Genomic DNA, 54,641 nt, shown 5'->3' with positions numbered 1-54,641 from the left:
CAGACCCTCGGCATGGGGCTTGGATTCCATGAACTTGGCGATCTGGTTGGCCATGTAGATCAGCTTGGTGTGCGCATCATGCGACATGGGAGTCTCCTGGCGAGCGGGCGCCGATGAGGCGGCTGGGATGGGTGAACACTTCGAAACGGTCGGGTCGCGCAAGGGCGATCAGGGTGATGCCTGCGGCCTCGGCCATCGCGACGGCATGGGCGGTGGGGGCCGAGACGGCGATCAGCACCGGGGCACCGATCGCCGCGACCTTCTGCACCATGTCGATGGAGACGCGGGAGGTCAGGACGATGGCCCCGGTCGGGCGCGTGTTGGCCCGCAGCATCGCGCCCGCCAGTTTATCCAGTGCGTTGTGGCGGCCAACATCCTCGCGCGCCAGCAGAAGCGTGCCGCTCCAGAAGCCTGCGGCATGGACGGCGCGGGTCGCGTCGTGCAGCGGCTGCGCTTCGGGGAGGGCGGCGATGGCGGCGCGGACTTGGGCTTGGGTGATGGTGAAGCTGGCGGAAACGGGGGGAAGGTCGCGCACCGCCTCTTCCAGCGAGTCGATGCCGCAGAGCCCGCAGCCGACCGGCCCCGCCATGGTGCGGCGGCGCTTGGCAAGGCGGGCTTCGGCTTCCGCCGTCACCCAGATTTGCACGTCGATGCCCTTGGGGGTTTCAACGACCGCGACCTCGGCAATCTCATCCGGGCGGGCCAGACCTTCGGTGAGGGCAAAGCCATAGGCAAAATCCGTGAGGTCGGCAGGGGTCGCCATCATCACGGCCTGTGTCGTGCCGTTGAAGGACAGCGCCACCGCCACCTCTTCGGGCAGCATGCGGCTGCCCGTTGCCGCCAGCGCGCCGGGCCCGAAGGCCAGACGCGGCAGGGGGCGATGGGTTTGCATCACTTGGCCGCCGTCGCGATGCGGCGCGAGAGGGTGGCTTGCGCCTTGTAATCCTCTTGCCACTCGGTCGGGCCGTTCGAGGATCCGACCTGCACCGCGGTCACCTTGTATTCCGGGCAGTTGGTCGCCCAGTCAGAATAGTCGGTGGTGATGACGTTGGCTTGGGTGTCGGGGTGGTGGAAGGTGGTATAAACCACCCCCGGCAGCACGCGGTCGGTGATCTGGGCGTGCAGCGTGGTTTCGCCCGAGCGGGAGGCCAGCTTGACCCAGTCGCCATCCTTGATGCCGCGGACTTCGGCGTCAGAGGGGTGGATTTCCAGAACATCCTCGGCATGCCAGACGACGTTATGGGTGCGGCGGGTTTGTGCGCCGACGTTGTACTGCGACAGGATGCGCCCGGTGGTCAGCAGCAAGGGGAAGCGCGGGCCGGTGCGTTCGTCGGTGGCGATATACTCGGTGTTGATGAACTTGCCCTTGCCGCGGACGAAGCCGTCAACGTGCATCAGGGGCGTGCCTTCCGGCGCCTTTTCGTTGCAGGGCCATTGAACAGAGCCCATGGTTTCCAGCTTTTCGTAGGACACGCCCGCGAAAGACGGGGTGGTCAGCGCGATTTCGTCCATGATCTGGCTGGGATGGGTGTAGGTCCAGTCGGCCCCCATCGCGTTGGCGAACATCATGGTGACTTCCCAGTCAGCATAGCCCTGACGCGGGGCCATCACCTTGCGGACGCGGTTGATGCGGCGTTCGGCGTTGGTGAAGGTGCCGTCCTTTTCAAGGAAGGTCGAGCCGGGCAGGAAGACATGGGCATAGTTCGCGGTTTCATTCAGGAACAGGTCGTGGACGATCACGCAATCCATCGCAGCAAGCCCAGCGGCGACGTGCTTGGTGTCGGGGTCGGATTGCAGGATGTCTTCGCCTTGGCAGTACAGGCCCTTGAAGGTGCCTTCGACGGCGGCGTCGAGCATGTTGGGGATGCGCAGGCCCGGTTCGTCGTCGATCTTGACGCCCCAGATCTTCTCAAAGATGTCGCGCACCGCCTCGCCCTTCACATGGCGATAGCCCGGCAGTTCGTGCGGGAAGGACCCCATGTCGCAGGAGCCTTGCACGTTGTTCTGCCCCCGCAGCGGGTTCACGCCCACGCCCGGACGGCCGATATTGCCGGTCATCATGGCCAGGTTGGCGATGCCGATCACGGTGGTGGAGCCTTGGGAGTGTTCGGTGACACCCAGCCCGTAGTAGATCGATCCGTTGCCGCCGCGGGCGAAGAGGCGCGCTGCAGCGCGGACTTCCTCGGCCTTCACACCGGTCAGAAGCTGCACGGATTCCGGCGAGTTCTTCGGCTGGCTGACGAATTCGGCATAGTCCTGGAATTCATCCCAATCGCAGCGGTTGCGGATGAAGTCTTCGTCGAACAGGCCCTCGGTCACGATCACATGCGCCAGTGCCGTGACGATGGCGACGTTGGTGCCGGGGGTCAGGGCAAGGTGATGGGCGGCCTTGATATGGGCGCTTTCCACCATCTCGGTCCGACGCGGGTCGATGACGATCAGCTTGGCGCCCTGACGGATGCGCTTTTTCAGACGCGAGGCGAAGACCGGGTGGCCCGAGGCGGGGTTGGCACCGATGACGATGACGACGTCGGTCTGTTCCACCGAGTCAAAGTCTTGCGTGCCGGCCGAGGTGCCCAAGGTCTGGCCCAAGCCGTAGCCGGTGGGCGAGTGGCAAACCCGCGCGCAGGTGTCGGTGTTGTTGTTCTGGAAGACGGCGCGGGTCAGCTTTTGCACCAGATAGGCTTCCTCGTTGGTGCAACGGGAGGAGGTGATGACGCCGACCGAATGACGGCCATGCTCGGCGATGATGCCCTTCATCCGGTTGGAAGCAAACTCCATCGCCTCGGCCCAGGACACTTCCTGCCACGGGTCGTTGATGTTGTCGCGGATCATCGGCGACAGGATGCGGTCCTTGTGGGAGGCGTAGCCATAGGCGAAGCGGCCCTTCACGCAGCTATGGCCCCGATTGGCCTTGCCGTGCTTGTAGGGGGTCATGCGGACGAGTTCGTCGCCGCGCAGTTCGGCCTTGAACTGGCAGCCGACACCGCAATAGGCGCAGGTCGTGATAACCTCGCGCTGCGGGGTGCCAAGCTCGATGACCGACTTTTCCTGCAGGGTCGCGGTCGGGCAAGCCGCCACGCAGGCGCCGCACGACACGCAGTCCGAGGTCAGGAAGGTGTCGGACTTCAGGCCCGCCGAAACCCGGCTGTCAAAGCCACGGCCCGAGATGGTCAGCGCGAAAGTGCCTTGCACCTCTTCGCAAGCCCGCACGCAGCGGCTGCAGACGATGCACTTGGCCGGGTCATAGGTGAAATAGGGGTTGGAATCGTCCTTGGGGTTCCATTGCGGATTGGCCTTGCCGGAATTGTCCTTGGCCTTGAAGTGGGTGTCGATCGCTTCATAGCGCACATCGCGCAGGCCGACGGCCCCGGCCATGTCCTGCAATTCGCAATCGCCATTGGCCGAGCAGGTCAGGCAGTCCAGCGGGTGGTCCGAGATGTAAAGCTCCATCACCCCTTTGCGCAGCTTTTCCAGCTTGGCGTTCTGGGTCTGAACCTTGATGCCAGCGGCCACGGGCGTGGTGCAGGAGGCCGGGGTGCCATTGCGGCCCTCAATCTCGACCAGACACAGGCGGCAGGAGCCGAAGGCATCCACCGAGTCCGTCGCGCAAAGCTTGGGCACCGCGATGCCGATTTCCGCCGCAGCCCGCATGATCGAGGTGCCTTCCGGCACCGTCACGTCAAAGCCGTCGATGGTCAGCGTGACCATGGTCTTGGATTTCGCAGCAGGCGTGCCGAAATCCATGTCGGGAATGATGAAGTCTTTCATTCGGCGGCTTCCTTCATGCGGTTGAAGTCGTCAGGGAAATGGCTGAGGGCCGAGAGCACCGGGTAAGGCGTGAAGCCCCCAAGGGCACAAAGCGACCCGGCTTTCATGGTGGCGCAGAGGTCGGTGAGCAGCGGGATGGCGGAGGCATCGCCCTTGGCGATCCGGTCCACGGTTTCAACGCCGCGCACGGCACCGATGCGGCAGGGCGTGCACTTGCCGCAGGATTCGATGGCGCAGAACTCCATCGCAAAGCGGGCCTGCTTGAGCATGTCGGCAGAGTCGTCGAAGACGGTCAGGCCGGCATGGCCGATCAGGCCGTCTTTGCCGGCGAATTCCTCGTAGCCGAAGGGCGTGTTGAACAGCGCGCGCGGGAAGTAGGCGCCCAAAGGCCCGCCCACCTGCACCGCCTTGACCGGACGACCCGAGGCGGTGCCGCCTGCGATGCCGTCCACGATCTCGCCCAGCGTCAGGCCGAAGGCAATCTCATACAGCCCGCCGTGCTTGACGTTGCCTGCGATCTGCAGCGGGATCGTGCCGCGCGAACGGCCAAGGCCGAAGCCCTTGTAGAACTCTGCCCCCTTCTCGAAGATCACCGGGATCGAGGCGAGGGAGATGACGTTGTTCACCACCGTCGGCTTGCCCATGAAGCCCTGAAGCGCGGGCAGCGGCGGCTTGGCGCGGACGACGCCGCGCTTACCTTCAAGGCTGTTCAGCAGGCTGGTCTCTTCACCGCAGACATAAGCGCCCGCGCCGACACGCACTTCCATGTCGAAGATCTGGCCGGAGCCGAGGACATTGCCCAGCACGCCTTCCGCCCGCGCAATCTCTACCGCCTGTTGCATGACCCGGATGGCCACAGGGTATTCGGAACGGATGTAGACAAAGCCCTTGGTCGCCCCGCAGGCGAGGCCCGCAATCACCATGCCCTCGATCAGCGTGAAGGGGTCACCCTCCATCAGCATCCGGTCGGCAAAGGTGGCGCTGTCGCCTTCATCGGCATTGCAGACGATGTACTTGCGGTCGGCCTTGGCCTCGGACACCGTCTTCCACTTGATGCCTGTGGGGAAGCCTGCGCCGCCACGGCCACGCAGACCCGAGGCGGTGACTTCCGCCACGATCGCCGCCTTGTCCAGGGTCAGGGCCTTGGACAGGCCCGACAACCCGCCCTGCGCCCGGTACTCGGGCAGGCTCAGAGGGTCGATCACGCCCACCCGCGCAAAGGTCAGCCGCGTCTGCGCCTTCAGCCACGGCAAATCCTCGGTCAGCCCCAGGGCCTTGGGATGCGCGGCCAGATCGCCGAACAGCGCCGGCACATCGGCAAGCGTCATCGGCCCGAAAGCGAAACGGCCCGCGTCGGTGACCACCTCCGCCAAAGGCTCCAGCCAGACCATCCCGCGCGAGCCATTGCGCACAAGATCGATGGCAACGCCCTTGGCCTGGGCCTGCGCCAGGATTGCCTCGGCAATCTCATCGGCGCCCAGCGCCACGGCAGCGGAATCGAGCGGCAGGTAGATCTTCATTTCAGCGCCCCCACCATGGCGTCAATCTTCGCTTCATCGACCCGGCCCACCAGCTTGCCATCCACCAAAGCCGCAGGTCCGCAGGCGCACAGGCCCAGACAGAAGATCGGCTCCAGCGTCACCGAACCGTCCTTGGACGTTTCGTGCCAATCCAGCCCCAGCACCCGCTTGGCATGATCGGCGACATGGTCCGCCCCCACGGCCTGACAGGCCTCGGCCCGGCAGAGTTTCAGCACATGCCGGCCGGCGGGCGCCTCGCGGAAATCGTGATAGAAGCTCATCACCCCACGGGCTTCGGCCCCCGAGATGTTCAGCGCCTTGGCCACCACCGGCAAAGCCACCTGCGGCACATGGCCGAAATCGGCCTGAATGGCATGAAGGATCGGCAGCAAGGCCCCCTCCATCCCCTGATGGCGGGCGAGGATGTCCTCCACCCGTGCAATCGTGCTGTCGGAATCAAGCATGTGGCGGCCCTTGGATAGCTTTGACGCTGGTGTACCCGGGTTGATATGAAAATCAATATCGCAGTATCGTCATTCGATAGGAAATTCCTATCGAACTCCTTCATCCAGGACCAAATATCCGCGGGAGGGTCTGGGAGGGCGGCAGCCCTCCCAGCCGGGGCCGCCGCGCGCCTACCGGGCCCGGGTGCCGAACCGCGCCGCCTCGTCGATCAGCGCGGACAGAACCGGGGTCTGCGGATCACGCCGGGGCATGATCAGGCCGACGACATGTTCGGCTTCGGGTTGCACGATCGGGATCGACTGCAAGGAGCCATCCTCGAACATCTGCGCCAGTCGCATCGGCACGACGCTGGCCCATTTTCCGGTGCGGACATGGGCGATCAGGGCGATGGTGGAATTGCTTTCCACCGTGGGCTGCACCCGCACCCCGGCCTCGGCCAGCAACTGGTTGACGATCCGGCGGTTCTGCATGTCCGAGGTCAGCAGGCACAGGGGTTCGGCTGCCACCTCGGCCCAGCTGACCTTGTCGCGCTGCGCCAGCGGGGAGTCCTTGCGGCACAGGAACCGGTAATATTCGATATAGAGCGGCACCTGCGACACGCGGCCCAGCGGTTCATTGTCGAGATAGGTGATCCCCGCATCCAGTTCGAGGCTTTCGATCCCCGCCAGTATTTCTGCCGAGGTGCGCGACAGCACCGTGACCCGCAGGTTGGGATGGTGGGTGGTGAAGGGGGCGGTCAGGTCGGCCACCATCGGCAAGGCCGTGGGAATGACGCCCAGACGCAGCATTCCCGACAGGCCGGCGTGGACCGACCGCATCTCGTCCCGCATCGCGCGCACGTCGCCGACAATCCGCCGGGCCCAGTCAAGGACGCTTTGGCCTTCGGGTGTCAGGCCTTGAAACCGGCTGCCCCGGTAGACGAGTTGCACGCCCAACTGGTCCTCCAATTGGCGGATGGCCGAGGAGAGTGAGGGCTGTGTGACGCCACAGACATCTGCCGCCCGGCCAAAGTGGCGTTCGGCGGCCAGGGCGATGAACATTTCCAGCTTGTCGATCATCCAGCACCCTCACCGGAAACCGCCCTTGCCCGCAAGGCCCAAGCGCCCTACCTGTTACAGAATGCGCATCCAGATCCCATTTCTGCCCAAACCTGCCCACGTTCCGGTGATCCGGCTGCAGGGAACCATATCATCCTCCTCGCGGGGGCTGAACGATGCCGCGATGGCGCCGCTGATCGAAAAGGCCTTTCGCAGCAAACCCGCCGCCGTGGCCTTGGTGATCAACTCGCCCGGGGGCTCACCCGTGCAATCGAGCCTGATTGCCGCCCGCATCCGGCGGCTTTCGGCGGAAAAGAACGTGCCGGTGCATGCCTTTGTCGAGGATATGGCCGCTTCGGGCGGATATTGGCTGGCCTGTGCCGGCGATCAGATCTGGGTTGACGAAAGCTCAATCGTCGGGTCGATCGGGGTGATCTTCTCGTCCTTCGGGTTTCAGGATCTGATGGCGCGGCAAGGGGTGGAGCGGCGCGTGGTGACCTCTGGCACCTCCAAAAGTCTGGCGGACCCCTTCCTGCCGCAGAAAACCGGCGATGTGGACCGCCTGCTGGCGATACAATCCCCGATTCACCGGGCCTTCATCGCCCATGTCAAAGCCCGCCGCGGAACACGGCTGGCGGATCAGGACCTGTTCAACGCCGACATCTGGGTCGGACAGAAATCCGTTGACCTGGGCCTGGCCGACGGCATCGCCCATCTGGTGCCCAAGATGAAAGAGCTTTATGGCGACAAAGTCCGCCTGCAGCCCATGGGTCCCAAGCGCGGTCTTTTGAGCCGTTTTGGCCTGTCTTTGGCCGAAGATGTGCTACTGACGGTGGAAGATCGCCTGATGCGGTCGCATTTCGGGATGTAAGATGCTCAAGGTTGTCGTCGTATTCCTGATCCTGATGCTGATCCTGTCGATGATCGGAAATCTGGTCACCAAGTTCATGGGACCAAAGCCGCCGCTGGCGCCCAAGGGCCAGACACGGGCGAAATGTGCCCATTGCGGCCGGGTTGTGATGGGCACCGCCCCTTGCGTGTGTGGAAAAGGCTGATGCGGGCCTTGGTGACAGGCGGGGCCAAGCGGATTGGCCGGGCGATGGCGCTGTATCTGGCGCAGCGCGGGGCCGATGTGGCCGTGCACTACTCCAGTTCTGCCGAGGAGGCCGAGGACACCGCCGCCGCCATCCGCGCCCTTGGCCGCAAGGCCGTGCTGCTGAAGGCCGACCTGCTGGATGAAGACGCCGTGACCCGGCTGGTGCCCGAAGCCGCAGCGGGCTTGGGCGGGCCGCTGACGGTACTGGTCAACAACGCCTCGATCTTCGAATATGACACGATCCAATCCGCCACCCGCAAAAGCTGGGACCGCGCCATCGGGTCCAACCTGCGGGCCCCCTTCCTGCTGACGCAGGCCTTTGCGGCCCAAGCGCCACAGGCCGGGATCGACGCCAATGGCGAGCCTTTGGCACAAGCCATGATCCTCAACATGATCGACCAGCGCGTCTGGAAGCCGACGCCGGAGTTCATGTCCTACACGCTTGCCAAGATGGGGCTTTGGGCGTTGACCCAGACCACGGCGCAGGGTTTGGCCCCGCATATCCGCGTCAATGCGATTGGCCCCGGCCCGACCGTTCAGGGTGCCCGGCAAAGCGAGAGCCACTTCGCCCGGCAGCGCGCGGCCACCATTCTGCAGCGCGGTGCCGGTCCGGCCGATGTCACGGCGGCGCTTGGATTTTTCCTCGACTCACCCGCCGTCACCGGCCAGATGATCGCGGTGGACGGCGGTCAGCACCTGGCCTGGGCGACCCCGGATGTCCTCGGAGTTGAGTAGGCTTGGCGCCTTGGTGCGACAACTTGTGCACTTTCGGATTGGCCGTCACATATCGTTCACGAATTCTTTAGGTTTATCAGGGATTTGCCCTGTGCCTAAAAAAATACGCAACGATTTCAATGACTTAAAGTTTCGCCTGTTTTTTAGGCAACCTCACGAAAGGGGCTATTTTCAAGGAGAAATCGACGCTCCCGAAAAGTTCTCCATAAAGTTATCCACAGAAACCGTGGACACCTTTTTCCTTGCCCTAGGGGCGATATCATTGCAGCCAAGATCAGAATCGAACCGGAAAGCGCGACCGTGACCGAAGACGTCCCAACAGGCCAAGAGGTCATCCAAGCCTACCTGAAAACCCTCGACGGTTCGCCGGGGGTGTACCGGATGCTGAACCCCAAGGGTGAGGTTCTGTATGTCGGCAAGGCGCGCAACCTGAAGGCGCGGGTGTCGAATTATGCGCGGGGCAACGGCCATTCGGCGCGGATCGCGCGGATGATCTTCGAGACTGCCTCGATGATGTTCCTGACGACGCGGACGGAAACCGAAGCGCTGCTGCTGGAACAGAACCTGATCAAGCAGCTGAAGCCGCGCTACAACGTGCTGTTGCGCGACGACAAGTCTTTCCCCAACATCCTGATCGCCAAGGACCACCCCTTCCCGCAGATCAAGAAACACCGTGGCAAGAAAACCGAGAAGGGCAGCTATTTCGGCCCCTTCGCCAGTGCGGGCGCGGTGACGCGGACGCTGAACCAGTTGCAGAAGGTCTTCCTGCTGCGCAACTGCACGGACAGCATGTTCGAAGGTCGCACCCGGCCCTGCCTGCAATATCAGATCAAGCGCTGTGCCGCGCCCTGCGTCGGCAAGGTGGACGAGGCGGCTTATGGCGCGCTGGTCAAGGATGCCGAACTGTTCCTGCAGGGCAAGACGACCACGGTGCAGTCCGACCTTGCCGCGCAGATGAATGCCGCCAGCGAAGCGATGGAGTTTGAACGCGCCGCCGCCTTGCGCGACCGCATCAAGGCGCTGACCCAGATCCAGTCGTCGCAAGGGATCAACCCGCGCGGGGTGGCGGAGGCCGATGTCATCGCCCTGCACCTGGAACACGGGCAGGCCTGTGTGCAGGTCTTCTTCATCCGCGCCCATCAAAGCTGGGGCAACCGGGATTTCTATCCCAAGACCGGCGCCGGGGCGGAAGAGCCGGAAATCATGGAAGCCTTCCTGGCCCAGTTCTACGATGACAAGGAGCCGCCGCCGCTGGTTCTGCTGTCACATCCGGTGGAAAACCCCGATCTGGTCGGCCAGCTTTTGTCAGACCGCGCTGGTCGCAAGGTCGAGGTGGCGGTGCCCCTGCGCGGCGAGAAGGCCGAGCTGATGGAGAACGCGGCCCGCAACGCCCGCGAAAGCCTGGCACGGCGCATGTCGGAAAGTTCGACCCAGAACAAGCTGCTGCTGGGTCTGGCCGACGCCTTTGATCTGGACGGCCCGCCCGCGCGGATCGAGGTTTATGACAACGCCCATATTCAGGGCTCTGACGCCGTGGGCGGCATGATCGTGGCGGGGGCGGAGGGGTTCCTGAAATCGCAGTATCGCAAGTTCAACATCAAATCCGCGGCCGGGGCCAATTCCGACGACTTCGGCATGATGCGCGAGGTGATGACCCGCCGGTTTGAACGCCTGCTGAAGGAAGACCCCGATCGCAAGTCCGACGCCTGGCCCGACCTTCTGCTGATTGACGGTGGCGCCGGGCAGGTGTCAGCCGTGGCGGGGATCTTGTCCGAACTGGGGGTGGATGACATCGCCATGGTGGGGGTGGCCAAAGGCATCGACCGCGACGCGGGCAAGGAGGAATTCTACCGCGCGGGCCAACCCGTCATGGCCTTGCCCCGCAACGATCCGGTCCTGTACTTCATCCAGCGTCTGCGCGACGAGGCGCACCGCTGGGCCAACGGCGCGCACCGGGCCAAGCGGGCCAAGGCGATCTCGATCACACCGCTGGATGACATTCCCGGCGTGGGCTCCACCCGCAAGCGCGCCTTGCTGGCGCATTTCGGCTCGGCCAAGGCGGTCAGTCGGGCCGGGGTGTCGGACCTGATGGCGGTGGGCGGCATCTCGCAATCCATGGCAGAGACGATCAACAACTTCTTCAATCCCTGACCCCTGTCGGCCAGATCGGTTGCGCTTGTCGCCAGTCAAAAGTGCTGAAACGGCAAGGGGGTTTGGGCCATCCGTTGCTGTCTTCTGTGCTGGACGATGGCTTCGCCCCGGTCACCGGACGAACTGTCGGAGCCAGCGCAGACGGGCGCCGATTGGCAAGGGTTGCAGACATCGCTTCGCCATGGCTGTGCTTTCGGCGGATGATCGGGCCCGAAGGGCCAGTGCGGGGGCATAGATCAGGCGCACTTTGGGTCATGCGTGCGACACGTGTTGAGCAATCGAGCCAATCCCTTGACCTTTTCCTCACTTTCCGCTGGCAACCGTCTTCAGATGCGCCTCCCCCTTTCCCGTTCTTTCCCCTTCGGTTAGGTAAGGGTCATGAAGTGGACGATCCCGAACACCCTGACGACCCTGCGCCTGCTCGCCGCCCCCGGCGTTCCGGTGATGTTCTTGTATTTTCACCGCCCGATCGCGGATTGGTTCGCGCTGACCCTGTTCGTGTCCGCCGCCATCACCGACTATTTCGATGGCTACCTGGCGCGGTTGTGGAAGCAGGAAAGCAAGTTCGGCACCATGCTGGACCCGATCGCAGACAAGGCCATGGTGGTGATCGCCCTTTTGATCCTGACCGGCTATTCCGGGATGAACCCGTGGCTGATCCTGCCCGCCACCGTGATCCTGTTCCGCGAGGTGTTTGTCGGGGGCCTGCGCGAATACCTTGGGGCCAAGGCGGGCTTGCTGAAGGTCACCAAGCTGGCAAAATGGAAAACCTCGGCCCAGATGCTCGCCATCGCGGTGCTGTTCCTTGGCACCGGGCTTGAGCATCTGGAAGGCATCGCCCGTCAGGGCAAGACGGTCGAGGAATATGCCACCCTTGTGGCCCAAGGCCTTGCCGATCCGATCCGGTCTTGCGGGATGCGCGGCTGTTCATCCTATGCCACCTGGGCGGGGCTGACGTTGATCTGGATCGCCGCCGCGCTGACCGCCGTGACAGGTTGGGATTACTTCGTGAAATCCTTGCCGCAGTTGAAGGATTGATCATGGTCGAGGTTTTGTATTTCGCTTGGGTCCGTGAACGCATCGGCCTGCCGCGGGAAACGCTGCAGACTGCCGCCGCCACCGTGTCTGATCTGATCGCTGAACTTTCCGCCCGGGAAGAGCGGTATGCCCTTGCCTTTTCCGACCTGAAAAGCCTGCGGGTGGCGCTGGATCAGACTCTGTCCTCCTTCGATGCGTCCTTGGCGGGCGTGCGCGAAGTGGCGTTCTTCCCCCCGATGACCGGGGGCTGACATGCGGCTTTCGGTTCAGCAAGAAAGCTTCGACGCCGGCGCAGAGTTGAACGCATTCACGGCTGGCGTCAGCGGCACCGGGGCCGTGGTGTCCTTCACCGGCATCGTGCGCGACCTGTCGGGCACGCTGAAGGCGATGGAGATCGAGCATTACCCCGGCATGACTCAATCCGCGATTTCCGCCATCATGGATGAGGCAGTGCAGCGCTGGTCCCTGTCAGATGCGCTGGTGATCCACCGCCATGGCGTGCTGGAACCGGGCGCCCAGATCATGATGGTCGCCACCGCCTCGGCCCACCGGGTTGCGGCGTTCGAGGCGGCAGAGTTCCTGATGGACTACCTCAAATCCCGCGCGCCGTTCTGGAAGAAAGAGATCGGTCTGGACGGCGCCGCATGGGTGGCCGCGAAGGACGAGGACGAACAGGCGCTTACCCGCTGGTAACCCGCCCGGCATCCCAGCGGCTGGCCCATGTTGGCTGCAGATCGCCGGGCAGCGCCTGCGCCAGATAAACCGCCCGCGCAATCGCCCGCGACAGGCAACAGGCCGCCGCATGGCCCAACTGGAACTGATCGCGCACCGGGTCGGCCAAAGGCTTGGCGCCCGTTGCCGCGGCAAAGACCAGATCGCCGTCCAGCAGGGTATGCGAGGGCACGATGGCCCGCGCCATGCCATCATGGGCTGCGACGGCCATCCGGTGCGCCTCGGCCTTGGTCAGGCGGGCATCGGTGGCGACAATGGCGATGGTGGTGGCCTCTCCCATCCGCTTGCGGGGTTCCGGGTCCGTGGCGGGGGCCGCATGAGGGGCAAGGCCAAGGCCGCCAAACTCTGCCCCCATCTCGAACGGAGCGGCCCAGAACTGCGGCCCCTGCCCCACCGTGACCGTGCCCAGGGCGTTCACCGCCACCAGCGCGGCCACGGTCAGCCCGGTGTCCAGCACAACCGAAGCCGAGCCGAGGCCGCCCTTCCAAAGCCCCGTCATGGCGCCAAACCCGGCCCCCGCCGTCCCCAGCGCCACCTCGGTCGAGGCTGCCTCCAACGCAATGCGGCCCAGATCGGAGTAGGGATTGCGCGCCCAAGTCTTGTCGCCGCCGTTCAGCAGGTCGAACAGAATGGCACCGGGCACGATCGGCACCCGTTGATCGCCCACGGCAAAACCCCGCCCCATCGCCCGCAAGCCATCCGCCACACCGCTGCAGGCATCCAGTCCAAAGGCCGAACCGCCTGACAGCACCAGCGCATCCACCTCTTGCACCAGACGGTCTGGCGCGAGCAGATCGGTCTCGCGCGTTCCGGGGGCGCCCCCCATCACGCAAACCGCCGCCGTGAAGGGGCGGTCCCCGACCAGAACCGTCACCCCAGAGCGCAGGCGCGCATCCACCGCTTGCCCAACCCGCAAGCCCATCACATCGGTGATCAGATTATGTGCACCCGGCCGCATGACGGCACCCCCAAGGACCTTACCACCCCTGCATGGGGACTTGGCTTACCGTAGCAAAATCGGGGTCGGCTGTCGAACCGGGCGGCGGTCCTGCGATGAAAGGAGGGGATGCGCGCTTGGCCCGGCTTTCGAACGGCAGCGGTATTCGATCGACCACAGGCTGGGGGACCGAAGGCTGGGCAGGATCGCCCGGTCACTGGCGGCACGGCGCGGAGCAGAAGCCCGGCGCCACCGCCGACCGGGGCCAGGTAAATCGCCCTGATCTTTTCGCAGGCAGCCGGCAGGTTATCCAAGGTCTTTGGCGGCTCTTGCGGATCGTGCCCGGCTTTTTCGAAGACGTCCTTGTTGTCATACCAGACCATCGGGATCGGATGCCAACCCACCCGGCAGATGTTCTTTTCAAAGCCGCTCAACAGCGTCGGGTTGGACTGGGCAATCACCGTGTCGCTGACCAGCCCGTTTACCGGAGCGTCATAGCCCAGCCAGACGCTGTCCATCACATAGATGCCATTCCAGAACTACTGCATGTCCGGCGCGGCCTTGGCCACCGCAGCCGTCTGGAACTGCGAGATGACGACGGCGGTATCTTCCAGCGTCGTGGTGATCTTCGCTGCATCGAAACGGGCCACCGCCTGATCCACAAAGGCCTTCAGGCCAGACAGTTCCTGCTCGCCCCACCCCTATAATTTCAGATCCGGCGTGTCGACAAACGCCCGGAGCGGCACACCCATGGCAAAGATCATCTCGGCGGCACCCGCCGCGACAGAGGTGCTCAGTACGGATCGCCGCGTCAGACCAGCGGTCGACGTGATAAGATTGGGCATGGCAGTCTTACTCCCCTCTCCACTGCGCCGCCGTATTCCGCGATAATACGTTAAAAGTATCTCTTCTTAGCCGACCGCGCTTTCGACCCGTCAACAGAGATTGATCCGGCCCGTCCGGCAACGGGCTCGCCCGGGTCGCATTGCCCGCCTTGGTCGTTCGCGTCCTGGCCTGCGGCTTTGCAGACTGGGGCGAATGCGCGGCTTCGCCGCTGGTTTCGATCGCGGCCTGGGTCACACCGATGTCACATTCCGCCTGCAAACCGGTGAAGGATTGGGTCCTTGGGCAAGAGCTGAACGAGGTTTCCGACAGTGCGCGGCTTGCCCATCTGGTTGCCCGCAACAGACTGGACCTGCTGCAGGCGCAACACACAGGGTCGGGGGTAGAGATCGCCCTTTGGGATCTGCTGGGCCGCACGCGGGAGGTTCCGGTTTGGCACCTGCCGGGCCATGACCGCGCCTTTGCCAAGACGCCCTATGCCTTGGTCCTGTTCGGCGACACACCTCAGGAAACCCTGACACGGCCCAAGGGCGTCCGCGCCTGCGGCTTTGTTGCGGCCAAGTTCGGCTGGGGGTCGTTCGGTGCGCTAACCTTGGCAGATGACCTTGACCAGTTGCACGCCGCCCGCGAGGGCCCTGGCCCGGATGGCCAGCTGCTGGTCGATGCCGGGCAGCTCTGGGGCGATGACCTTGACGCCGCCTTGCGCGGGCAAGCCGGACGCGTCGGAATCGCTGCCGGTGAGGCGGCGCATTCCGAACACATGGCCCGCCACAAGATCGACGATGGCCATGTGCAGTTCATCCAGATCGATTGCGGCCGCATTGGCGGTATCGGCCCGGCCAAGGCGATTGCCGAGCATGCAGCGCGCAGTGGCGTGACTTATGTCAACCACACCTTCACCTTGCATCTGGCGCTCAACACTTCGTTGCAGCCCTATGCCGGACACGCGGCACACCACATCTGCGAATTTCCCGCCATGCCCAAGCCGCTTGCGCTGGACATCACCACCCGTCACTTCGCCCTGAACGCCAATGGCCAGATCACCCTGCCAGACGCCCCCGGCCTTGGCATGACCGGCAATCCGCAGGCGCTGAGGGACTATCACGTGCCCGTCGAAATCCTTGTCCGGGGCAAGCGGCTATATTGGGGGCAGGCGTTCATGACGAAAGAAGGGCAACCCATGGCCAAAATGCCTGCACCCCAAACCGCCAAGCGCGCCACCTCGGGCGACCACCTGCGCGGCCTGCCGGGTGAGGTGATCAACCGGCAGGGCCAGCGCATCGTCGCCGGCCCCTCTGAAAGCGACGCTGTTCTGCCGGGTGACGCGGCGCTGATGCCGGAATTTGCCGTTTCGCGCACCTCGCTTCGCGAGGCGATCACGTTCCTGTCGGCCAAGGGTCTGGTGGAAAGCCGTCAGCGCGTCGGCACCGTGGTGCGGCCCCGGAGGCTGTGGAACGTGTTTGACAGCCTCCGGGGCCGCACCATCTGGAGGGTAAAGGTGACAAGATCTTCAAGGACCTTGTCGAACTGCGCCAGCTGATCGAACTCGGCGCCGCACGCGCTTGCGGACCTGGAGCGGATCGCGCGGGCTGCAAAGGCCATGGTCGCCGCCTTAGGCGATCCGGCCCGGTATTGCGAGGCGGATGTCGAGTTTCACTTTGCCGTCGCCGCCGCCTCGGACAATGTTGTTCACCGGTTTTGCAAATCTGGTCAGTGACTTCCGCGCCTCAGCTTCGAATTGCAGCAAAACGCCCTGAACGTTTCCGATAACCGGATCGAGGACGATGCGGCCCATCACATGTGGGTCTATCAGGCGATCTGCGACGGGGAGGCGGCCCATGAGGCCATGCTGCGTGTCGTGATGGACGGAAAACGCGCGATGGGGCGGGCGATGGCGGCGTCGCGGTAAGGCGGGCGCTGGACGTCTGGAGGCACGATGGCCTGTGCCTGCGCATCCTGGCCGATCGGAGGTTTGACATCGCCCATGCAACATGGCGCGGCAGGGTGTCGAACTGGATCAGCGCGGGCGGAGAGGGTTCTGCGGGCCACAATGCACGACGCCAGTTGCGACGGCGGTCTTCTGCGGCGGGATCGGGACTATCGGCTGCGCACGCGATCGGGCGTTCTGGATCTGCACGACCATGTCACAAACCAGTCCCAGATCAGCCTGCCGGCCTCGTTTGTGTACCATATGAATCTGGGCTGGCCTGTCGTGCAGGACGGTACCACGGTTTGGGTCGCTGGCAGGCTGTCATAGGTGGCAGCGTTCAGCCTCCCGTCTGACCTGCCTCGCGGCTGGGACAGGCCAGGCCTCGCGCGGGCAGAGGGAAGCGCGTGGCGAAGGCCGGTGATGGCTTTGCAATCAAAGGACTTGAACAAGGCCTGTCCGGGAGCCCGTTCGCCGTAACGCCGGGTTCAAAATATCTTGGCGCGAAGACCGCAGGGGCGGCGACGGCGCCACTTGGAAAGAACCTCAGGCAGCGATGGTGGGTCAACGTGACGGGGGCAGTCTTCAAGGTGCCGCGATCCTTCGTCGGGCCTTGCCAGAACCAACCTGACGCGGGCATCGGGGGCATCGGCGGCCGTGCCACCCCGCCCGTCTTTCAGGCCAGAAAACCGCCACGACTGACGCGCTGCGCCACGCTGACTTCGACCGGAACAACCGACCCGTCGGCCTGCTGCGCCGTCACACTGGCGGCAAGGGGTTGGGTTTCGACGTAGTGCGGCGCTTTTCAGAGGTTGCCATAATCGCGGACCAATGCCGCCATATCGGGATGCGACCCGGCCAGCCCGGTCGCCACGCCGCGACGATCCGGCTCGGCTCGGTTCTGGCTGACCTTCCACTTGCCTTCGATCGCGGTGATGTCGATCTCGATGCCAACGATGGCGCGCATCTGCATCTCGATATAGTCGCGCGGGGCATCGTCCACGGCCCAGGGCTTGGGCATCGCGGCCTCCATCCCGTCGGTCAGGGCGGCAATCTGGGCATCGAGCCAGCCAGGGTCGTTCCGCAACCGCGCAACACCTCGCGCTTGCACCATGGCGTAATTCCAGGTCGGGACGACCTTGCCGTGTTCTTTCTTGGTTTCATAATAGGATGGGGTAACATAGCTGAGCGGGCCTTGAAAAACGATCAGGACCTCTTGCCCTTCAAGGCTTTGCCACTGCGGATTGGCGCGGGCGATATGGGCCTGCAACCGCCCCAGCGGGGCGACCGAGGGCTGCAGCAGAAAAGGCAGGCCATTGGCCAGAAGCCCCTCTGGCCCGGTGGAGATCAGCAGACCGAACGGATGCGCCGCAATCAGCGCATGCTGCACGTCAAGACGGTCTTCGCGGTGAAGGGGGGGCTGGTACATGGCTCAGGCTCCGGCAGGGGGTTCGTGGACGGTCATGGCGAAACGCACGGGGGTCACGCCGAGGCTGGCATAGCTGTGCCTACGGTCAGTCAGGGCTATCGCGCAAGCGCCCTTGGGGATCAGGCTGATCGCGCCTTCCACCTCCAACGCCAGCGTGCCCTCGGTCACGTGCAACAGCTCGCGTGTGCCGCGGCCATGGGCGGCGGCCTCGTACCGCTCGCCGGGCATCAGGCACCAGTGCCAGATTTCCAGCATGTCAGGCCCCGGCGTTCCGGCCAGAAGCAGGGCCTGGCCCCCCTTTGGCCCCGCCCACAATTGCCGCGCCGCAGCCACCACGGTCACCGGTCTTGCGCTGGCCTCCGGTGGGGCGACAAGATCGGCGACCGAGACCTGCAAGGCGGCCGCCAGCCGGCACAGGGTCGAGATCGACGGATTGGCCCGGCTTTGCGTGATCTGCACCAACGTCCCCTTGGCCACACCGGCTTTCCGCGCCAAGGCGTCGAAGCTAAGGCCAAGTGCCTTGCGTAAGGTGCCAATCCGCAGCGCCACGGCGGCGGCGAGGGCGGCCTCTTCGGTTGACAGGTCGGACGGATGGGTGACGTTGGTCATTAAACTAGACTATGAACCGCCGAATCTGTCGTCAATTGCCAACAAGGGTCACTTTGATGGCACAACCGCCGCATTCTGTGCGCGAAGATGAACCCAACCCTCGGGACCGCCCAAGAGGTCTGCCCGCCCTGCCCCCCAATCCGGAGGGAACTGGGCAGCCCCAAAACGCCAAGGCTTGCGCATCTGCGGCATGCAGTTGCATGTTAACCTTGCCCAGCGTCCCAGGAGACAACCGTGACCGTTCATCGATTTTCACCGCAGACCTATTGCAACACGATTGGGCCCCATGCTCCGATCCTGCGGATCGCGGACGGAGACAGCGTTGTGACCGCAACGATCGACGCCCATGGCATCGACGCCGACGAAGCGCAGGCGGCGGGAGAGCCAAACCCGATGACCGGGCCATTCTTCGTCGAAGGGGCGGAGCCCGGCGATCTCTTGGCTGTGACCCTCGACAGCATCGACATGACCCGGCGGCAGGGCTGGACGCGGCAGGGTCTGGCGCGAAATGTGGTCGATCCGGATAAGGTGGCCAGCCTGCCTGTCCGGGAAAAGATCCTTTGGGACATTGACCGGAATGGCCAAAACGTCAGCCTGCGCAACGCGCCGCCGGCGCTGCAAGGCTGGTCGGTGCCGCTGCAACCCATGATCGGATGTCTTGGCGTTGCACCAGACACCGGGCAGTTCATCTCGACTGCGACCTCTGGCCCCTACGGCGGCAACATGGATTATCGTGCGATCCGGGCCGGGGCGACGATCTGCTTTCCCGTCTCGGAACCGGGGGCGCTGTTCTTTCTTGGTGATGTGCATGCCGCGCAGGGCGATGGTGAAATTGCGGGGACCGGCATCGAGACCTCGGCTGAGGTGGGGTTCACCGTGCGGGTCTTGAAGGGCAAGACGGCAGCTTGGCCACGGGGCGAAGATGCGGATTACATCTTCACAATCGGCAATGCGCGGCCGCTGGAACAGGCGTTGCAACATGCCACAACCGAGATGTTGAATTGGCTGCAGCAGGATTTCGGGCTGGATCACATCGCGGCGGGGCATCTGATGGCGATGTTTGTGCGCTATGATGTGGCCAATGTCTTCAATCCAGCCTTTTCCGTGGCCTGCCGCCTGCCAAAACGTGCCTTGCCGGGTGCCGCGCGCCAGACCTAAGGCGTGCGGGCTCTTGAACCCATGGCCTGCCACTGGACGGGAGCGCCGGCACACCGGCAGGCCCGTTTTCCGCTGGCGTGAGGGCAACAATTGACCAAGGCTACGGCAAAACCGACCCGCACCAAGGCATCGCGCTCTCGGGGGCTGTCAGATTTGTCTCCCATGAAGACAGCACCGCCATGGATGAACACAACCAGGGGTGACGAGGCTTCGCCATCGGGCAGGTGAATGTCAAGAATGCTGCGCGCCGAGGTATCGGCGTGACGAATATCGCGGCAACTGCGGCGCAAGAGCAGCTCGTCTATCGGTCCGGCAAGTCTTGGCCGCCGTGATCGCATGAAGACACCATGACGACAGGACCGGCAGGCGGCCCATTTGGACCTTCGGTTTCGGTGACGAGCGGACACGGTTGCACAGGCAGATCAGGACGATGCCCGATCCAGCAGGTTTCGGGGCGGGCCAAAAATTATGCCATGCGCCCGTGGTCTTGATCTGAACCACGCCCAGCGCGCAGCCGAAGAGCCCCTGGCAGCCTCAGGGGCCACAGCCCGTCGGTTTGCGGCGGGGGATTTCGTCTGGGCATTTCCGACCTGCGCCAAGAATGAGCCGACGTCGGCGGTCAAAGGGCGGACCCAGCCTTTGCACGCACAGGTCCACGCCGGTAACAAGTCAACGGCTGCTTCGACCCACCGATGCCTGATGGGGCCTGCAGGTGAGGGTGCCCGCCCTATTCCCGCCATCGCCACGCGGCGGCTTACGCGCAGTTTGACGCCGATCTGAATGGTGCTGATGGCCAAACCTGCAAAACGCCTGGCATGCACCCGGGGGGCAGCGGTCGAGCGTCAGGCTGCGCCGCTACTCCACCCTTGAGGGCATTTAGGCATATCTATTCGCGTTAAAGGGGATATAGATCGCCTTGGATCACGAATCAGTGCGTCCCCGGCAGAACGGAATGTTCTGCAAAAGGAATCTTAAAATGCTCGGTCGACACATCGTTCCCTTGGGAATCGTTGCCCTTTTCGCCTGCCAGACCATCGCGTTCGCAGACACCGCCACCAACACTTTGGCGGTCAATCTGAACGTCGTGCAGACCTGCACTGTCGGCACCGGGACGCTGACGTTTCCGACAGACACCTTTGGAACCTCGATCCAAAGCGGAACCTCCACGATCACGGTGACCTGCAATGCGGGTTCCACTGCGCCGACGATCACAGTGGGTGTCGGCAGCAATGCCCTGGCCGGTGTTGTGCCGCGCCGCATGAAGCTGGCGGGCGGGACCGAATACATCCCCTACACGCTGACCTCTGGCGCCACCGCGATTGTTACGGACACTGGCATGCCCTTGACCGACAATGACGATTCGACCTACTCCGCCCCGATCTTTGCCACTACCACCGTGCCAGAGACGGCCACGATCGGCAGCTATTCGGACTCGGTCGTCATGACCGTGACCTACACCAATTGACCCGGTTGGTCCCCGGCCTTGCCTTGGCTGTCGCGTTGTTTGGCGCAAGCCCGGGGATCGCCGACGAATTCAGCGTCAGCCCGACCAAACTGCGGGTGGCCGCGAATGTGCAGACGGCGACCCTGACCGTCATGTCAGGGGGACCCGGCGCCTCCGATGGCCAGGTGCGGGTGATGCGCTGGTACAATGAGAACGGGCGCAATGACCTTGTCCCGACCCGGGATGTGACCGCAAGTCCGCCCTCCATGCATATGAAGGCCAATCAGGAAATCACCATTCGGCTGGTGCGCAAGTCCAAGGCCGCCGTGCAAGGACAGGAATGCTACCGCGTGCTGATTGACAGGCTGCCAAATCTGGCAGACCGCCGTCAGCAAGTGGCCTTTACCGTGCGCCAATCGGTGCCCTTGTGTTTCGGCACAGCACCCTGAGGTAGATCTCTGTGCTGCGGCACAGTGCAAGCGCCGCAGCCGGAAAAACAGGAAGGATGTGCGAGATCTTGCGCAGCAGACACCGCAGGTGGGGCGCGCTTTGCCTGATTGTCGGTCTTGTTCTGGCCGGTGGCCAGCTGCTTGCCCAAAGCCTTGATGCCACGCCTGACCTTGGTGGCCAGACGGATGGCTCTGAAACGCTGAACCTTCTGGTCATTCTGAACGGGCGGGACACCGGCATCGTGGCGGAGTTTCGTCTGACCTTGGCCACCGGGGCGCTGTCTGCGACCCGCAGCGATCTGTCTGACGCCGGGATCATGCCGCCGGCGGGCATGGGCGGGCTTGTCGATCTGACCCAAATTGCTGGCCTCCAATCGGTTTATGACGAGGCGACTCAGACGGTCAGCCTTTCGGTGCCAGTTGCCATGCTGGTGCCGCGACAGATTTCCGTCCAACCCCAATCGCCGCCTGCGGTGGCGCAGCCCGGCTGGGGTCTGGTCCTGAATTATCAGGCAAGCGCCAATCTGGGGGACGATGTCCAGCGCGATGGCTTTCAGCCGACCTCGCTTTACGCAGGGTTGGATCTGCGGGCTTACACGCCGCTTGGCCTGTTTGAAACCACGGGCGCGGCCAGCACCTCGGACACCAGCAAAGATGCGAGCTGGCGGCGCTATGACACATCCTTCATTCATGTGGCGCAAGATCAGCTGGTGACCCTGACGCTGGGCGATTTCATCTCGACCGGGTCGGACTGGACGCGGCCAGTGCGGATGGGCGGCTTGCAGATCCGCCGGGATTTCTCATTGAACCCGAATTTCGTGACCGATCCTCTGGTCTCCTATTCCGGGGTGGCGGTGCTGCCCTCGGGTGTTGATGTGTTCATCAACAACGTCAGGGCCTGGTCGGGACAGGTCGATGCCGGCCCCTTCACCCTCAACGACGTTCCGATGATCACGGCACAGGGCGAGGCGGTTGTCGTGCTGCGCGATCGCTTGGGGCAGGATCACGTCAGCCGCGTGCCGTTCTTCGCCACGCAGAACCTGCTGCGCAAGGGCGTCCTGGATTTCGCGCTTCAGGCCGGTTACCCGCGCGAGGACTACGGACAGGTCAATTTCGCCTATGGCACGGCCGCCATTGGGTCTGGCAGCCTGCGCTATGGCGTGACGGATGGCCTGACGCTGAACGCGCATGCCGAGGGCACCGCAGGTCTGATCATGATGGGCGGGGGGTTCGACACAACGCTGTTTCATCGGGCCGAGTTCGGCCTCTCCGCCGCGGGCAGTCATACGGGCGAGGGTCAGGGCCAGTTGCTGGACATGCAGTTTCGAACCCGTCTTGCAGGGGTCGACCTGCGGGCCAGCCTGCGCCGCAGCTTTGGCGATTTTCAGGATCTGGCCTCTCGTCTGACGTCGGACCCGCAGGCCTTGCCAGCGGATCGGCCCGGATACGCGCCCGCACAGCGCGAAGAGGCGTTGTCCTTGTCGATCCCGTTGCAATCGGTCAACGGCTTTGCGGGTCTGTCCTACATCCGTTCGGTCCGCGACGGCGCTTCGGCGGCGATCCTGTCTGCCTCTTACGCGCAAACCCTTGGAGAGGGGGCCGCCAGCCTGCGCGTCAATGCCTTCAAGGACATGTCGGCGGCAAATCGCTTCGGACTTTCGATCGGTCTGTCAATTCCCCTTGGCAAGGCCGCAAGCGCCGGCATTCAGCTGACCCGCACGCCAAACGGCTTGCAGACACAAGCCAGCCTGTCGCGACCCGCTGGCCATGCGCCCGGCGACACCGGCTATCGGCTGGCCTTTTATGGGCAAGGCTCGCAACTCAGTCTGGTTCTGGGTCTGACCTATCAGGGCCGCTACAGCCGGTCCGACCTGACGCTGCGCCGGTCAGGAGCCGCGGTTTCGGCCTATGCCACGACAAGCGGATCCGTGGTTCTGACCGATGGTGCCGTGTTCTTGACCAACCGCATCCTTGATGGCTTTGCCGTCGCCGATGTGGGCCTGCCGGGTATCACGATCAGCATGAACAACCGCCCAGCCGCCGTCACAGGGTGGCAGGGCAAGGCCATCGTCACAGACCTGCGCGCTTATCAGGTGAACCGGATCTCGATCGACCCGCTGGAATTGCCGTCCAATGCTTCGGTTGCCGCCACCGCAATCGAGGCCGTACCGGCCCGCGGTTCGGGCGTCACCCTGTCGTTCGGGGGAAGCCGTGACACTTCTGCGCTGGTGGTCATCCGCGATGCAACGGGGGCCTTTCTGCCGCCAGGCACGCCGATCCTGCTAGAGACGGCCGCGACGCCCATTCCCATGGGATATGATGGAGAGGTCTGGCTGGAAGGGTTGCAACCCGCGAACCGCATCACAGCGACCACCACAAGTGGTACCTGCAGCGCATCCTTTGCTTTTGTCGCCGACCCAACCGGGCAAGTCTTGATCGACGGAGTACAGTGCCAATGACCCGTACCTTTGCACGCGCACCTGCCCTTCACGTTCTGCGCTTAGCCATCAGTCTGCTGGGCCTCAGTCCCCTGCCAGCTATGGCCACGCTGATCTGTGCTGCCGAATTGCAACCGCTTGTTCTGGGTCAGGTCTCGGTCCGTGACGGCTTTTCCAGCCCAACCTTTGGCGCGGCTGTGTTGTCGTGTTCAGGTGGGGCTGCGGGTGCGACGGTGCAGATCTGCTTGCGTCTTGGACCGGGCAGCGGCGGGGCCGCCAGTGGCTTTTCGCCCCGCTACCTGCGGGGACTGGACGGGTCCGCCCTCAGCTATCAACTGACCGCTCAGTCATCCTTTTCTGCCGGCGGACATCTGCTGGACCAGTTGGACCTGCCGCTTGTTCTGGACCCGACCGGGGCTGGACAGGTCAGCCCCGCGCTATTTGCCGAGATCACGGCGCTGGGGTCACAGGCCAAGGTGGGCAGCTACAGCTCCTCCTTCGCCGGGGCGGGGGACCTTGGCTTCAGCTATGGTGAGGGCAGCTGCACACAAACCGGCGACATCAACAGCTTCACCGTCAGCGCCACTGTCGCCGCAAGTTGCGCGGTGGACGTAACACCGATGGATTTCGGCACCGTCAACAGCGCCACATCCGGACCTCTGGACAGCACCGCCCGGATTTCCGTGACCTGTACCAATGCCGCGGCCTACACAGTCGGGCTCGATTTCGGCACCCATTCCACCGACACGTCCAAAAGCGGCCGCCAGATGGCCAATGGGCCGAACACGGTGCGCTACGGTCTGTTTCACGATGCGGCGCATTCCCAAGGCTGGGGATTGAGCGCAGATGCCGTCCAAAGCAGCGCAGGGACTGGCAGCAGGCAATCTCTTGATATCCATGGGCGCGTCTTCGCGGGCCAAGCTTTGGTGCGCGGGCTTTATTCCGACATGGTCGTCGTGGTTATCACCTACTGACCGGTTTGGTGTGTGGCGCAGTTCGGGGCCAGGACGCAGGTCATAAGCCAGATGACTCCGCCGTGTGCATGTCACCTGATCCCGCCCCGGCACCCTTAGCCCTTGATCTGCACCAGCACAGGATCGGCCCGGTAGTCCCGCGGGAACAGGGTTTTCAGATGCGCGATCTTCGGCAGGTCGTTGTAGACGATATAGGGGGAGTGCGGGTTCAGGGTCAGGAAGTTCTGGTGGTAAGCCTCGGCCGGATAAAAGCTGGCACCCCGTTCCAGCTTGGTCACGATGGCCGCATCGAACAGACGCGCCTCACCCAATTGCACGATGTAAGCCTTGGCGACCTTGGCCTGATCGTCGCTGATCGGGAACAGGGCAGAGCGGTACTGCGTGCCCTCGTCCGGGCCCTGACGGTTCAGCTGCGTCGGATCATGGGCGACCGAGAAATAGATTTGCAACAGATGGCCATAGCTGACCGTCTTGGGGTCAAAGACCACCTGCACCGTCTCGGCGTGGCCGGTGGAGCCGGTGCTGACCTCGTCATAGCTTGGGTCCGCAACCGCACCACCGGCATAGCCCGAGGTCGCGTTGATCACCCCTTTCACATGCTGGAACACGCCCTGAATGCCCCAAAAGCAGCCTCCGGCGAAAAGGGCGGTTTCCCGAGCGGTGCCGGGCATCTCGTCCACGACGGGGGCCGGAAGGGGGATGCCCTCCTGCGCCTGTCCACGGTTGACCGCGAAGAGGCTGGCACCCAAACCCGCCAGCAGCGGGACAGACAGAAGCAGACGGCGAGAGAGTTGGGGCATGAAACATCCTTTCAGCCAAAGGGGGACGGCACAGAAATCTACGCCGGGGTGCAGGAAACGGATCTCAAAGTTTTGGGAGGCAATCGGCCCGCTTGGGCAGATGACAGGGTGCCGGCGCAGGTCGGCAACGGTGCGCCAAGGCCTGCGGCATGGGTTTCCGTGTCGTGGCAGCCACCCGGGGGCCTTTTCGTCGATCGGGACCGGAAACCGCATGGGCTGACCCGAGGCCCGCGTTTGGTGCGCCTCACATCCCGGCCGATAAGGGTCACGGTCAGGGCCTGCGCGAAGCGGGCGGGCAGGCGGCCAAGGCACCGGGGGCAAGCAAGGTCGCAGGGCTGTAGGACCAAACACGCATGAACACTTCTCCTCGGATGGGACCTGACCAAATGGATTGGCCTTGACGGGGGGAAGTGTCGCCCGGGCCCTCAGGTGATCCATTCGCAACGAAGGTGACGCCTGTTACAGACGTCGCGCTGCCGCTCTGCCCAAGGGGCATTGGCAAGACTGCCGAGTGCATCGCCGTGGAGAGCGGTTGTCGGCAACTGACGGGGGTTGCCCGTGATCCCTACGGCGTCATTTGCCAGCGCGCTGGACAGCCGCAAGACCCGCAGGCGCCGGTGTCAGAGGTGGCACAACACCTGTGCCTTACCAGACCCCATGGCCGTCCTGCCCTTCAACGGTGCAGTGGCGAGTATCTTGAAAACAGGCACCACGGCCCCGGTCGCGGAGCCGTGGACGATGTGTCACAGTTGAAATGCACGCTGTTGGACATCCCGGTCCCGGACGGTCCGCGTTGCCCGCTCACCCGAACGGGTGGCATCGGCGACCTCGGCCCGAAGTCTGGCGCCCAACCGATTGGCCCAAAGCGCTTCGATGCGCTGGGTCCGGGCTTTTTGCAGAAGCGGGACATCCATGGGGGCTTGGCTGTAGTCCATGGGGCTTTCCTTTCGAGAGGGACGTGGGGCCGGGTTCCCGATGGCATTTTGCATCAACGTCACAAGACAACCGGCCGGGCTGTAGCCGGTGATCTAGTCCAACAATGCCCAAGAGTTTTGCGGGCAATTTGCAAATTCGTTGAAAATTATGAAATGTCGGGATCCACGTCGCCCCCGCGCACCGACCAACCCAACCCTGCCCAGCCGCCGCCCTGCTTTTGCCCCCGGCCTTCCCGAGAGAAGAGCGGAGGTGCTGGCATCAACGTTTCTTGTGACAACGGGCGATACTGTCGGATGACGAACGGAATTTGACGATGTAAGATGAAGGCCAGATCCGAGGAATACCCTCAACTCACGGTATGGCTTCAGGGGCGCGATCATGCAAAAATCTGCTGAGCTCCCGAACTTGGTCCTTGCCGCGATTGGCGCAGGCACGTGGGATATGGATATCGCCACCCACATCATCCGGTTCAACACGGTGTTGGCCGACCTGGTCGGGTTTTCGGACGGGATCCTGGAACGTCCCTTAAGTGATTTTCTGCCGCGCATGCATCCCGAAGAGGTGTCTGTTGTGATGCAGAAGCTGAAAGACGCGGCGGAACTGGGCCGCCCCTACACAAGTATTCATCGCGTCTACCGTCCTGATGGCACCTGCATCTGGCTTCACGACCTTGGGCGGGTGATCGAACGCGATGGTGCAGGACACGCGACACGCATGGTCGGGGCCGCGCGCGACATCACGACCGAAGTGAACTTGCGCGACAAGCTGCAGCAGACCGAGTCGTTCTTCGCCGACTTGGTCGAAGGCGTTCCCGGCGCGATCCTGCGGTTTTACCTGCAGGAGGATGGTCGGGTCGTCCTGAGCTATGTCAGTCCGCGCTGCGTCGAGATTTGGGAGGTTTCGGCAGAGCAGGCCATGGCTGACGAAACGCTCTTGGGCAGCATGATGGATCGGGACGATTCCGACAGGATGCGGGCCGCATTCAGCGCGAATGTCGGGCCGGATACCGTCTTGGATATGAAGGGCCAGATCACGACCCCAAGCGGCAAGCGAAAGAGCCTGCACATCTTCGGCAGGCCCTCTTCGCGGGTGGCAGGATCGACGACCTGGACAGTGATTGCGCTGGACATCACCGAAGAGGTCCAGACCCGCCAGAAACTGGATGAAGCCGAAGCCTTCTTCGCCGATCTGGTCGAGGGCATTCCCGGCGCAATCCTGCGCTTTTCAGTTGGGGGCGATGGCACGATCAACCACCAGTACATCAGCCCGCGCTGCCTTGATATCTGGGAGGTTTCGGCCAAAGACCTGATGGCCGACAAGGACCGGATGCGCGCCATGATGGCCCCCGAAGACGCGCTGCGCATGCGCTCTGTCTTTACGGCCAGCCGGGAGGCTGGCACGCTTTTCGATTTGAAGGTCAGGATCACCCCGCCTTCGGGCAAGAAGAAGACGCTGCATCTGTTCGGCACGCCATCGTCGCGGACCGGGGTGCATGTAACCTGGACGGTGCTCGCGCTCGACATCACCGACCAAACCAAGGTCGAGGAAGAACTGCGCATCAGCCGCGAAATCATCCTGCAATCGCAAAAGGTCGAGGCGATCGGCAGCCTGACGGGCGGCATCGCCCACGATTTCAACAACCTGCTGGCCGTCATCCTGGGCAATCTGGAACTTCTGCAAGAAGATCGGAACAGCTTTCATGCCGATGACTATCTGTCCGAAGCCATCACCGCGACCCTGCGCGGCAGCGATTTGACCCGCAGCCTGCTAAGCTTTGCCCGCAAGGCGCCCTTGGTGCCGGTGGTCGTGAACCTCAATGAAGTGCTGCGCGGGCTGGATTCCATGGTGCGCCGGACCCTGCCCGCGAACATCTCGCTGGAAATTGTCACGACGGGCGGGCTTTGGCAGGTGCGGGCCGACCGCAGTTCCACCGAAAGCGCCATTCTGAACCTGATCATCAACGCGCGGGACGCCATGCCGGAAGGTGGCAAGATTACCGTGGAAACCGCCAACATCCGACTAACCGAAGACTATATCGAAGAGCGCGGCGAAACAATCCGGCCCGGCCGCTACGTCATGGTGGCCGTCACCGACACCGGTTCTGGCATCCCGCCCGAAAACCTTGACCGGATCTTTGAACCCTTCTTCACCACCAAGCCGATTGGCAAGGGCACCGGGCTGGGCCTGTCCTCGGTCTTGGGGTTTGCCAAGCAATCGGGGGGTGCCGTCCGGGTCTATAGCGAGGTTGGGTTTGGCACGTCATTCAAGGTCTACTTCCCGACATCGACAGCCGAAGATCTGGTTCAGGATCAGGCGGTCCCGGACGCCAGCCGTCCCGAACTGCATGGCAAGATCCTGCTGGTCGAGGACGATGCCGCGGTCCGCAAGGTGATGAAAAGCCGCCTGCAGGTCGATGGCTATCAGGTCTACGAAGCAGAGAACTCGGAAGCCGCGATACGGGTCTTCGAGGCTGAGGCGCCCTTTGACGTGATCCTGACTGACATCGTCATGCCTGGCACCCTGATGGGCACGGGGTTGGTGAAAGAACTGCGCAAACGCGATCCGTCACTGAAGGCGATTTTCATGTCAGGCTACCCCAACGAAGCCGCCATCCACGGAAACGGCCTGCGGGTCGAGGATATCAAGCTGATGAAACCTGTCAGCCGGCTTGATCTGTCCAAAGCGCTGACCCGAAGCCTAAGCAAAAGTGCTCCGCAGCGTCAATCCCCTTGAGGGGGCATGCAACGGCCCTGTGGCGCCGCACAGCCGGCATCAGGCAGGCTGATGGAAGATTTGTGGCAGATGGCGATCCCGGGACGACTCGAACGCCCAACATCCTGATTAGAAGTCAGGTGCTCTATCCAGTTGAGCTACGGGACCGTGCCTGCACTGATAGCGGTTCGCAAATCCGACCGCAACGGGGCGCGGGGTTGCCGTGCGACACTTCGCCCCCGGCTTTTGCAGACCACCCGAGGGACGGGGCCTTGGGCCGCAAGGGCAATGTCCCTCAGCCAGCGTCCGCCTCAGCCCAACGCGAGGGTCATAAAGACCGACATCGGATCAAGCACATAGCTGCCAAACGGCGGACAAACGCTGAAACCGGCGCGTTCGTAGAGGATACGGGCAGGGCGAAAAAGCTCTTGCGTCCCGGTCTCAAGGCTCAGACGGGTGACGCCCGCAGCTTTCGCCTCATCGATGATGTGCGACAGCATCAGCCTTGACAGGCCCCTGCCCCGGTATTCGATCAGAACATGCATCGACTTGATTTCGGCATGGCCCGGTTCGAACGGTTTGAAGGCGCCCATCGCGATGGGCGCCCCCGCATCCCGCACCACGAAGAACTGCGCGCCCGCCTCGTTCAACTGGCTGGCGTCCATCATGTGGATGCTTTCCGGCGGCGTATCGGCGTGCATGTCCGCCGTGTGACGGGCGAACAGCAGCGCCAGATCCGGACCGACCGGGCTTTCTCTTGTCAGTGTCAGGCTCAATTGCCACCCATCAAAGGCGTGCCATTGACCGAAACCGCGCCCGGCTTGGAGGCGTCAATATCCCAGACCAGCTTGTCGCCGTCTTTCTTCGCCATGCCCTGTGCCATGCCAAAGCCCATCATGGCCTGCGCTTTCATGTCATCGGGCGCAGCATTCAGCGCAGCCTGCAGTTTGTCGGCACCGGTCAGGGTCACCGTGGCCGTACCCGTCGGCACCGGCGCATTCGGACCAGCCACCATGGCCCCCTGGTAGGTCAGTTCATAGCCGTCGCCTGCGAGGCTGCCGGGGTTGAGCGTGATGGTCACGGCCCCTTTGGGCAGGAAAGCCGCCTGCACTTTTTGGGTGAAGCCGCTGGTGTCAGACATGCCGCCAGTCGGCAGGTCCAACCCATCAAGCGAGGCGGTCAGCCCGGCCGCCGCATCAAAATCAGTGACTTGCACGTCAAGAGACAGCTTTTTCGGCAGGACCGGCGCGGCCCAGTCCGGCACCAGACCGGCCGGCAGGGTCAGACCCGAAAGCGAAAACGCCTCGCGAACCTTTCCATCGGCGACAGCGCCATTGGCTTCCACGGTGAAGCCAAGTTCATCAAGGCCGACATTGCCCATCGGGGTTTCAACCGACAGCTTGGTTGCCTTGCCACCGACGTTGAAATTGCCAAAGAACGGCATCGATCCGGTGACCAGCGACTTGAACGTCGCCTCGTCCGCCTTGCGCGAGGCTTGGTCGGGGTGGGCGACGATCCATGCGGCGGTCTTGAACAGGCCGTCGAACATGAAGCCGGTGCCCTTGACGTCCTCGGTCAGCCCGTCGGCCTTGACGGTGACGGGCATGGCGGGCTGGCCCGGACCGGTGCTGACATTCATCGTTTCGGTCAGGCCGGTCCCGGTTACGGTCACGCCAATATCGGCTCCGCCCGCGGCGCCGGCCGCGCCGGTGCCTTCAAACGTCCCACTGGCAAGGCCGATTTCCGCCGTCGTTGGCGCCGCATTCGGCGTTTGCACGGTTTCGCTGACCTTCACATCGGAAAACTCTCCCTTCATCGTGGTGAAGGCGAGGATCTTTTCGTCAAAAGTCCCTTCAAACGTGTCAGAGGAAACCTCTTCTTTCAGATCAAAGGCGTTGGGAAGCGACAGGGCAATCGAAACCGCCTGATTCAGCGAGACGCCCCAAGTGCCATCGCCATTGTCGGTCAATTCGAACTGGAACGGCGTCACGCTGCCGGTCAGGCCGCTGTCCTTGGCCTGCGCGATCAACGGTGCCGCATCCAGCGTCAGGGCATAGGTGTCGCCATTGGCGGCCACCGTGACCAGCCCGGCGGTGGTGCCAAGGTAGGTCTGAAACACCTGCGTCAGATGCGCGGCACCGTCTTCAGTAGCAGGCTGTGCCACCGCAGCGGAGGCCATAAGAAGGGGAACAAGTGCAAGAGCATGTTTTTTCATGACAATCTCCGTTAAATTCAAAGGGCCGCGGAAACCGGGGCCAGAACGTTCAGTGAGTCCAGACACCTTTGCGGTTGGTGGCAAAATTCTCGCCATAGCCGCCGGGGCGGATGTTGGGCCGCCGGGAGTGCGGATCGACGACGTCGAATTCGATGCCCCGTGCCGTGGCATAATCTTCCGCGGCTTCCCGGCTGTCAAAGCGCAGGCGCACCTGAGCTTCCATGTCATCGGAAGAGGTCCATCCCATCAATGGGTCCACTTCACGAGCGGTGGCGGGAGCAAACTCCAGCACCCAGCCTTTGGCTTTGGCGGTGCCGGACTGCATGGCAGTCTTGGCGGGTTGGTAGATGCGCGCGCGCATGAAAAACCTCACGAGATCAGGGCTGCTGCTTTATTCCGAAAATGGGGGCTAAAGGCAAGATGCTGTCGGCTGGCCACTGGGAGTGGGGTGGGGTGTGTGGTGCGACCAGCCGACAGTGTTTGCTGCTTGCCGGGCCAATCTGCCCCGAGGACGACCAATTTTCAACCGAAAGCTGCACCTTTGAACCGCTTTTTCCCTAAAGTTGATCCGCTTTTCTTTACCTTGCCGCAAGAGGCGTTACGCCATCGTTAACCACCCCCTTTAATGGGAACAAAAACGGAATAGATTGACTGCGTATCGCCCCGGAAGGGAATCACCATGCCGCACAACAATTCCAACGCCCTTGCCGCGCGCCCCGAGGTGCTGACCCGCCCCAAGCTGGAGGGTGGGCGGCGCTTTGTCATGCACTCGCCGTTTCAGCCGGCGGGCGACCAACCCACGGCGATTGCTGAACTTTCCAAGGGCGTTCTGGCGGGCGACCATGATCAGGTTCTGCTGGGCGCCACGGGCACAGGCAAGACCTTCACCATGGCCAAGGTGATCGAGGAAACCCAACGCCCGGCCATCATCCTTGCGCCGAACAAGACGCTGGCCGCGCAGCTGTATGCTGAATTCAAAGGGTTTTTCCCCGAGAACGCGGTGGAATATTTCGTCAGCTACTACGACTACTACCAGCCCGAAGCCTATGTCGCCCGCACCGACACCTATATCGAGAAGGAAAGCCAGATCAACGAACAGATCGACCGGATGCGCCATTCGGCCACCCGGGCGCTGCTGGAACGGGACGATGTGATCATCATCGCCTCGGTGTCGTGCATCTATGGCATAGGTTCGGTCGAGACCTATTCGGCGATGACGCAGGACCTGATCGTGGGGCAAAGCTATGACCCGCGCAAAGTGATCGCCGAACTGGTCGCGCAGGCCTATCGGCGCAACGAGATGGCCTTCGCGCGCGGGTCGTTCCGGGTGCGTGGCGACACGATCGAACTGTGGCCGGCGCACTTGGAAGACCGGGCCTGGCGGTTTTCTTTCTTCGGGGAAGAGCTTGAAGCGATTATAGAATTTGACCCGTTGACCGGGGCAAAGACGGATGTCTTCAAGCAAATCCGCATCTATGCCAACTCGCACTACGTGACACCCCGGCCGACGCTGCAACAGGCGGTCAAGGGAATCAAATTCGAACTGCAGCAGACGCTTGACCGCTTTGTGACGGAGGGCAAGCTGCTGGAGGCGCAACGGCTGGAACAGCGCACCAATTTCGACGTCGAGATGATCGAGGCAACGGGGGCCTGCGCCGGGATCGAGAACTATTCCCGCTACCTGACAGGCCGCGCGCCCGGTGAGCCGCCGCCGACGCTGTTCGAGTTCATCCCCGACAATGCCATTGTTTTTGCAGACGAATCCCACGTTTCCGTGCCGCAGATCGGCGGCATGTACAAAGGCGACTTCCGGCGCAAGATGACGCTGGCCGAGCACGGGTTCCGCCTGCCCTCTTGCATGGACAACCGGCCGTTGAAGTTCGAGGAATGGGACGCGATGCGCCCGCAATCGGTGTTTGTGTCCGCAACTCCAGCGGCCTGGGAACTGGAGCAGGCGGGTGGCGTGTTTGTTGAACAGGTGATCCGGCCGACCGGTCTTGTCGATCCGATCGTGGAGATCCGTCCTGTCGAGATGCAGGTGGATGACCTGCTGGACGAGGTGCGCAAGGTGTCTTTGCGCGGCATGCGGACACTGGTGACAACGCTGACCAAGCGGATGGCGGAGGATCTGACCGACTACATGCACGAACAGGGCATCCGCATCCGCTATATGCACTCTGACATCGACACGTTGGAACGCATTGAAATCCTGAGGGATTTGCGGCTGGGGGCGTTCGATGTGCTGGTGGGCATCAACCTGCTGCGCGAGGGGTTGGACATTCCGGAGTGCGGTCTGGTGGCCATTTTGGATGCCGACAAGGAAGGCTTCCTGCGCTCGGAAACCTCATTGATCCAGACGATCGGGCGGGCGGCGCGCAATGAAGAGGGCCGCGTCATCATGTACGCCGACCGCATCACCGGCAGCATGGAACGGGCGATGGGTGAAACCGACCGGCGGCGGGCGAAACAGGTTGCCTATAACCTGGAACACGGCATCACCCCGCAAACCGTCAAGAAAAACGTCGAGGACGTGCTTCACGGCCTGTGGCAAGGTGACACCGATCAGGCGCGCATCACGGCCAAGGTCGAAAAGGCCAACGTCGGTCAGAACCTTGCCGCCCATCTGGAAGGTTTGCGCCTGCAGATGCGCAAAGCGGCCGAGAACTTGGAATTCGAAGAAGCCGCGAGACTGCGCGACGAAGTCAAACGTCTGGAGGCTGTCGAGCTTGCAGTAGCGGATGATCCCCTTGCGCGGCAGAGCGTGATTGAAGAGGCGGTCGAGGAAGCGGTTTCGAAATCCGGACGCTCTACCGCAGGGCGTGCGGGACAGCGGGGCGGCAACAAGCGGCGGCATTAGGGCGGCATTCTTCCGGTCTGTGCCCAACTCTACCCCGAACCGCTTAACGCCCTCTTAATGGCGACCGTGCGATCATCGGCAAAGAGATTGAAAACGGGCCGCTTTGCGGACATTCTGCAAGAAATCAGCGAGGAGACGACGATGCGTGGGATTCTCAACTGGACTTTGTCCCTTGTGATCGGGGTCTCGCTCGTGGCGGGACCGGGCGTGGCGCAGACCTTGAACTGTCAGGCCCCCCGGCTCGAATCAGAGGCGCTGCTGTGTCAGGCCGATGTGATCCGGGCCAGGCGCACGCAAACCGTGGTTGCCGGGGCCCTTGTGGGCGCACTTCTGGGCAATCTTCTGGCCAAGAACACCGGCGCCAGCCGCACGGGGGGCACGGTTGCCGGGGCGATGGCCGGCGGCCTGGCGGGCTATTGGCTGAGCGTGCAGAACGAAATTACCAAGACAAATGCAAGTGATAAGGCCCGCAAGGCCGAGGTTCAGGCCCGCGCTGCGGCCGAGGCGCGGCGGCAGAAGACCAGCGCCTCGCATCTGAATGACGAGTTGCGGGTGGCCTTGCTGCGCTCTCCCTCGGCGGCCGATGACCCCAAGAAACGCGAGGCGCAGCTGGCGCAAATCGCCAAGGCAGCCAATCTGGGCGCCCAACAGGCGCAGGACAGCGGGCAAGGCTACACGCAGGTCGCCCAGCAGATGAACACGCCGGTCGATGCGCGGCCGCTGTTCACCCCCGCGGCCTCCTCGTTCCAGGCGACCAAGGCCAAGGCCTGCTCGCAGATGCAACATCCGGGCAGCTATTGCAGCTGACCCCCAAGGGCTTGTGTGACATTCGGGGTTGAAGTGGCGGGCGGGATCGGGTCTTCCTGCGGCAAACCGGCATGGGGGAACTGGACATGACTGAACGGCATCCGGCTTGGGCGCCACTTTGGACCGGTGGTCTGGCATGACGCCGCGCAAGCCGCTGATTGACCCGGATCATCCGATGTTTTCAAGGACTTGGGTCAGGGTGGCGACAACGGTCCTGCCGCTGGGCTGGGCCTGTATGGAATTCTGGACGGGCAATCCGTTCTGGGGCCTGCTGTTTGGCGCGGCGGGCGTCTATGCCGGCTACAAGTTGTTCATTTACAAGCCGTAAGCGTGCCCCGCATCTCTGCGCTATCCCCTTGATCCACATGGGGTTTGCAGCCCGTCACCCGCTCCACCACCGCGAGCATCGTGGCCTGCACGGCGGGTTGTTCGGCGCGGGTGGCATAGCCCATCCGCACCACCTCAAACGCGTTTTCGCGGCGCCAGACGGTGTAATCATGGGCACCGACCGTCACGGTAACCTTTGGCGCGCCCATCATCAAAGGCGCCGGAGAGGCGCTGCAGGCAGCCAGCAGAAGGATGAGGAAAATCAGGCGCATGGCGGTGGTTTCTCACCTTTAGGTTAATTTGGGGTTAAGAAAACCGGGCGGTCTTGCTTTTGTCTTCTTTACGTCTTCCTTCCGTCTCTACGCGCGTCTTGGTCGGGAATGATTAACCGCCCTGCCCTATCCTGCCCGCAGGAGGGCACCATGACCGATCTCAAGCACCAGACCGCGACGCAGACCCGGCACTACACCTATATGGCGGACGTGATGCGTCGGCTGGAGTGGGACCTGCACAACACCATCGAAATGACCGGCCGCATCCCGGAGGAGTGGCACCAGATCGCCCGCGCCACGCCGGAAGCGGCGGGCGTCAAGGTCAACCTGCGGCTGGAGGCCGATGTGGTGAAATTCTTCAAGTCGATGGGCGAGGCTATGGGCCGCGCATCAACGCGGTCTTGAAAAGCTACATGCATGCGCGGCTGGCGGGGGTGATCAAAGGGGCGGAGACTTTGGCGCATTACCGCAAGCGCGAGGAGTTGCATGACGCGGGCAAGCCGGCGTTCGGGGCGACGGCGCGGAGTTTGGGGGAGGATTGGGAGGACGAGGGGCCGCCGCCAGAAGCCAAGGCGCGGGCGCGGATGGCGGAGATTTTGCAGCAGCGCCATGCCGAAGAGGGGATGAAGGGCGAGCCGGAGGGGTGGTTTCGGGTGCGGTAGGGTGGGGTGAGGTGTTCGACAAGGACCCTGTTGTCATGGCCCGTTCACGTGGCGCGGGAGACACATGCGCAATAGACTATTACGGTGACCTTGAATTTCTTCGTCCGCCCGACGTAGAAGGTCGGAAGGTTGGCTGGAGTTAATTGGATGTCTTGGGATTCGAGTAGGTTGAAATCTGGTTTGGGTCGGTTTTGGCGCTGGATCGCTCCTTGGGGGGCGGCCTGCATCTGGTTGGGATTTGCACTGCTTGTTGCGTTTCCGATTGCCGCGATGTCCGCAAACATACCGGGGCTCGCTCACGAGTTTGTTTCGGGCTGGGAACGACTGCTACTACCAGTGCTTCTGTTCGCAGACATCTTCATTATCGTAGGGGTTCTGAAAGACCACAAAGTTCGGGACCGAATGGCTGGCCGGGGCTTAGTGATCTTGGCAGCTTCAATCATCGTTTATGTTATCGCGGTAGGTTTGTTTCCAGCGTTCAATCCGAGCGCAGGAAGCGAATCGGGGTGGATTATGATCGTAGCGTGCATATGTATCATCGCTGTGCGTGGATTGTCCTACGTTCGGAACGTTCATATGGAACCGCTTGACCCGAGTTCGGCTCAGGTCTAATCCTGCTCAAACAGAGGAGCATCGAAATGTCGATTATATTACTCGTCATTGGGCTGTTGGTCGTTGCCGCTGCCGAATGGAGCGCGCCTCGCGAATATACCGCTCACGCTTCGCGTCAGAAGGCATTTGACGGCAAGCGCCCAATGGGACACAGGTTGGGACTTTTCAATCGGCTTCTTGGTGCTGACGACAAGCCGTTGCCGATTTCGAGCAACACGATCGTTGTACGCGTTGACGGCGACTCTTGTTCGGAGTTTGGCCTCAAGAACGGCACTCGAGCTATGGCAGAGCGTGTGGACGCAAGTTACGCCAAAAAGCTGAAGACTGGCGCATTCGTCGTGATCGATGGGCCTGGTCAGTTCCAGTCGGGGCTGCGTATTAGGCGGTTCAAGGGACTTGTAGGTGAAGAAATGCACTTCTTCGACGACAGAAAAGGAACCGTCAACCCGCGTCCGACAAGCCAGCTTTGGGCAGTGATAACTCACCGCGAAGTCGCTGAACCGGCTGAATCAGTTCAATAAAATTGAACTTGTTGAGGATTGATAAAGGTCGGATCATTGGCAGATCCGACCTTTCTTCGTACCGTCAATTATCCATCTTCAACGCCGAGATGAACGCCTCCTGAGGGATTTCCACCTTCCCGAACTGGCGCATGCGCTTCTTGCCCTCTTTCTGCTTCTCCAGCAACTTTTTCTTGCGGGTCGCGTCGCCGCCGTAGCATTTGGCGGTCACGTCCTTGCGCATGGCGGACAGGGTTTCGCGGGCGATCACGCGGCCGCCGATCGCGGCCTGGATCGGGATCTTGAACATGTGGCGGGGGATCAGGTCTTTCAGCTTCTCGACCATGGCGCGGCCGCGCATCTCGGCGCGGTCGCGGTGGACCATCATCGAGAGGGCGTCGACGGGCTCGTCGTTGACGAGGATCGACATTTTCACAAGGAAATCCTCGCGGTATTCCGACAGGACGTAGTCGAAGGAGGCGTAGCCTTGGGAGACCGATTTCAGGCGGTCGTAGAAGTCGAAGACGACCTCGGCCAGGGGCAGGTCATAGACGACCATGGCGCGGGTGCCGGCGTAGGAGAGGTCCATCTGGATGCCGCGGCGGTCCTGGCAGAGTTTCAAAATGTCGCCGAGATATTCGTCGGGGACCATGATCGTGGCCTTGATGCGGGGCTCTTCGATGTGGTCGACGAAGGTGAGGTCGGGCATGTCGGCGGGGTTGTGCAGGTCGCGCACCTCGCCGTCTTTCATGTAGAGGTGGAAGACCACGGAGGGCGCGGTGGTGATGAGTTCGAGGTTGTACTCGCGCTCCAGCCGGTCGCGGATGACTTCGAGGTGGAGGAGGCCGAGGAAGCCGCAGCGGAAGCCGAAGCCGAGGGCGGCGGAGGTTTCCATTTCGGTCGAGAAGGAGGCGTCGTTGAGGGAGAGCTTTTCGATGGCGTCGCGGAGGTCTTCGAACTGGGCGGCGTCAACGGGGAAGAGGCCGCAGAAGACGACGGGTTGGGCGGGTTTGAAGCCGGGGAGCGGTTCAAGGCAGCCCTTGCGTTCGTGGGTGACGGTGTCGCCGACGCGGGTGTCGCGGACCTGCTTGATCTGGGCGGTGAAGATGCCGATTTCGCCTGGCCCAAGCTCGGCAATGTCAACCATCTGGGGTTTCAGGACGGCGAGCTTTTCGATGCCGTAGACGGCGTTGGTCTGCATCATGCGAATGCGGTCGCCTTTGCGGACGACCCCGTCCATGACGCGGAGCATGACGACGACGCCGAGGTAGGCGTCGTACCAGCTGTCGACGAGCATGGCCTTCAGGGGCGCATTGGCGTCGCCTTTGGGGGCGGGGAGGCGGGTGACGATGGCCTCCAGCACATCCGGAATCCCAAGGCCGGATTTGGCGGAGATCAGGACGGCGTCGGACGCGTCAAGACCGATGACGTCTTCGATCTGCTGGCGGATCCGCTCGGGTTCAGCGGCGGGCAAGTCGATCTTGTTCAGGACGGGGACGATTTCGTGGCCGGCATCCAGCGCCTGATAGACGTTGGCCAGTGTTTGGGCTTCGACGCCCTGGGAGGCGTCGACGACCAGCAGGGAGCCTTCGACGGCACGCATCGAGCGGCTGACTTCGTAGCCGAAGTCGACGTGGCCGGGGGTGTCGATCAGGTTCAGGACATAGTCCAGCCCATCCTTGGCGCGGTAGTTCAGGCGCACCGTGTTGGCCTTGATCGTGATGCCGCGCTCGCGCTCGATATCCATCGAGTCCAGCAACTGGGCTTTCATGTCGCGGTCGGCGACAGTGCCCGTTGACTGGATCAACCGGTCAGCGAGGGTGGATTTGCCGTGGTCGATATGGGCCACGATGGAGAAGTTGCGGATGCGATCAAGCTGGGTCATGCGCCCGCGTATAGCGGGTTGTCCTTGGGGGGGGAAGGGGGGCGCTTTCCAATCCTTTGGGCGCGCCCTATAGGCGGGGCGCAGGGTCCGAAGAGGATGACGGGATGCGCTGGGTCAAGGCGATGGGGTTTTATCTGTGCGTGGCGCTGATCGTCACCGTCAGCCTGTTTCCGTTCTATTACACCTTTGTCACCAGCTTTGCGACGGATCAGGGCCAGTTCGAGGTGCATTACTGGCCGCAGGGGCTGAACCTGGCCAACTATGCATCTGTCTTGCAGCAGCCGATCTTTCTGACCTCGCTGGCCAATTCGGTGTTTGTGGCGGTTGTGGTGGTGGCCGCCTCTTTGGTGCTGGCGGTGATGGCGGCCTATGCGCTGGGGCGGGTTCGGTTCCGGGGGCGCGGGTTGCTGCTGGTCACGATCCTGTCGGTGTCGATGTTTCCGCAGGTCGCGGTGCTGGCGGGCATGTTCGAGATGGTGCGGTTCTGGGGCCTGTACAACACGATCTGGTCGATGGTGGTGGCGCAGACGGTGTTCACGCTGCCCTTCTCGGTCTGGCTGCTGACAACCTTCATGCGGGGTCTGCCGGTGGAGATCGAGGAGGCGGCGATCATTGATGGCGCGACACCTTGGGTGGTGGTGACGCGGATCTTTCTGCCGCTTCTGGTGCCTGCCCTGGTGACAACGGGGCTTTTGACCTTCATCGGATCGTGGAACGAGTTTCTGTTCGCGCTGACCCTGACGATCAGCGAGACGGTGCGGACGGTGCCGGTGGCCATGACAATGATCAGCCCGACGGCGTGGCAAGAGATGGCGGCGGCCTCTGTCATCGTGACCACGCCGATCGTGGGGCTGGTTCTGGTGTTTCAGCGCAGAATCGTCTCTGGCCTGACGGCGGGCAGTCTGGTGGGCTGATCGGCGATCACGGCACCGTATCTTGTGGCCTGCGCGCACCGCTCTGCCATATCCAGAAGATGTGGCGGGTTTCCGCACAAACCCTTGGGTGGGTTGAAAAATGTGTTCCGAATCGATACAATGCGGTCAACAAAAACCAGTGAGGCGGGCGTGATCCGACCTTGCGGCATGAGGCAGAATGATGAGCAAGATCCTGTTCGGGGCCGGTTTCACGGTCCTTTCGTTGATGTATATGGCCGGGGCCGCCGCGGCCGGGCCGATTGAAAGCGCCTGCCTGCAGTCCAAGCGCGATGGCGTGAACCGCAACCTGTGTTCCTGCATCCAGCAGGTGGCTGACATCACGCTGGGCGGCAATGACCAGCGGTTGGCGGCGACCTTCTTCAAGGACCCGGACCGCGCGCAGCAGGTTCACATGTCGCAAAGCCAAAAGGATGATGCCTTTTGGGCGCGGTATGTAACCTTTGGCCAACAGGCGCAGATGGCCTGCTCGGGCTGAGGTCAGCCGAACTTCACCTGCGGCAGCGCCATGCCCGGCACGCAATCGGGCGCGGGCTGCGGTGTGCCAAGCGTGGTGATCACCGGCACGATGCCGGCCCAGATCGGCCAGGCGCGATCCTCGGGCGGGTCATCGGGCATGCCGGTGGCGACCTTGGCCGAGGCCTCGTCAATCGGCATGGTCAGGATCGTGGTGGCCTTCAATTCCTGCGCTGTCATCGGGCGCAACTGGGGCCAGCGGCCGGGGAACATCTGGTCCATCATCTCTTTCAGGCGCGCTTCCTTTTCCGCCGGGTCGGACACGATCCGGACGGCGCCGAACAGCATGGCCGAGCGGTAGAGGACAGAGTGTTCAAAGCCCGACCGCGCCAGAACAAGGCCATCGGTCAGCGTGACGGTCAGGCAGGCCTGCTTGCCCTCGATGGCGCGCAGGAAGCGGCTGGCGGCTGAGCCGTGCCAGTAGACACGGTCGCCCTCGCGCCATTGCAGGGTGGGGGTGACATGCGGCGCACCGTTCACGACATAACCGACATGGGCCACCGGGCTGGCGTCCAGGATGGCGTGCAGCGTCGCCGCGTCATGCGCGCCCTTGTGGGACATGCGGCGCAGGCGGGTGCGGTCGGTGGGGGCGGCTTGGCTTGGCATGGCAACCTTTCGCGGTCATGGTCCGCTGCGGCCAAAGCAACGGATGGGACAAGGCAGGATGGGCAATCTGCCCATCTTAGCAGAAGGCTGGCCTCCCGAAAGGCTGGGCTAACGAAAGGCTGGGCCATGCGACCATAGGGTCAGCGACCAGCGGGTGCCAGAGGTGACAGGTGTTACCCGGTGCAGAACGAAGCTGGGGAAAACGATGGCAGTCCCCCGATCGCGCGGCGCCTGACGGACATTGCTGTCGGGACGCAGTTCCAGCGTGCCGCCCGCGTAATCGGCGGGATCGGACAGTTGCACGACGATGGTCAGTTTGCGCCTGGCGGCCAAGGCCCCTGCCCCGATGTCGGAATGCCAGTCGAAATGCCCCTCACGCTCGGAACCATAGCGGGCGACCTGGGCGCTTTCGGCGAAATCGGTCAGGTCAAAACCGAAGGCCGCGCGGTTGGCGGCTGCGGTCAGGCGCATCATGCGGTCCATCACCCAGGCCGCCTCGGGCAGGTCGTCAAGCCAGGACAGTTCGGCCCGGCGGATCTGGTGGGCGGTGGTCTGGCGCACCAGCCCCGCATCCTTCATCGGGCCGGCTTGGCAGAGCGCCACCAGCGCGTCGCAGTCTGCCGGGGTCAAGGCGTCAGGGATCAGGTGAAACGGGGTCATGGCCGGGCCTAGCTGGTCAGCCCCCCGGGGCGGCCGGAGGGCGGGATTTTCCCCGGCTTGGCGCAAAATTGGCCAAAGCGCAACGGGGGTGGCGGGGACAGGTCAGTCCTTGTCGGCCGATTCGGCATCATGCGGGGTGGGGCCCGCCCCGGACTCGGTCAGGCGCTTGTTGTCCACGGGGACGGTCACCGTGACCTCGCCCGCGGTCTTGAACGTCAGCACAAGGGTCAGCGTATCGCCCTGCTTGATCGGGTGCTTGAGGTCCATCAGCATGACATGGTCGCCCGCGCTGGCCAGCAGCCGGACGTCCTGGGCCTTGACGACGAAGCCTTCGGGAACTGCCGTCATCTGCATGACGCCCTTGGCGTCGGCAGTGTCGTTCATCAGCATGACCATGCCCGCGTCGGGACTGGTGGCGGACAAAAGCGTATCGTCCGTCGTTTCATGATTCATGATGCGGAAGAAAGCTGCGCCCGAGGGGCCGATGACCCGGGCATAGGGGTCCAGGATATGCACGCCGTTGTGGGCAGCGGCGGGCAGGGCAAAAAGCGGAAAGGCCATAAGGGCCGCGATGGCGGCAAGACGGGTCAGGGTCATGGTGTCCTCGAAAGATCTGAAAAGGGATGGGGTTCAGGCCAGGAGGACAGGTGGGGCGCGGGCCGTGGGGGACAGGACGCGCAGGGCCACGGCATGCAGGGCACGCGGCAAAGCCAGCCGCAGGCTGCGGGTGATCGGCGCCAAGGGCATCGTGACCGGAGCGGAAACGTCGGCAACCACGGCGGCGGCAAGGCAATGGGTGCAGGGCCGACCGTGGATCGCATGGCCTGCCGCATCCAGCACGACATGGGTGGCCCCCAAGGCACCGCACAGGACCTGATCGGTGGCCCCTGCCATTTCCGATCGCGCCACGGCCTCGGACTGCGAGGCCAGGGACAGGATCAACGACAGAAAGAGGGCCAGCATCGTGCGCATGGCGGGGTTTTAGTCAAGACGCCGGGCAAGAACAAGCGAAAGCCCCGTTGCCAGACGGCAAAGGGGCTTTCAACGTCAATCCAAAGGGATCAAAGGTCGTGGATCACGCTGCCCGGATCAGGCGGCGGTGACTTGTGCCTTCACGACTTCCTTCTTGATCGCCAGAGCGTCGGAGGACAGTTCGTCATCCTTGGCCTTGAGCAGGAAGGCGTCAAGCCCGCCGCGGTGGTCGACCGAGCGCAGGGCGGCTGCGGAAATCCGCAGTTGGAAGCTGCGACCCAAAGCGTCCGAAATCAGGGTGACTTCGTTCAGGTTCGGCAGGAAGCGCCGACGGGTCTTGTTGTTGGCATGGCTGATCTTGTTGCCGGACATCGGGCCCTTGCCCGAGAGTTCGCAGACGCGCGACATTGTGGTGTTCCTTCGTGTGTCAAGACGACAGAGCACCGCCAAAGTGGCGGCGTCCGAATTCGATTGATGGCGTGTAAGCGGCTTTCCCGGTGGCGTCAAGCGATTCACCCCCACGCATTTGCCCAACCACACGCTTTATCGCCCCAGAAGCCGCAGAAGCTGGACGGCGGCGGCTTCGGGCGTCTGCTGGCCCGCAGCAACCTGATCCCCCAGGCTTTGCATCAGGCCTTTGGCCGGCTCGCGCGAGAGGGCCGAAAGGAGGCCCTGCCGGACCTCCTGATCAAACCAGTGCCGCGCCTGTTCGGCGCGGGAGGCCTGCCAATGGCCGTTTGTGCGGCGCCAGGTGGCGAGATCCTGGACCTTGTCCCAAACCTCGGTCAGGCCGCGCTGTTCGAGCGCCGAGACGGTGAGGGCCGTGGGAAATCCCTCAGGGTCTTGCGGGCGGTGGCGCAGAAGGCGCAGGGCGCCGGCATATTCGGCAAGGGTGCGGTTGGCGGTGGCCAGCAAGGGGCCGTCGGCCTTGTTGATCAGAAGGATGTCGGCCATCTCCATGATGCCGCGCTTGACGCCTTGAAGTTCATCGCCGCCAGCCGGGGCCAGAAGTAGCAGGAAGACATCGCACAGCTGCGCCACGACGGTTTCGGATTGGCCGACGCCGACGGTCTCGATCAGGATGACGTCGAAGCCCGCCGCTTCACACAGCGCCACCGCTTCGCGGGTGCGCCGTGCCACGCCGCCCAGTTCTGTGCGGCTGGGGCTGGGGCGGATGAAGGCAAGCGGGTCGCGCGAAAGACGCTCCATCCGCGTCTTGTCGCCGAGGATCGAGCCGCCGGTGCGGGCGGAGGAAGGGTCGACCGCCAGCACGGCAACGCGCAGGCCGCGTGCGGTCAGCATGAGGCCAAAGCTCTCGATGAAGGAAGATTTGCCGACCCCGGGCGTCCCCGACAGACCCAGCCGCAGCGCCTGACGGTCACGTCCCAGCGCGCCGATCAAGGCCAAAGCCTGCGCCCGATGATCCGCCCGCCCGCTTTCCACCAAGGTGATCGCACGGGCCAGCGCCCGCCGGTCGCCCGCCTGCACGGCCTTTGCCAGTTCCTGCACGTCCATCCCTGCCCTCCGCGCCGCAACCTTGCCCCAGGGCGCGGGAATTGGCCAGAGGCCGGCTTTGGCATCTTGCCGCAGGCGCGGGCCTGCCGCCGCCGCCGCCCCCCTCCCCGGCCCTCCCCGCAAGCGGGGCGGGGGCGCAGGCTGCGCCGCCTGTGACGGGCTTCATGGCGCGCGCACGTGGCGGCCTCAGGGCCTCCGGCGGGAGTATTTGGCAATGAGCAAATGGGAAGAGAGGGGTTGTTGCATTTGCTCCTTGAGAAATACTCCACGGGAGGGTCCAGGAGGGTGTGAAACCCTCCCGGCCTTGATGCAGCAGGCCGAGGCTGGGGGTTGAGTGCGGCGGAGCGGGCCGCGATAAGGGGGCATGAGCCAGAACCCTGCCCCCCCGCCCCCTGCCCCGTTGCCGATTGACGAGGTGTTGCCGCAGGTCCGGGCGGCGGTGGCTAGGCGTGGCATGGTGGTGCTGCAGGCGCCGCCGGGGGCGGGCAAGACCACGCGGGTGCCACTGGATCTGCTGGCCTCTGGGTTGATCCCGGGGCGGATCGTCATGCTGGAGCCGCGGCGGCTGGCCGCGCGGGCGGCGGCGGAGCGCATGGCGGAGACCTTGGGCGAGGCGGTGGGGGCCAGCGTGGGATATCGCATTCGGGGGGAGGCCAAGGTTGGAACCTCGACCCGGATCGAGGTGGTGACCGAGGGGATCCTTACGCGGATGATCCAGTCGGACCCGGAACTGGCCGGGGTGGGTGCGGTCATTTTCGACGAGTTCCATGAGCGGTCCTTGGCCGCCGATCTAGGACTGGCGCTGGCCTTGGAGATCCGGGGGGCGCTGCGGGACGATCTGGTTCTGGTGGTGATGTCGGCCACGCTGGACGCGGGCCCGGTGGCGGTTTTGATGGGGGACGCGCCGGTTGTCACCTCGGAGGGGCGGGCTTTTGCGGTGGAGACGCGCTGGTTGGGGCGCAGTCTGGACGCCTCAGTCCGCTATGAGGCCGCGATGACAGGGCTGATCCTTGAGGCGCTGGAGGCGGTGCCGGAGGGTGGGTTGCTGGCGTTTCTGCCGGGAGAGGGCGAGATCAGACGGGTAGAGGCGGCCTTGGCGGGGCGGGTGCCGGGCTGTGTCGTCTTGCCCCTGTTCGGCGCGATGGAGTTTGCGGCACAGCGGGCGGCTTTGGGGCCGGTGAGCGGGCGGCGGGTGGTGCTGGCGACCTCGATCGCGGAAACCTCGCTGACCTTGCCGGACATTCGCATCGTGGTGGATGGCGGGCGGGCGCGGCGGGCGCGGTTTGATCCGTCCTCGGGCATGTCGCGGCTGGTGACCGAGCGGGTGACCAAGGCCGAGGCCGAACAGCGCCGGGGCCGGGCCGGGCGGGTGGCGGAGGGGGTGTGCTACCGGCTTTGGACCAAGGGCGAGGAAGGCGGGCTGGCCTTGCATCCGCCGGCCGAGATCGAGGCGGCGGATCTGGCGGGACTGGCGCTGGAGCTGGCGCTTTGGGGTGGCGATGCGCTGCCGTTTCTGACGGTACCGCCGCCCGGGCCGATGGCAGAGGCGCGGGCTTTGCTGGAGGAGTTGGGGGCTTTGGACTCAGGCGGGCGGATCACGCCGCATGGACGGGCTTTGGCGGCTTTGCCGCTGCATCCAAGGCTGGCGCATATGCTGATGCTGGCGGGGCCGGGGGCGGCGCCCTTGGCGGCGCTGATGGAGGAGCGCGATCCGTTGAAGGGAGCGCCGCCGGACCTTGCCTTGCGGATGAAGGCAGTACGGGATCTTCGGTCCTATGAGGCGGATCATCCCTGGCCCGCGGCACGGCCGGTGCTGGAGCGGATCAAGGCGGAGGCCAAGCGGCTTGTGCGGGCGGTGCCGGGCAAGGACGGCGATTTCAGTCTGGGGCAGATGGCGGCTTTGGCTTATCCGGACCGGATCGGGTTGCGGCGCAAGGGGGATGCGCCGCGCTGGCTCTTGTCGGGCGGCAAGGGGGCGGCGATGGCGCCGGGGACGCCTTTGGCAGGGGCTCGGCTGATCGTGGCGACTGATCTGGACGGCGACCCCCGGGAGGCGATGGTGCGGCAGGCGGTGGCGTTGAGCGACAGCGAACTGCGCGCACTTTACGCCGACCGGATGGCGTGGCGTGAGATTTGTGAATGGTCGCGGCGCGATGGGCGGGTGGTCTCGCGCCGACAGGAGATGCTGGGGGCGCTGGTGCTGGAGGAGCGGCATTGGGATGCGCCGGCGGAAGCCGTGGCTTTGGCAGCCTTCGAGGGCCTTCGGGTTCTGGGCCTGCCGTGGAGCCGGGCGGCGCGGCGGTTGCGGGCGCGGATTGCGCTGGCTTCGGGCGGAGGGTGGCCGGATGTCAGTGATGCGGGGCTGTTGGCGGAGGGCGGGTGGCTTTTGCCCTATCTGACCAAGGCGCGGACCGAAAGCGACCTGAAGGCTTTGGATTTGACCGAGGCGCTGCGATCCCGGCTGACCTGGGACCAGGCGGCGGAAATGGACCGCTTGGCGCCGGCGCATTTCGAGACCCCGCTGGGGCGGCAGGTGCCGATTGATTATGACGGCGAGGTGCCGGGCATCGAGGTGCGGCTGCAAGAGATGTTCGGCGTGACGCTGCATCCCGTGGTGGGGATCAGGCGGCTGCCGCTGCGGGTGCAATTGCTGTCGCCGGGGCACAAGACCATTCAGGTGACGATGGACATTCCGGGGTTCTGGCGCTCTTCTTATGCCGATGTGAGGAAGGACATGCGGGGGCAGTATCCTCGGCACCCCTGGCCCGAGGACCCGACGGTGGCAGAGCCCACCTTGCGCGCCAAGCCACGAGGGACGTGAGCTTGAGGACCGGTGTCAAAAGGCGCGCGTGCCGCGCATGGCTTTTGTCTCGCCTCTGGCGTGCCGCCAACCGGCTCGGCGGAAGGGCCTCTGGCGGGAGTATTTGGCAAGGCGCAAATGTCAGAGCACTTTGCCTGAAGCGGGGCTGAGCAGGGGCGGGAGGCGGTCATGACGGAATATCCTCATCTGTTGGCGCCATTGGCCTTGGGGGCGGTGACCCTGCAAAGCCGGGTGGTGATGGGGTCGATGCACACCGGGCTGGAAGAGCGCGGCGACTGGCAGCAGGCGGCGCGGTTCTATGCGCGACGGGCGGAGGGCGGGGTTGGGCTGATCGTGACCGGGGGCATGGCGCCCAACCGTGAGGGTGGGGTGTTTGCGGGGGCGGCGGGGCTGTTTGACGCCGAGGACGTGGCGCACCATCGCCAGGTCACGCAGGCCGTTCATGCGGCGGGCGGGCTGATTGCGATGCAGGTTCTGCATGCCGGGCGCTATGCCCTTGGCAAGGACTGCGTCTCGGCCTCGGCGGTGCGGTCACCGATCTCCCCCTTCACGCCGGCGGCACTGGATGAAGCCGGGATCGAGCGGCAGATTTCCGACATTGCCATGGCCGCCGCACGGGCGCGGGAGGCGGGGTATGACGGGGTCGAGATCATGGGGTCGGAGGGATATTTCCTCAACCAGTTCCTGAGCCCGAGGGTCAACCGGCGCACCGATGACTGGGGCGGCTCGACCGCGGCGCGGCGGCGCTTGCCTTTGGCCGTGGTCGATCGGGTCAGGGCGGCAGTGGGGCGGGATTTTCTGCTGATCTACCGGATTTCCCTGGCCGATCTGGTGCCGGAGGGCAGTTTCTGGGCCGAGACGGTGGATTTGGCCAAGGCCCTGGAGCCGCAGGTCGACCTGTTCACCTCGGGCTTTGGCTGGCACGAGGCGCGGGTGCCGACGATTGCGGCCTCGGTTCCGCAGGGGGCTTTTGCCGGGCTGACGGCGCGGTTGAAGGCAGAGGTTCGCGTGCCGGTGGCGGCGGCGAACCGGATCACCACGGCAGCGATGGCGGAGGCGATCCTCGCCTTGGGTCAGGCGGATCTGGTGGCCATGGCGCGGCCTTTGCTGGCGGACCCGGATCTTGTCGCCAAGGCGCGCGCGGGGCGTGCGGATCGGACGGCACCCTGCATCGCCTGCAATCAGGCCTGCCTGGACCATACGTTTGCGGGAAAGCTGGCGACCTGTCTGGTCAACCCGGCGGCGGCCCGGGAGGCGGAATTCGCGGCGGAGCCTGTGGCCACGCCCTTGCGGATTGCGGTGGTGGGCGGGGGCGCTGCGGGGATGGCCTGTGCTGCAACAGCGGCAGAGCGCGGGCATCTCGTGGTCTTGTTCGAGCGGACCCAGGCTTTGGGCGGGCAGATGCGGCTGGCGGCACGCGTGCCGGGCAAGGGTGAGTTTGCCGGGTTGCTGGACTGGTTTGCCCTGCGGCTGCGCGCGGCGGGGGTGGAGGTGCGGCTGGGGACGGCCGCCGTGCCGGAGGCCTTGTCGGGGTTTGACCGGGTGGTGCTGGCGACCGGGGTGAAACCGCGGCGGATCGAGGTGCCGGGGGCAGCAACTGCGCCGGATTATGCCGAAACGCTGGCGGGCCGCGATCTGGGGCCCCGCGTGGCGGTGATCGGCGCCGGGGGGATCGGGTTTGACGTGGCGACCGCCCTGGTGGGGGCCGAACTGGGGCTGGAAGACTGGCGGGCGGAATGGGGGGTGGGGGACCCTAGCCTGTCGCCCGGCGGCCTGACCGCGGCGGCGCCGACCCCGCCTGCCCGGCAGGTCTGGCTGTTGCAGCGCAAGCCAGAAAAGCCGGGGCGGGGCTTGGGCAAGACCACGGGGTGGATCCACCGGGCACATCTGGCAGCCAAGGGGGTCAGGATGCTGGGCGGGGTTGCCTATCTGGGCTTTGGCGCTGACGGGCTGCGCATCCGGCGCGACGGGCGCGAAGAGGTCTTGCCGGTGACGGACATCGTGCTGTGCACCGGGCAGGAGAGCGAGCGTTCCTTGGCGGAGGCCCTGACGGTGGTGGGTCGGGCGTTCCATCTGATCGGCGGCGCGGCAGAGGCGCAGGGCATTGATGCCAAGCGGGCCATTGAAGACGGCGTGCGGCTGGGCCTGTCCCTTTAGTGTTTGCGGGGCCGCGAAGTTGCGGCCCTTCGGTCCAGATGAGTGTTGCGGCCAAGTCCAGCCGGGGCAGCGGCTTGCTGCCCGTCGCCTGCTTCTGTAACAGTTTTATGACAACAACAGACAGGGCCTCCCCTTGAGTATTTCGATCATGCTGGCCGTTCTGGGGTCAGCCTTGCTGCACGCCCTGTGGAATTCGCTGATCAAGACCGGAACCTCTCGGCTGGGGGCGACGGTGATCCTGTCCTTGGGCGAGGTGCCAATCGGCGTTGTGGTGGCACTGTTCTGCAAGGCGCCAACCTGGGAGGTGATGCCTTGGGTTCTGGCCTCGGGCTGTACGCATTTCTTTTACAAGTTCTTCCTGACCTATGCCTATGCGCGGGGCGACCTGAGCCGGGTCTACCCGCTGGCGCGCGGAACCGCGCCGCTGATCGTGGGCGTCGTCTCGACCCTGTTTCTGGCGGAACCGCTGACCGTGCACCAGTTTGCCGGCGTCATGGTGTTGGGCTGCGGCATTCTGATGATGGCGGGCGGCGTGCTTTGGGGGGATGAGAACCGCAAGCTTATACCCTTCGCCCTCGGCTCTGCCTGCGCGACCGCGCTGTACACGCTGATCGACGGGCACGGCGCGCGGGTGGCGGGCGATCCGGTGGGCTATGTGGCGTGGGTCTTCATTGCCGACGGCGGGTTCTTTGCCAGCGGAATCCTTGCGTGGAAGGGCCTGTCGATCCTGCCCCGAGAGCGCAAGCCGTGGACGGCGGGCATGATCGCGGCGGCGGCGTCCTATGGGGCCTACGGCGTCTCGGTCTGGGCGATGACGGTGGCACCGATTGCGCTGGTGGCGGCCCTGCGCGAGACATCGATCCTGTTTGCGGTGGCGATAGGCTGGCTGTTCTTCAAGGAAAGGCTCAGCAAAGCCAAGGCCTTGGCGGCCTTGGTGATTGTCTTCGGCGTGATCCTGACCCGGCTTTAGGCGATGCGGTCAGAGGCGTCGGCGGGGAAAATCTGCTGCACGATGCCCGCGAAGGTCAGGTACAACGAGGACAGGATCAGGCCCCAGTGGGCAATCATCCCCTCGTTGAAATCGACCCATGCGGCGTTGGCGGCACAGGCCAGCCAGACAATCGCCATGCCAAGGTTGAGCGCGTGCCACCGGGGGGTGCGCGTCGGGTGGATGAATTTCAGGTTCAGGAACATCGCGACGGTCAGCGCGATGACGGTGACCAGCACCACGAACTGCGGCGGGTCAATGGCGAACAGCACCAGAATGACCATGTTCCAGCAGGCCGGAAAGCCCGCAAAACTTTTGTCCTTGGTCTTCATCCGCGTGTCAGAGAAATAGATCACCGAACCGTAGCAGATCACCAGGATGGCTGCCAAACCGGTCCAGTGCGGCAACATCCCCTGCGTGTAGAGCGCGTAGGCCGGAATGAAGACATAGGTCAGGTAGTCGACGATCAGGTCCATCAGGACGCCGTCATAAAGGGGCCAGTTCGCCACCGTGTCATACCGTCGCGCCAAGGGACCATCAATGCCATCGACGATCAAGGCCACGACCAGCCACAGGAACATCATGCTCCAGTTCTTCTCCACCGCCGCCAGCATGGCGAGCATCGACAGGACGGACCCCGTCGCGGTGAGAAGATGAACCATAAGGGCTTTGAGGCGGATATTCATGCGCCTGTGATGGCTGAAATGGCCGCTGCTTGCAAGCGGGCGGTGGCGGCCAAAAGGTCGCCACCGGGCAAGTCGGGTGGCAAAAGTGGGTCAGGCGGCGATCTTGACCGCCGCGAGGAACTTTTGCGCGACATCGTTGCCGATACTGACCGAGGTCGAATTGGGCGCTTCGTTGGTCACGGCACTGAACAGCGCCTCGTACAACGATTTGGCCGCGCCCTTGGCGGTTACGGTGCTGGTGTCGGCCGTGGCAGCGGTAGAGGTGTCGCCCGGACCGTCGCCGTCAGCGTCAGGCCGATGCCGGTGATGGGCTGCGCCACCGGCCCCCTGCAGGGCCTGCGCCCCGGCCTTCAACTCATCTGCGCTGAGTTGGCCATCGCCGTTGGTGTCCAATGCGCTGACCAGTTTGGTCAGCATGTCGGCCAGCGAGGTGGTTCCCGAAGCCGTGCTTGCGGTCGAGGTCGAGCTTGATGCTGTGGTCGAACCGTCGTCATCGCCATCGCTGTCGGTTCCGGTGCTGGTCGCGCTTTGGCTGTTGCCGGTCAAGGTGTTCAGAAGGGCGGCAAACATCGACTCGGCCGAGGCCCCCATGCCGCCGGGCGGTGGCCTGTCTGGGGCTGGCGGCGGGCGCGATGCGGTGCGGGTGGCGGCGGTCGAGGTGGTCGAATTGGACGGATTGGCGAATAACGACAGCAACGCCGAAGCGTTGGGGCTGCCGGACAGGGCAGAGATCATTTGGACCCTCCTTCTGGATCGGGTTCCGGCTGGAACCAGGGGCACGATAGTCCCGCATGGTTGACAAACCGCCACTAACCCTAGGCTCAGGCTTGAAAATCTGGTTCGCATTTGTCGAAACATCAGGCCACGCCGATCAGGCGCGGGGATGGGCACGGTCGTAAACCTCCATCAGGCGGGCGGCATCGACGGCGGTATAGGCCTGCGTGGTCGACAGCGAGGCATGGCCCAGAAGTTCCTGAATGGCGCGCAGGTCACCGCCGGCGGACAACAGATGCGTCGCGAAGGAATGCCGCAAGGCGTGCGGCGTGGCAGAGGCGGGCAGACCAAGGCGCATACGGGCCTGCTCCATCGCCTTGGCAATCAGGCGGGGGTTGAGCGGGCCACCGCGCGCACCGCGAAACAGGGGTCTGTCGCGCTCCACCGGATAGGGGCACAGTCGCACGTAGTCGGCGACGGCGTCTTTGGCCACCGGCAGGACGGGCACCAGACGGTCCTTGTCCCCCTTGCCGCGGATGCGCAGAACGTCCGGCAGCGGGTGGTCCGCGCCGGTCAGCCCCAGCGCTTCCGATATCCGCAGGCCGCAGGCGTACAGCACTGTGGCCACCGCGATGTCACGGGCGCCGACCCAGTCCCGGACAGCAAAGGCGCCGATGTCGGCGATGACATCACGGGCCCCCTCCACCGTCAGGGGGCGCGGCAGTTTGCGGCGAAATTTCGGGCCCCGGGCCGACAAGACGGTGGTGGCGTCAAAGTCATGGCGCTGCGCCAGCCAGCCGAGGAAATTCTTCACCGCCGACAGCGATCGGGCCAGCGACCGCGCCGAAAGCCCCCGGGCGCGCTCTGCCGCCATCCAGGCCCGCAAATCGGCTTGTGGCAAGGATTCAAGCGCGATCACCCCTTCGGCGCCACCATGATGTTGGGAAATGAAAGCCAGAAAGCCGCGAAGGTCGCGCCCGTAAGCCTCGATGGTCTTGGGCGACGCACCGTTTATCGCGCGCAGATGATCCAGCCAGCGTGCAAGGGCGTCCGCCATCCCGCCGGAAAAGCCGGTCAGCCCAACCATTTGCGCATGATGCGTTCGAAGACCCCGGCGAAGAAGGCCAGAAGGTCTGTGCCATGGGTTGACTTGAACTGATGCGGATCCTCGGCCCCCAAGGCCAGCATGCCGGGCAGACGCCCGGGCCCAAGATCAAGCCGCAACAGGGCCTCGGACCGGATCCAGTCGGCCCGGTCGCCATAAAGCATGTCATTGGCGGGCACGACCTGCCGCAGCACGACAGTCTTGGTCGGGGTATTGCGGCCTGCCGACATGTACCCGCCCACAAAGCCAGCTGGGGCGACATGCACCACCGGCGACAGCCGGCTGAGGGCGGCATCCGCTTCGGCGCGCGATTCCACCACGAAGCGGATCGATTCCACCCGCAGGGTCGAAGCGACGTTGGCGTTCAGCGCGGTCAGAAACGCCGGGAACGTGGTCGGGTCCAGCAGATGCAGCACGGCGCGGTGCACCTGATTGGTGCCAGCCAGATTTTCATAGGCGGCGGCAATCACCGTGCGGTGGGTGTCCTCCAGTTTGTCGAGCCGCTGCTCCAGCCGCTCCATCGCGATGCCGCGCAGGTCGACCACGTTGGAGCCCATGGCGCGTTCGTTGGCACCGATCAGGGCCTGCATGACGGCCAAATCATCAAGAAGCACCTCGGGCTCTGCCAGGATGCGGTCTCGCGTGTCGGGATCAATCTTCAAATGCGGTCACCCTCGGGTCAGCTTTGCGTCGACTATAGCCGATTTTCGGCTTTGTCGTTGCAGGAAATGCGTTTGCCCCGGCAAGTGAGCCCACTGGGTCACAGTGGCGCTCCGCCCCGGCGCTGGAGGGTTTCACACCCTCCAGACCTCCCGTGGAGTATTTCCCAAGGAGCAAATGGGGGCACGGGTCTTGGATTTGCTCCTTTGGAAATACTCTCCGGGGGTCCGGGGGTGGAAAACCCCCGGCTGCCAGCCCCGGACGCGGGGCTTGCAGGCCTGCGCGCTTTGCGGCTAGGCCATGACAAAGCGGAGGTGCCGGGTGGTCGAGCGGGTCTATGAAGCGGGCGAGCGGATCGGGGTTCTGACCTGCGAGCCGATTGGCCGGGTACTGGACTATCTTGCGCCTGAAAGCGGCTGCGGCGATGGCGATTTTCTGGAAGTACCGCTTGGCCCGCGCAAGGTGCTGGGCGTGGTCTGGGGCAAGGGCGAAGGCAGCTTCGATCTGGCCAAGCTGCGTCAGGCGGGGGCGGTGCTGGAGGCCGCCCCGATGCGGGCCGAGATGCGGGCCTTTCTGGCGCGGGCTTCGGACTACACGCTGACGCCGCTGCCCGCCATGCTGCGGCTTGCGACGCGGGCTCCGGGCCTCGGCCTGCCGCCCGCGATGCGGCGGACCTATGTTCTGGCCGGCGCTGTCCCCAACCGCCTGACCGAGGCGCGCCACAAGGTGGTGGACGCGTTGCGGGGGGTCGGGGATTCTCCGGTGACTTTGGGGGAATTGGCGGAGCTGGCAGATGTCAGTGCCAGCGTGATCAAGGGCCTGGTCAAGGCCGGCGTATTGGCGGAACTGGATGCGCCCAAGGACCTGCCCTATCCGACATTGGACCCGTTGCGTCCGGCGCGGCTGGCGGGCGACCAGATCACGGCAGGCGCGGCACTGGATGCGGCGGTGACCAAGGGCGGTTATTCGAC

At 64.0% G+C, this 54,641-nt stretch carries 57 protein-coding genes and 1 tRNA gene (1 of these 58 running past the window's edge); 29 read left to right on the top strand and 29 right to left on the bottom strand.

What is annotated here, in order from left to right:
- The 6 genes from AC1Y2B_RS11120 to AC1Y2B_RS11095 all read right to left on the bottom strand — a co-directional run.
- Positions 1-87: the 5' end (the start) of a formate dehydrogenase subunit delta gene (locus AC1Y2B_RS11120; protein WP_482253157.1), read on the bottom strand. It extends 144 nt beyond the left edge of the window; only the first 87 of its 231 coding nucleotides appear in the window; the start codon lies at positions 85-87; its stop codon lies beyond the left edge, outside the window.
- Positions 77-895 carry a formate dehydrogenase accessory sulfurtransferase FdhD gene (gene fdhD, locus AC1Y2B_RS11115; protein ID WP_482253156.1) on the bottom strand — a complete coding sequence of 273 codons (819 nt, stop codon included), beginning with the start codon at positions 893-895 and terminating at the stop codon, positions 77-79. Before fdhD ends, AC1Y2B_RS11120 begins: the two co-directional genes overlap by 11 nt.
- Complete coding sequence (gene fdhF / locus AC1Y2B_RS11110; RefSeq protein WP_482253155.1) at positions 892-3,771, bottom strand: formate dehydrogenase subunit alpha; 2,880 nt, start codon at positions 3,769-3,771, stop codon at positions 892-894. The genes fdhD and fdhF overlap by 4 nt, the downstream gene beginning before the upstream one ends.
- Entirely contained in the window at positions 3,768-5,291 is a 1,524-nt protein-coding gene (locus AC1Y2B_RS11105) for a formate dehydrogenase beta subunit (protein ID WP_482253154.1), read from the bottom strand. Before AC1Y2B_RS11105 ends, fdhF begins: the two co-directional genes overlap by 4 nt.
- Complete coding sequence (locus AC1Y2B_RS11100) at positions 5,288-5,755, bottom strand: formate dehydrogenase subunit gamma (RefSeq protein ID WP_482253153.1); 468 nt, start codon at positions 5,753-5,755, stop codon at positions 5,288-5,290. The genes AC1Y2B_RS11105 and AC1Y2B_RS11100 overlap by 4 nt, the downstream gene beginning before the upstream one ends.
- Before the next feature lie 171 nt (positions 5,756-5,926).
- Positions 5,927-6,814 carry a LysR family transcriptional regulator gene (locus AC1Y2B_RS11095; protein ID WP_482253152.1) on the bottom strand — a complete coding sequence of 296 codons (888 nt, stop codon included), beginning with the start codon at positions 6,812-6,814 and terminating at the stop codon, positions 5,927-5,929.
- 61 nt (positions 6,815-6,875) lie between these two features.
- Here AC1Y2B_RS11095 and AC1Y2B_RS11090 point away from each other — a divergent pair, with 61 nt between their 5' ends.
- From AC1Y2B_RS11090 to AC1Y2B_RS11060, 7 genes are all read left to right on the top strand, one after another.
- Complete coding sequence (locus AC1Y2B_RS11090; RefSeq protein WP_482253151.1) at positions 6,876-7,664, top strand: S49 family peptidase; 789 nt, start codon at positions 6,876-6,878, stop codon at positions 7,662-7,664.
- A 1-nt stretch (position 7,665) separates the two neighbouring features.
- The gene (locus tag AC1Y2B_RS11085; RefSeq protein ID WP_482253150.1) at positions 7,666-7,848 is read left to right on the top strand and encodes a hypothetical protein; all 183 of its coding nucleotides are present in this window, start codon (positions 7,666-7,668) and stop codon (positions 7,846-7,848) included.
- Positions 7,848-8,624 carry an SDR family oxidoreductase gene (locus tag AC1Y2B_RS11080; RefSeq protein ID WP_482253149.1) on the top strand — a complete coding sequence of 259 codons (777 nt, stop codon included), beginning with the start codon at positions 7,848-7,850 and terminating at the stop codon, positions 8,622-8,624. Before AC1Y2B_RS11085 ends, AC1Y2B_RS11080 begins: the two co-directional genes overlap by 1 nt.
- 300 nt (positions 8,625-8,924) lie before the next feature.
- Positions 8,925-10,775, top strand: coding sequence for an excinuclease ABC subunit UvrC (gene uvrC / locus AC1Y2B_RS11075; protein ID WP_482253148.1), 1,851 nt, complete (start codon positions 8,925-8,927; stop codon positions 10,773-10,775).
- Between the two features lie 378 nt (positions 10,776-11,153).
- Positions 11,154-11,813 carry a CDP-diacylglycerol--glycerol-3-phosphate 3-phosphatidyltransferase gene (gene pgsA / locus AC1Y2B_RS11070; RefSeq protein WP_482253147.1) on the top strand — a complete coding sequence of 220 codons (660 nt, stop codon included), beginning with the start codon at positions 11,154-11,156 and terminating at the stop codon, positions 11,811-11,813.
- 2 nt (positions 11,814-11,815) lie between these two features.
- A complete protein-coding gene (gene moaD / locus AC1Y2B_RS11065; RefSeq protein ID WP_482253146.1) occupies positions 11,816-12,064 on the top strand; it encodes a molybdopterin converting factor subunit 1 in 249 nt (82 codons plus the stop codon).
- 1 nt (position 12,065) lies between these two features.
- On the top strand, positions 12,066-12,506 hold the full coding sequence (locus AC1Y2B_RS11060; protein ID WP_482253145.1) for a molybdenum cofactor biosynthesis protein MoaE: 441 nt from the start codon (positions 12,066-12,068) through the stop codon (positions 12,504-12,506).
- Here AC1Y2B_RS11060 and AC1Y2B_RS11055 read toward each other — a convergent pair.
- Both AC1Y2B_RS11055 and AC1Y2B_RS11050 read right to left on the bottom strand, forming a co-directional pair.
- Entirely contained in the window at positions 12,493-13,503 is a 1,011-nt protein-coding gene (locus tag AC1Y2B_RS11055) for a P1 family peptidase (protein ID WP_482253144.1), read from the bottom strand. The genes AC1Y2B_RS11060 and AC1Y2B_RS11055 overlap by 14 nt on opposite strands.
- Positions 13,504-14,183: 680 nt before the next feature.
- Positions 14,184-14,327 (bottom strand): hypothetical protein, encoded by a 144-nt coding sequence (locus AC1Y2B_RS11050; RefSeq protein WP_482253143.1) that lies wholly within the window; start codon positions 14,325-14,327, stop codon positions 14,184-14,186.
- Positions 14,328-14,566: 239 nt separating this feature from the next.
- Here AC1Y2B_RS11050 and AC1Y2B_RS11045 point away from each other — a divergent pair, with 239 nt between their 5' ends.
- From AC1Y2B_RS11045 to AC1Y2B_RS11030, 4 genes are read left to right on the top strand one after another with little or no spacing between them, the layout of a single operon-like run.
- Positions 14,567-15,865: an enolase C-terminal domain-like protein gene (locus tag AC1Y2B_RS11045; RefSeq protein WP_482253142.1), complete on the top strand. Its 1,299-nt coding sequence runs from the start codon at positions 14,567-14,569 to the stop codon at positions 15,863-15,865.
- Positions 15,866-15,925: 60 nt separating this feature from the next.
- The gene (locus AC1Y2B_RS11040) at positions 15,926-16,042 is read left to right on the top strand and encodes a hypothetical protein (protein WP_482253141.1); all 117 of its coding nucleotides are present in this window, start codon (positions 15,926-15,928) and stop codon (positions 16,040-16,042) included.
- Positions 16,043-16,063: 21 nt separating this feature from the next.
- Positions 16,064-16,234: a hypothetical protein gene (locus AC1Y2B_RS11035; RefSeq protein ID WP_482253140.1), complete on the top strand. Its 171-nt coding sequence runs from the start codon at positions 16,064-16,066 to the stop codon at positions 16,232-16,234.
- Positions 16,235-16,261: 27 nt separating this feature from the next.
- Entirely contained in the window at positions 16,262-16,582 is a 321-nt protein-coding gene (locus tag AC1Y2B_RS11030; protein WP_482253139.1) for a DUF4432 family protein, read from the top strand.
- A 475-nt stretch (positions 16,583-17,057) separates the two neighbouring features.
- Here AC1Y2B_RS11030 and AC1Y2B_RS11025 read toward each other — a convergent pair whose 3' ends face one another.
- Positions 17,058-17,681: an FMN-binding negative transcriptional regulator gene (locus tag AC1Y2B_RS11025; RefSeq protein ID WP_482253138.1), complete on the bottom strand. Its 624-nt coding sequence runs from the start codon at positions 17,679-17,681 to the stop codon at positions 17,058-17,060.
- Between the two features lie 3 nt (positions 17,682-17,684).
- Positions 17,685-18,290 carry a helix-turn-helix domain-containing protein gene (locus AC1Y2B_RS11020; protein WP_482253137.1) on the bottom strand — a complete coding sequence of 202 codons (606 nt, stop codon included), beginning with the start codon at positions 18,288-18,290 and terminating at the stop codon, positions 17,685-17,687.
- Positions 18,291-18,524: 234 nt separating this feature from the next.
- Here AC1Y2B_RS11020 and AC1Y2B_RS11015 point away from each other — a divergent pair, with 234 nt between their 5' ends.
- Positions 18,525-19,448 carry an acetamidase/formamidase family protein gene (locus AC1Y2B_RS11015; protein WP_482253136.1) on the top strand — a complete coding sequence of 308 codons (924 nt, stop codon included), beginning with the start codon at positions 18,525-18,527 and terminating at the stop codon, positions 19,446-19,448.
- Here AC1Y2B_RS11015 and AC1Y2B_RS11010 read toward each other — a convergent pair.
- Positions 19,445-19,786 carry a hypothetical protein gene (locus tag AC1Y2B_RS11010; RefSeq protein ID WP_482253135.1) on the bottom strand — a complete coding sequence of 114 codons (342 nt, stop codon included), beginning with the start codon at positions 19,784-19,786 and terminating at the stop codon, positions 19,445-19,447. The two genes, AC1Y2B_RS11015 and AC1Y2B_RS11010, sit on opposite strands and share 4 nt — an antisense overlap.
- Before the next feature lie 638 nt (positions 19,787-20,424).
- On the opposite strand from AC1Y2B_RS11010, the gene AC1Y2B_RS11005 reads away from it, so the two are divergent.
- The 4 genes from AC1Y2B_RS11005 to AC1Y2B_RS10990 all read left to right on the top strand — a co-directional run bounded on the left by AC1Y2B_RS11005 (position 20,425) and on the right by AC1Y2B_RS10990 (position 24,753).
- A complete protein-coding gene (locus tag AC1Y2B_RS11005; RefSeq protein WP_482253134.1) occupies positions 20,425-20,913 on the top strand; it encodes a spore coat protein U domain-containing protein in 489 nt (162 codons plus the stop codon).
- On the top strand, positions 20,910-21,341 hold the full coding sequence (locus tag AC1Y2B_RS11000; protein ID WP_482253133.1) for a fimbrial biogenesis chaperone: 432 nt from the start codon (positions 20,910-20,912) through the stop codon (positions 21,339-21,341). The genes AC1Y2B_RS11005 and AC1Y2B_RS11000 overlap by 4 nt, the downstream gene beginning before the upstream one ends.
- Positions 21,342-21,409: 68 nt before the next feature.
- The gene (locus AC1Y2B_RS10995; protein WP_482253132.1) at positions 21,410-23,800 is read left to right on the top strand and encodes a fimbria/pilus outer membrane usher protein; all 2,391 of its coding nucleotides are present in this window, start codon (positions 21,410-21,412) and stop codon (positions 23,798-23,800) included.
- Positions 23,797-24,753 carry a Csu type fimbrial protein gene (locus AC1Y2B_RS10990; protein WP_482253131.1) on the top strand — a complete coding sequence of 319 codons (957 nt, stop codon included), beginning with the start codon at positions 23,797-23,799 and terminating at the stop codon, positions 24,751-24,753. Before AC1Y2B_RS10995 ends, AC1Y2B_RS10990 begins: the two co-directional genes overlap by 4 nt.
- Positions 24,754-24,848: 95 nt before the next feature.
- On the opposite strand, the gene msrA is transcribed toward AC1Y2B_RS10990, so the two are convergent.
- The gene (gene msrA / locus AC1Y2B_RS10985) at positions 24,849-25,553 is read right to left on the bottom strand and encodes a peptide-methionine (S)-S-oxide reductase MsrA (RefSeq protein ID WP_482253130.1); all 705 of its coding nucleotides are present in this window, start codon (positions 25,551-25,553) and stop codon (positions 24,849-24,851) included.
- A gap of 743 nt (positions 25,554-26,296) precedes the next feature.
- On the bottom strand, positions 26,297-26,488 hold the full coding sequence (locus tag AC1Y2B_RS10980) for a hypothetical protein (protein ID WP_482253129.1): 192 nt from the start codon (positions 26,486-26,488) through the stop codon (positions 26,297-26,299).
- Positions 26,489-26,867: 379 nt separating this feature from the next.
- Here AC1Y2B_RS10980 and AC1Y2B_RS10975 point away from each other — a divergent pair, with 379 nt between their 5' ends.
- Positions 26,868-29,222: a PAS domain-containing protein gene (locus AC1Y2B_RS10975; RefSeq protein WP_482253128.1), complete on the top strand. Its 2,355-nt coding sequence runs from the start codon at positions 26,868-26,870 to the stop codon at positions 29,220-29,222.
- A 70-nt stretch (positions 29,223-29,292) separates the two neighbouring features.
- Here the strand turns inward: AC1Y2B_RS10975 and AC1Y2B_RS10970 are convergent.
- The 4 genes from AC1Y2B_RS10970 to AC1Y2B_RS10955 form a co-directional block, all read right to left on the bottom strand.
- Positions 29,293-29,369: transfer RNA gene (locus AC1Y2B_RS10970), tRNA-Arg, on the bottom strand.
- A gap of 143 nt (positions 29,370-29,512) precedes the next feature.
- Positions 29,513-29,977: a GNAT family N-acetyltransferase gene (locus tag AC1Y2B_RS10965; RefSeq protein ID WP_482253127.1), complete on the bottom strand. Its 465-nt coding sequence runs from the start codon at positions 29,975-29,977 to the stop codon at positions 29,513-29,515.
- Complete coding sequence (locus AC1Y2B_RS10960; protein ID WP_482253126.1) at positions 29,974-31,416, bottom strand: hypothetical protein; 1,443 nt, start codon at positions 31,414-31,416, stop codon at positions 29,974-29,976. Before AC1Y2B_RS10960 ends, AC1Y2B_RS10965 begins: the two co-directional genes overlap by 4 nt.
- 49 nt (positions 31,417-31,465) lie before the next feature.
- Complete coding sequence (locus AC1Y2B_RS10955) at positions 31,466-31,777, bottom strand: ETC complex I subunit (RefSeq protein WP_482253125.1); 312 nt, start codon at positions 31,775-31,777, stop codon at positions 31,466-31,468.
- A gap of 318 nt (positions 31,778-32,095) precedes the next feature.
- On the opposite strand from AC1Y2B_RS10955, the gene uvrB reads away from it, so the two are divergent.
- The 3 genes from uvrB to AC1Y2B_RS10940 all read left to right on the top strand — a co-directional run bounded on the left by uvrB (position 32,096) and on the right by AC1Y2B_RS10940 (position 35,408).
- Positions 32,096-34,273 carry an excinuclease ABC subunit UvrB gene (gene uvrB, locus AC1Y2B_RS10950; protein ID WP_482253124.1) on the top strand — a complete coding sequence of 726 codons (2,178 nt, stop codon included), beginning with the start codon at positions 32,096-32,098 and terminating at the stop codon, positions 34,271-34,273.
- A gap of 141 nt (positions 34,274-34,414) precedes the next feature.
- On the top strand, positions 34,415-35,080 hold the full coding sequence (locus AC1Y2B_RS10945; RefSeq protein ID WP_482253123.1) for a glycine zipper 2TM domain-containing protein: 666 nt from the start codon (positions 34,415-34,417) through the stop codon (positions 35,078-35,080).
- Positions 35,081-35,216: 136 nt separating this feature from the next.
- Complete coding sequence (locus AC1Y2B_RS10940; protein WP_482253122.1) at positions 35,217-35,408, top strand: hypothetical protein; 192 nt, start codon at positions 35,217-35,219, stop codon at positions 35,406-35,408.
- On the opposite strand, the gene AC1Y2B_RS10935 is transcribed toward AC1Y2B_RS10940, so the two are convergent.
- On the bottom strand, positions 35,392-35,679 hold the full coding sequence (locus AC1Y2B_RS10935; RefSeq protein ID WP_482253121.1) for a hypothetical protein: 288 nt from the start codon (positions 35,677-35,679) through the stop codon (positions 35,392-35,394). The two genes, AC1Y2B_RS10940 and AC1Y2B_RS10935, sit on opposite strands and share 17 nt — an antisense overlap.
- 150 nt (positions 35,680-35,829) lie before the next feature.
- Here AC1Y2B_RS10935 and AC1Y2B_RS10930 point away from each other — a divergent pair, with 150 nt between their 5' ends.
- The 3 genes from AC1Y2B_RS10930 (at position 35,830) to AC1Y2B_RS10920 (ending at position 37,474) form a co-directional block, all read left to right on the top strand.
- On the top strand, positions 35,830-36,084 hold the full coding sequence (locus tag AC1Y2B_RS10930) for a BrnA antitoxin family protein (RefSeq protein WP_482253120.1): 255 nt from the start codon (positions 35,830-35,832) through the stop codon (positions 36,082-36,084).
- 8 nt (positions 36,085-36,092) lie between these two features.
- Positions 36,093-36,341 carry a hypothetical protein gene (locus AC1Y2B_RS10925; protein ID WP_482253119.1) on the top strand — a complete coding sequence of 83 codons (249 nt, stop codon included), beginning with the start codon at positions 36,093-36,095 and terminating at the stop codon, positions 36,339-36,341.
- Between the two features lie 638 nt (positions 36,342-36,979).
- Complete coding sequence (locus AC1Y2B_RS10920) at positions 36,980-37,474, top strand: hypothetical protein (RefSeq protein WP_482253118.1); 495 nt, start codon at positions 36,980-36,982, stop codon at positions 37,472-37,474.
- A gap of 64 nt (positions 37,475-37,538) precedes the next feature.
- Here the strand turns inward: AC1Y2B_RS10920 and lepA are convergent, their stop codons facing one another.
- A complete protein-coding gene (lepA, locus tag AC1Y2B_RS10915; protein ID WP_482253117.1) occupies positions 37,539-39,338 on the bottom strand; it encodes a translation elongation factor 4 in 1,800 nt (599 codons plus the stop codon).
- Positions 39,339-39,442: 104 nt separating this feature from the next.
- On the opposite strand from lepA, the gene AC1Y2B_RS10910 reads away from it, so the two are divergent.
- Positions 39,443-40,252 carry a carbohydrate ABC transporter permease gene (locus tag AC1Y2B_RS10910; RefSeq protein ID WP_482253116.1) on the top strand — a complete coding sequence of 270 codons (810 nt, stop codon included), beginning with the start codon at positions 39,443-39,445 and terminating at the stop codon, positions 40,250-40,252.
- 181 nt (positions 40,253-40,433) lie between these two features.
- Positions 40,434-40,748, top strand: a complete 315-nt coding sequence (locus tag AC1Y2B_RS10905; protein WP_482253115.1) for a hypothetical protein — start codon at positions 40,434-40,436, stop codon at positions 40,746-40,748.
- Positions 40,749-40,750: 2 nt separating this feature from the next.
- On the opposite strand, the gene AC1Y2B_RS10900 is transcribed toward AC1Y2B_RS10905, so the two are convergent.
- From AC1Y2B_RS10900 to meaB, 6 genes are all read right to left on the bottom strand, one after another.
- Positions 40,751-41,392, bottom strand: a complete 642-nt coding sequence (locus tag AC1Y2B_RS10900; RefSeq protein ID WP_482253114.1) for a pyridoxamine 5'-phosphate oxidase family protein — start codon at positions 41,390-41,392, stop codon at positions 40,751-40,753.
- Between the two features lie 108 nt (positions 41,393-41,500).
- Complete coding sequence (locus AC1Y2B_RS10895) at positions 41,501-42,052, bottom strand: 2OG-Fe(II) oxygenase (protein ID WP_482253113.1); 552 nt, start codon at positions 42,050-42,052, stop codon at positions 41,501-41,503.
- A gap of 102 nt (positions 42,053-42,154) precedes the next feature.
- Complete coding sequence (locus AC1Y2B_RS10890) at positions 42,155-42,649, bottom strand: copper chaperone PCu(A)C (protein WP_482253112.1); 495 nt, start codon at positions 42,647-42,649, stop codon at positions 42,155-42,157.
- 33 nt (positions 42,650-42,682) lie between these two features.
- Complete coding sequence (locus AC1Y2B_RS10885) at positions 42,683-43,024, bottom strand: hypothetical protein (RefSeq protein ID WP_482253111.1); 342 nt, start codon at positions 43,022-43,024, stop codon at positions 42,683-42,685.
- A gap of 117 nt (positions 43,025-43,141) precedes the next feature.
- Positions 43,142-43,432, bottom strand: a complete 291-nt coding sequence (rpmB, locus tag AC1Y2B_RS10880) for a 50S ribosomal protein L28 (protein ID WP_482253110.1) — start codon at positions 43,430-43,432, stop codon at positions 43,142-43,144.
- Between the two features lie 135 nt (positions 43,433-43,567).
- Positions 43,568-44,539 carry a methylmalonyl Co-A mutase-associated GTPase MeaB gene (gene meaB, locus AC1Y2B_RS10875; protein ID WP_482253109.1) on the bottom strand — a complete coding sequence of 324 codons (972 nt, stop codon included), beginning with the start codon at positions 44,537-44,539 and terminating at the stop codon, positions 43,568-43,570.
- A 364-nt stretch (positions 44,540-44,903) separates the two neighbouring features.
- Here meaB and hrpB point away from each other — a divergent pair, with 364 nt between their 5' ends.
- The 3 genes from hrpB (at position 44,904) to AC1Y2B_RS10860 (ending at position 50,487) form a co-directional block, all read left to right on the top strand.
- Positions 44,904-47,360, top strand: coding sequence for an ATP-dependent helicase HrpB (gene hrpB / locus AC1Y2B_RS10870; RefSeq protein ID WP_482253108.1), 2,457 nt, complete (start codon positions 44,904-44,906; stop codon positions 47,358-47,360).
- A 168-nt stretch (positions 47,361-47,528) separates the two neighbouring features.
- A complete protein-coding gene (locus tag AC1Y2B_RS10865) occupies positions 47,529-49,517 on the top strand; it encodes an oxidoreductase (protein WP_482253107.1) in 1,989 nt (662 codons plus the stop codon).
- 133 nt (positions 49,518-49,650) lie between these two features.
- On the top strand, positions 49,651-50,487 hold the full coding sequence (locus AC1Y2B_RS10860) for an EamA family transporter (protein ID WP_482253106.1): 837 nt from the start codon (positions 49,651-49,653) through the stop codon (positions 50,485-50,487).
- Here the strand turns inward: AC1Y2B_RS10860 and AC1Y2B_RS10855 are convergent.
- From AC1Y2B_RS10855 to AC1Y2B_RS10840, 4 genes are all read right to left on the bottom strand, one after another.
- Positions 50,484-51,191, bottom strand: a complete 708-nt coding sequence (locus AC1Y2B_RS10855) for a CDP-alcohol phosphatidyltransferase family protein (protein ID WP_482253105.1) — start codon at positions 51,189-51,191, stop codon at positions 50,484-50,486. The genes AC1Y2B_RS10860 and AC1Y2B_RS10855 overlap by 4 nt on opposite strands.
- Before the next feature lie 90 nt (positions 51,192-51,281).
- Positions 51,282-51,926, bottom strand: a complete 645-nt coding sequence (locus AC1Y2B_RS10850; protein ID WP_482253104.1) for an EF-hand domain-containing protein — start codon at positions 51,924-51,926, stop codon at positions 51,282-51,284.
- 136 nt (positions 51,927-52,062) lie between these two features.
- The gene (locus tag AC1Y2B_RS10845) at positions 52,063-52,992 is read right to left on the bottom strand and encodes a tyrosine recombinase XerC (protein ID WP_482253103.1); all 930 of its coding nucleotides are present in this window, start codon (positions 52,990-52,992) and stop codon (positions 52,063-52,065) included.
- A complete protein-coding gene (locus AC1Y2B_RS10840; RefSeq protein WP_482253102.1) occupies positions 52,980-53,672 on the bottom strand; it encodes a DUF484 family protein in 693 nt (230 codons plus the stop codon). The genes AC1Y2B_RS10845 and AC1Y2B_RS10840 overlap by 13 nt, the downstream gene beginning before the upstream one ends.
- Before the next feature lie 298 nt (positions 53,673-53,970).
- Here AC1Y2B_RS10840 and AC1Y2B_RS10835 point away from each other — a divergent pair.
- Positions 53,971-54,641: primosomal protein N' family DNA-binding protein (locus AC1Y2B_RS10835; RefSeq protein WP_482253101.1), on the top strand; the 671-nt coding region annotated here is incomplete at its 3' end.

This window comes from Stagnihabitans sp., from assembly GCF_964946895.1.
Note: the sequence above shows the minus strand (reverse complement) of the source record. Positions and strands in the feature narration are given on the sequence as shown.

Excerpts from the sequence above, each read along its gene's own strand:
- AC1Y2B_RS11080 (WP_482253149.1), top strand. The coding sequence starts at position 7,848 with ATGCGGGCCTTGGTGACAGGCGGGGCCAAGCGGATTGGCCGGGCGATG.
- AC1Y2B_RS11055 (WP_482253144.1), bottom strand. The coding sequence starts at position 13,503 with ATGCGGCCGGGTGCACATAATCTGATCACCGATGTGATGGGCTTGCGG.
- AC1Y2B_RS11105 (WP_482253154.1), bottom strand. The coding sequence starts at position 5,291 with ATGAAGATCTACCTGCCGCTCGATTCCGCTGCCGTGGCGCTGGGCGCC.
- AC1Y2B_RS10990 (WP_482253131.1), top strand. The coding sequence starts at position 23,797 with ATGACCCGTACCTTTGCACGCGCACCTGCCCTTCACGTTCTGCGCTTA.
- AC1Y2B_RS10960 (WP_482253126.1), bottom strand. The coding sequence starts at position 31,416 with ATGAAAAAACATGCTCTTGCACTTGTTCCCCTTCTTATGGCCTCCGCT.
- AC1Y2B_RS10975 (WP_482253128.1), top strand. The coding sequence starts at position 26,868 with ATGCAAAAATCTGCTGAGCTCCCGAACTTGGTCCTTGCCGCGATTGGC.
- AC1Y2B_RS10935 (WP_482253121.1), bottom strand. The coding sequence starts at position 35,679 with ATGCGCCTGATTTTCCTCATCCTTCTGCTGGCTGCCTGCAGCGCCTCT.
- rpmB (WP_482253110.1), bottom strand. The coding sequence starts at position 43,432 with ATGTCGCGCGTCTGCGAACTCTCGGGCAAGGGCCCGATGTCCGGCAAC.
- AC1Y2B_RS10890 (WP_482253112.1), bottom strand. The coding sequence starts at position 42,649 with ATGACCCTGACCCGTCTTGCCGCCATCGCGGCCCTTATGGCCTTTCCG.
- AC1Y2B_RS10910 (WP_482253116.1), top strand. The coding sequence starts at position 39,443 with ATGCGCTGGGTCAAGGCGATGGGGTTTTATCTGTGCGTGGCGCTGATC.
- AC1Y2B_RS10850 (WP_482253104.1), bottom strand. The coding sequence starts at position 51,926 with ATGATCTCTGCCCTGTCCGGCAGCCCCAACGCTTCGGCGTTGCTGTCG.
- uvrB (WP_482253124.1), top strand. The coding sequence starts at position 32,096 with ATGCCGCACAACAATTCCAACGCCCTTGCCGCGCGCCCCGAGGTGCTG.
- AC1Y2B_RS11090 (WP_482253151.1), top strand. The coding sequence starts at position 6,876 with ATGCGCATCCAGATCCCATTTCTGCCCAAACCTGCCCACGTTCCGGTG.
- AC1Y2B_RS10905 (WP_482253115.1), top strand. The coding sequence starts at position 40,434 with ATGAGCAAGATCCTGTTCGGGGCCGGTTTCACGGTCCTTTCGTTGATG.
- moaD (WP_482253146.1), top strand. The coding sequence starts at position 11,816 with ATGGTCGAGGTTTTGTATTTCGCTTGGGTCCGTGAACGCATCGGCCTG.
- AC1Y2B_RS11095 (WP_482253152.1), bottom strand. The coding sequence starts at position 6,814 with ATGATCGACAAGCTGGAAATGTTCATCGCCCTGGCCGCCGAACGCCAC.
- AC1Y2B_RS10845 (WP_482253103.1), bottom strand. The coding sequence starts at position 52,992 with ATGGTTGGGCTGACCGGCTTTTCCGGCGGGATGGCGGACGCCCTTGCA.
- AC1Y2B_RS10945 (WP_482253123.1), top strand. The coding sequence starts at position 34,415 with ATGCGTGGGATTCTCAACTGGACTTTGTCCCTTGTGATCGGGGTCTCG.
- lepA (WP_482253117.1), bottom strand. The coding sequence starts at position 39,338 with ATGACCCAGCTTGATCGCATCCGCAACTTCTCCATCGTGGCCCATATC.
- fdhF (WP_482253155.1), bottom strand. The coding sequence starts at position 3,771 with ATGAAAGACTTCATCATTCCCGACATGGATTTCGGCACGCCTGCTGCG.
- AC1Y2B_RS11085 (WP_482253150.1), top strand. The coding sequence starts at position 7,666 with ATGCTCAAGGTTGTCGTCGTATTCCTGATCCTGATGCTGATCCTGTCG.
- AC1Y2B_RS11020 (WP_482253137.1), bottom strand. The coding sequence starts at position 18,290 with ATGACCAACGTCACCCATCCGTCCGACCTGTCAACCGAAGAGGCCGCC.
- AC1Y2B_RS10980 (WP_482253129.1), bottom strand. The coding sequence starts at position 26,488 with ATGGACTACAGCCAAGCCCCCATGGATGTCCCGCTTCTGCAAAAAGCC.
- AC1Y2B_RS10925 (WP_482253119.1), top strand. The coding sequence starts at position 36,093 with ATGCATGCGCGGCTGGCGGGGGTGATCAAAGGGGCGGAGACTTTGGCG.
- AC1Y2B_RS11030 (WP_482253139.1), top strand. The coding sequence starts at position 16,262 with ATGGCCTGTGCCTGCGCATCCTGGCCGATCGGAGGTTTGACATCGCCC.
- AC1Y2B_RS11100 (WP_482253153.1), bottom strand. The coding sequence starts at position 5,755 with ATGCTTGATTCCGACAGCACGATTGCACGGGTGGAGGACATCCTCGCC.
- AC1Y2B_RS11005 (WP_482253134.1), top strand. The coding sequence starts at position 20,425 with ATGCTCGGTCGACACATCGTTCCCTTGGGAATCGTTGCCCTTTTCGCC.
- AC1Y2B_RS10865 (WP_482253107.1), top strand. The coding sequence starts at position 47,529 with ATGACGGAATATCCTCATCTGTTGGCGCCATTGGCCTTGGGGGCGGTG.
- hrpB (WP_482253108.1), top strand. The coding sequence starts at position 44,904 with ATGAGCCAGAACCCTGCCCCCCCGCCCCCTGCCCCGTTGCCGATTGAC.
- AC1Y2B_RS11050 (WP_482253143.1), bottom strand. The coding sequence starts at position 14,327 with ATGCCCAATCTTATCACGTCGACCGCTGGTCTGACGCGGCGATCCGTA.
- AC1Y2B_RS10955 (WP_482253125.1), bottom strand. The coding sequence starts at position 31,777 with ATGCGCGCGCGCATCTACCAACCCGCCAAGACTGCCATGCAGTCCGGC.
- AC1Y2B_RS11040 (WP_482253141.1), top strand. The coding sequence starts at position 15,926 with ATGGTCGCCGCCTTAGGCGATCCGGCCCGGTATTGCGAGGCGGATGTC.
- AC1Y2B_RS11060 (WP_482253145.1), top strand. The coding sequence starts at position 12,066 with ATGCGGCTTTCGGTTCAGCAAGAAAGCTTCGACGCCGGCGCAGAGTTG.
- AC1Y2B_RS11045 (WP_482253142.1), top strand. The coding sequence starts at position 14,567 with ATGTCACATTCCGCCTGCAAACCGGTGAAGGATTGGGTCCTTGGGCAA.
- AC1Y2B_RS11025 (WP_482253138.1), bottom strand. The coding sequence starts at position 17,681 with ATGTACCAGCCCCCCCTTCACCGCGAAGACCGTCTTGACGTGCAGCAT.
- meaB (WP_482253109.1), bottom strand. The coding sequence starts at position 44,539 with ATGGACGTGCAGGAACTGGCAAAGGCCGTGCAGGCGGGCGACCGGCGG.
- AC1Y2B_RS10885 (WP_482253111.1), bottom strand. The coding sequence starts at position 43,024 with ATGCGCACGATGCTGGCCCTCTTTCTGTCGTTGATCCTGTCCCTGGCC.
- msrA (WP_482253130.1), bottom strand. The coding sequence starts at position 25,553 with ATGCCCCAACTCTCTCGCCGTCTGCTTCTGTCTGTCCCGCTGCTGGCG.
- AC1Y2B_RS11010 (WP_482253135.1), bottom strand. The coding sequence starts at position 19,786 with ATGCGATCACGGCGGCCAAGACTTGCCGGACCGATAGACGAGCTGCTC.
- AC1Y2B_RS10900 (WP_482253114.1), bottom strand. The coding sequence starts at position 41,392 with ATGCCAAGCCAAGCCGCCCCCACCGACCGCACCCGCCTGCGCCGCATG.
- pgsA (WP_482253147.1), top strand. The coding sequence starts at position 11,154 with ATGAAGTGGACGATCCCGAACACCCTGACGACCCTGCGCCTGCTCGCC.
- AC1Y2B_RS10920 (WP_482253118.1), top strand. The coding sequence starts at position 36,980 with ATGTCGATTATATTACTCGTCATTGGGCTGTTGGTCGTTGCCGCTGCC.
- AC1Y2B_RS10940 (WP_482253122.1), top strand. The coding sequence starts at position 35,217 with ATGACGCCGCGCAAGCCGCTGATTGACCCGGATCATCCGATGTTTTCA.
- AC1Y2B_RS10930 (WP_482253120.1), top strand. The coding sequence starts at position 35,830 with ATGACCGATCTCAAGCACCAGACCGCGACGCAGACCCGGCACTACACC.
- AC1Y2B_RS10895 (WP_482253113.1), bottom strand. The coding sequence starts at position 42,052 with ATGACCCCGTTTCACCTGATCCCTGACGCCTTGACCCCGGCAGACTGC.
- AC1Y2B_RS10855 (WP_482253105.1), bottom strand. The coding sequence starts at position 51,191 with ATGAATATCCGCCTCAAAGCCCTTATGGTTCATCTTCTCACCGCGACG.